General features: G+C 68.0%; 53 protein-coding genes and 9 pseudogenes (1 of these 62 only partly in view). 30 read left to right on the top strand and 32 right to left on the bottom strand.

All coding sequences use genetic code 11. The features are described from left to right. A pseudogene (locus tag ACV4UZ_RS00900) lies at positions 1-468 on the top strand (hypothetical protein); the annotation flags it as partial. A 211-nt stretch (positions 469-679) separates the two neighbouring features. Beyond that, positions 680-1,039: a methyl-accepting chemotaxis protein gene (locus ACV4UZ_RS00895; RefSeq protein ID WP_491599069.1), complete on the top strand. Its 360-nt coding sequence runs from the start codon at positions 680-682 to the stop codon at positions 1,037-1,039. A gap of 166 nt (positions 1,040-1,205) precedes the next feature. Here the strand turns inward: ACV4UZ_RS00895 and ACV4UZ_RS00890 are convergent. After that, a pseudogene (locus ACV4UZ_RS00890) lies at positions 1,206-2,412 on the bottom strand (pyridoxal phosphate-dependent aminotransferase). A gap of 198 nt (positions 2,413-2,610) precedes the next feature. Between ACV4UZ_RS00890 and ACV4UZ_RS00885 the strand changes: the two are divergent. The 4 genes from ACV4UZ_RS00885 to ACV4UZ_RS00870 all read left to right on the top strand — a co-directional run bounded on the left by ACV4UZ_RS00885 (position 2,611) and on the right by ACV4UZ_RS00870 (position 5,434). After that, the gene (locus tag ACV4UZ_RS00885; protein WP_491599068.1) at positions 2,611-3,141 is read left to right on the top strand and encodes a hypothetical protein; all 531 of its coding nucleotides are present in this window, start codon (positions 2,611-2,613) and stop codon (positions 3,139-3,141) included. Between the two features lie 60 nt (positions 3,142-3,201). After that, positions 3,202-3,768 (top strand): hypothetical protein, encoded by a 567-nt coding sequence (locus tag ACV4UZ_RS00880; RefSeq protein ID WP_491599067.1) that lies wholly within the window; start codon positions 3,202-3,204, stop codon positions 3,766-3,768. 582 nt (positions 3,769-4,350) lie between these two features. Beyond that, complete coding sequence (locus tag ACV4UZ_RS00875) at positions 4,351-4,800, top strand: hypothetical protein (RefSeq protein ID WP_491599066.1); 450 nt, start codon at positions 4,351-4,353, stop codon at positions 4,798-4,800. A 439-nt stretch (positions 4,801-5,239) separates the two neighbouring features. Beyond that, on the top strand, positions 5,240-5,434 hold the full coding sequence (locus tag ACV4UZ_RS00870) for a hypothetical protein (protein WP_491599065.1): 195 nt from the start codon (positions 5,240-5,242) through the stop codon (positions 5,432-5,434). A 434-nt stretch (positions 5,435-5,868) separates the two neighbouring features. Here ACV4UZ_RS00870 and ACV4UZ_RS00865 read toward each other — a convergent pair whose 3' ends face one another. Both ACV4UZ_RS00865 and ACV4UZ_RS00860 read right to left on the bottom strand, forming a co-directional pair. Further along, complete coding sequence (locus ACV4UZ_RS00865; RefSeq protein WP_491599064.1) at positions 5,869-5,991, bottom strand: hypothetical protein; 123 nt, start codon at positions 5,989-5,991, stop codon at positions 5,869-5,871. Then, a pseudogene (locus ACV4UZ_RS00860) lies at positions 5,934-6,121 on the bottom strand (4a-hydroxytetrahydrobiopterin dehydratase). Before ACV4UZ_RS00860 ends, ACV4UZ_RS00865 begins: the two are co-directional and overlap by 58 nt. 144 nt (positions 6,122-6,265) lie before the next feature. Between ACV4UZ_RS00860 and ACV4UZ_RS00855 the strand changes: the two are divergent. Further along, positions 6,266-6,657: pseudogene (locus tag ACV4UZ_RS00855) on the top strand (metallopeptidase family protein). On the opposite strand, the gene ACV4UZ_RS00850 reads toward ACV4UZ_RS00855, so the two are convergent. Further along, positions 6,606-7,061 (bottom strand): hypothetical protein, encoded by a 456-nt coding sequence (locus ACV4UZ_RS00850; protein WP_491599063.1) that lies wholly within the window; start codon positions 7,059-7,061, stop codon positions 6,606-6,608. The pseudogene ACV4UZ_RS00855 and the gene ACV4UZ_RS00850 overlap by 52 nt on opposite strands. On the opposite strand from ACV4UZ_RS00850, the gene ACV4UZ_RS00845 reads away from it, so the two are divergent. The 7 genes and pseudogenes from ACV4UZ_RS00845 (at position 6,954) to ACV4UZ_RS00815 (ending at position 10,140) form a co-directional block, all read left to right on the top strand. Continuing rightward, the gene (locus ACV4UZ_RS00845) at positions 6,954-7,625 is read left to right on the top strand and encodes a Lon-like protease helical domain-containing protein (protein ID WP_491599071.1); all 672 of its coding nucleotides are present in this window, start codon (positions 6,954-6,956) and stop codon (positions 7,623-7,625) included. The genes ACV4UZ_RS00850 and ACV4UZ_RS00845 overlap by 108 nt on opposite strands. A gap of 19 nt (positions 7,626-7,644) precedes the next feature. Next, positions 7,645-8,226 (top strand): annotated as a pseudogene (locus ACV4UZ_RS00840) (AAA family ATPase); the annotation flags it as partial. 77 nt (positions 8,227-8,303) lie between these two features. Further along, positions 8,304-8,525 carry a hypothetical protein gene (locus ACV4UZ_RS00835; RefSeq protein WP_491599073.1) on the top strand — a complete coding sequence of 74 codons (222 nt, stop codon included), beginning with the start codon at positions 8,304-8,306 and terminating at the stop codon, positions 8,523-8,525. Next, positions 8,467-8,706, top strand: a pseudogene (locus ACV4UZ_RS00830) (hypothetical protein); the annotation flags it as partial. The gene ACV4UZ_RS00835 and the pseudogene ACV4UZ_RS00830, both read left to right, overlap by 59 nt. A 112-nt stretch (positions 8,707-8,818) precedes the next feature. Then, positions 8,819-9,103: a hypothetical protein gene (locus tag ACV4UZ_RS00825; protein ID WP_491599062.1), complete on the top strand. Its 285-nt coding sequence runs from the start codon at positions 8,819-8,821 to the stop codon at positions 9,101-9,103. A gap of 135 nt (positions 9,104-9,238) precedes the next feature. Then, entirely contained in the window at positions 9,239-9,892 is a 654-nt protein-coding gene (locus ACV4UZ_RS00820) for an ABC transporter substrate-binding protein (RefSeq protein WP_491599061.1), read from the top strand. Next, entirely contained in the window at positions 9,889-10,140 is a 252-nt protein-coding gene (locus ACV4UZ_RS00815; RefSeq protein ID WP_491599072.1) for a hypothetical protein, read from the top strand. Before ACV4UZ_RS00820 ends, ACV4UZ_RS00815 begins: the two co-directional genes overlap by 4 nt. Before the next feature lie 5 nt (positions 10,141-10,145). On the opposite strand, the gene ACV4UZ_RS00810 is transcribed toward ACV4UZ_RS00815, so the two are convergent. Next, complete coding sequence (locus ACV4UZ_RS00810; RefSeq protein ID WP_491599060.1) at positions 10,146-10,721, bottom strand: thiosulfate oxidation carrier protein SoxY; 576 nt, start codon at positions 10,719-10,721, stop codon at positions 10,146-10,148. Between the two features lie 401 nt (positions 10,722-11,122). Beyond that, positions 11,123-11,359: a hypothetical protein gene (locus ACV4UZ_RS00805; RefSeq protein WP_491599059.1), complete on the bottom strand. Its 237-nt coding sequence runs from the start codon at positions 11,357-11,359 to the stop codon at positions 11,123-11,125. A 423-nt stretch (positions 11,360-11,782) separates the two neighbouring features. Here ACV4UZ_RS00805 and ACV4UZ_RS00800 point away from each other — a divergent pair, with 423 nt between their 5' ends. Together ACV4UZ_RS00800 and ACV4UZ_RS00795 are read left to right on the top strand one after the other, a co-directional pair. Next, positions 11,783-12,229: an alpha/beta hydrolase gene (locus ACV4UZ_RS00800; protein ID WP_491599058.1), complete on the top strand. Its 447-nt coding sequence runs from the start codon at positions 11,783-11,785 to the stop codon at positions 12,227-12,229. Beyond that, positions 12,223-12,357, top strand: coding sequence for a hypothetical protein (locus ACV4UZ_RS00795; protein ID WP_491599057.1), 135 nt, complete (start codon positions 12,223-12,225; stop codon positions 12,355-12,357). Before ACV4UZ_RS00800 ends, ACV4UZ_RS00795 begins: the two co-directional genes overlap by 7 nt. 27 nt (positions 12,358-12,384) lie before the next feature. Here the strand turns inward: ACV4UZ_RS00795 and ACV4UZ_RS00790 are convergent, their stop codons facing one another. After that, the gene (locus ACV4UZ_RS00790) at positions 12,385-12,588 is read right to left on the bottom strand and encodes an ATP-binding protein (RefSeq protein WP_491599056.1); all 204 of its coding nucleotides are present in this window, start codon (positions 12,586-12,588) and stop codon (positions 12,385-12,387) included. A gap of 43 nt (positions 12,589-12,631) precedes the next feature. Between ACV4UZ_RS00790 and ACV4UZ_RS00785 the strand changes: the two genes are divergently transcribed. Next, positions 12,632-12,976 carry a hypothetical protein gene (locus ACV4UZ_RS00785; RefSeq protein ID WP_491599055.1) on the top strand — a complete coding sequence of 115 codons (345 nt, stop codon included), beginning with the start codon at positions 12,632-12,634 and terminating at the stop codon, positions 12,974-12,976. A 21-nt stretch (positions 12,977-12,997) separates the two neighbouring features. Here the strand turns inward: ACV4UZ_RS00785 and ACV4UZ_RS00780 are convergent, their stop codons facing one another. From ACV4UZ_RS00780 to ACV4UZ_RS00725, 12 genes and pseudogenes are all read right to left on the bottom strand, one after another. Then, positions 12,998-13,243, bottom strand: a complete 246-nt coding sequence (locus ACV4UZ_RS00780; RefSeq protein ID WP_491599054.1) for a PAS domain S-box protein — start codon at positions 13,241-13,243, stop codon at positions 12,998-13,000. A gap of 100 nt (positions 13,244-13,343) precedes the next feature. Beyond that, positions 13,344-13,502, bottom strand: a pseudogene (locus ACV4UZ_RS00775) (hypothetical protein); the annotation flags it as partial. A 23-nt stretch (positions 13,503-13,525) separates the two neighbouring features. Beyond that, positions 13,526-13,570 (bottom strand): annotated as a pseudogene (locus tag ACV4UZ_RS00770) (hypothetical protein); the annotation flags it as partial. 152 nt (positions 13,571-13,722) lie between these two features. Then, positions 13,723-14,526 carry a cache domain-containing protein gene (locus ACV4UZ_RS00765; protein WP_491599053.1) on the bottom strand — a complete coding sequence of 268 codons (804 nt, stop codon included), beginning with the start codon at positions 14,524-14,526 and terminating at the stop codon, positions 13,723-13,725. An 83-nt stretch (positions 14,527-14,609) separates the two neighbouring features. Further along, a complete protein-coding gene (locus ACV4UZ_RS00760; protein WP_491599052.1) occupies positions 14,610-15,815 on the bottom strand; it encodes a vWA domain-containing protein in 1,206 nt (401 codons plus the stop codon). A 6-nt stretch (positions 15,816-15,821) separates the two neighbouring features. Further along, on the bottom strand, positions 15,822-16,211 hold the full coding sequence (locus ACV4UZ_RS00755; protein ID WP_491599051.1) for a bacteriohemerythrin: 390 nt from the start codon (positions 16,209-16,211) through the stop codon (positions 15,822-15,824). After that, entirely contained in the window at positions 16,211-17,056 is an 846-nt protein-coding gene (locus ACV4UZ_RS00750; protein WP_491599050.1) for an AAA family ATPase, read from the bottom strand. Before ACV4UZ_RS00750 ends, ACV4UZ_RS00755 begins: the two co-directional genes overlap by 1 nt. A 373-nt stretch (positions 17,057-17,429) precedes the next feature. Further along, entirely contained in the window at positions 17,430-17,780 is a 351-nt protein-coding gene (locus ACV4UZ_RS00745) for a phasin family protein (protein WP_491599049.1), read from the bottom strand. 272 nt (positions 17,781-18,052) lie between these two features. Further along, a complete protein-coding gene (locus ACV4UZ_RS00740) occupies positions 18,053-18,484 on the bottom strand; it encodes a CBS domain-containing protein (RefSeq protein ID WP_491599048.1) in 432 nt (143 codons plus the stop codon). 115 nt (positions 18,485-18,599) lie between these two features. Beyond that, positions 18,600-19,986 (bottom strand): annotated as a pseudogene (pgmG, locus tag ACV4UZ_RS00735) (phosphoglucomutase/phosphomannomutase PgmG). Next, the gene (locus ACV4UZ_RS00730; RefSeq protein ID WP_491599047.1) at positions 19,986-20,351 is read right to left on the bottom strand and encodes a hypothetical protein; all 366 of its coding nucleotides are present in this window, start codon (positions 20,349-20,351) and stop codon (positions 19,986-19,988) included. Before ACV4UZ_RS00730 ends, pgmG begins: the two are co-directional and overlap by 1 nt. Positions 20,352-20,596: 245 nt before the next feature. Then, complete coding sequence (locus ACV4UZ_RS00725) at positions 20,597-22,225, bottom strand: alpha-D-glucose phosphate-specific phosphoglucomutase (protein ID WP_491599046.1); 1,629 nt, start codon at positions 22,223-22,225, stop codon at positions 20,597-20,599. Between the two features lie 193 nt (positions 22,226-22,418). Between ACV4UZ_RS00725 and ACV4UZ_RS00720 the strand changes: the two genes are divergently transcribed. Continuing rightward, positions 22,419-23,228, top strand: a complete 810-nt coding sequence (locus tag ACV4UZ_RS00720) for a hypothetical protein (protein WP_491599045.1) — start codon at positions 22,419-22,421, stop codon at positions 23,226-23,228. A 1-nt stretch (position 23,229) separates the two neighbouring features. Here the strand turns inward: ACV4UZ_RS00720 and ACV4UZ_RS00715 are convergent, their stop codons facing one another. From ACV4UZ_RS00715 to ACV4UZ_RS00700, 4 genes are all read right to left on the bottom strand, one after another. Then, on the bottom strand, positions 23,230-24,537 hold the full coding sequence (locus ACV4UZ_RS00715) for a UDP-glucose dehydrogenase family protein (RefSeq protein WP_491599044.1): 1,308 nt from the start codon (positions 24,535-24,537) through the stop codon (positions 23,230-23,232). 13 nt (positions 24,538-24,550) lie between these two features. Then, the gene (gene galU / locus ACV4UZ_RS00710) at positions 24,551-25,423 is read right to left on the bottom strand and encodes a UTP--glucose-1-phosphate uridylyltransferase GalU (RefSeq protein ID WP_491599043.1); all 873 of its coding nucleotides are present in this window, start codon (positions 25,421-25,423) and stop codon (positions 24,551-24,553) included. 114 nt (positions 25,424-25,537) lie between these two features. After that, positions 25,538-26,020: a DnaJ domain-containing protein gene (locus ACV4UZ_RS00705; RefSeq protein ID WP_491599042.1), complete on the bottom strand. Its 483-nt coding sequence runs from the start codon at positions 26,018-26,020 to the stop codon at positions 25,538-25,540. A gap of 12 nt (positions 26,021-26,032) precedes the next feature. Further along, positions 26,033-26,335: an STAS domain-containing protein gene (locus ACV4UZ_RS00700; RefSeq protein WP_491599041.1), complete on the bottom strand. Its 303-nt coding sequence runs from the start codon at positions 26,333-26,335 to the stop codon at positions 26,033-26,035. Positions 26,336-26,513: 178 nt separating this feature from the next. Here ACV4UZ_RS00700 and ACV4UZ_RS00695 point away from each other — a divergent pair, with 178 nt between their 5' ends. From ACV4UZ_RS00695 to ACV4UZ_RS00685, 3 genes are read left to right on the top strand one after another with little or no spacing between them, the layout of a single operon-like run. After that, positions 26,514-28,469, top strand: coding sequence for an acetoacetate--CoA ligase (locus tag ACV4UZ_RS00695; RefSeq protein WP_491599040.1), 1,956 nt, complete (start codon positions 26,514-26,516; stop codon positions 28,467-28,469). Between the two features lie 59 nt (positions 28,470-28,528). Further along, positions 28,529-29,299 (top strand): carbonic anhydrase, encoded by a 771-nt coding sequence (locus ACV4UZ_RS00690; RefSeq protein WP_491599039.1) that lies wholly within the window; start codon positions 28,529-28,531, stop codon positions 29,297-29,299. Positions 29,300-29,306: 7 nt separating this feature from the next. Beyond that, the gene (locus ACV4UZ_RS00685; RefSeq protein WP_491599038.1) at positions 29,307-30,086 is read left to right on the top strand and encodes a hypothetical protein; all 780 of its coding nucleotides are present in this window, start codon (positions 29,307-29,309) and stop codon (positions 30,084-30,086) included. A gap of 465 nt (positions 30,087-30,551) precedes the next feature. Here ACV4UZ_RS00685 and ACV4UZ_RS00680 read toward each other — a convergent pair whose 3' ends face one another. Then, complete coding sequence (locus tag ACV4UZ_RS00680) at positions 30,552-31,169, bottom strand: hypothetical protein (RefSeq protein WP_491599037.1); 618 nt, start codon at positions 31,167-31,169, stop codon at positions 30,552-30,554. A gap of 128 nt (positions 31,170-31,297) precedes the next feature. Continuing rightward, a complete protein-coding gene (locus tag ACV4UZ_RS00675; protein ID WP_491599036.1) occupies positions 31,298-32,149 on the bottom strand; it encodes a 23S rRNA (adenine(2030)-N(6))-methyltransferase RlmJ in 852 nt (283 codons plus the stop codon). Between the two features lie 428 nt (positions 32,150-32,577). Between ACV4UZ_RS00675 and ACV4UZ_RS00670 the strand changes: the two genes are divergently transcribed. The 5 genes from ACV4UZ_RS00670 (at position 32,578) to ACV4UZ_RS00650 (ending at position 37,566) form a co-directional block, all read left to right on the top strand. Next, entirely contained in the window at positions 32,578-33,102 is a 525-nt protein-coding gene (locus ACV4UZ_RS00670; protein WP_491599035.1) for a PAS domain-containing protein, read from the top strand. Next, positions 33,080-34,390, top strand: a complete 1,311-nt coding sequence (locus tag ACV4UZ_RS00665) for a methyl-accepting chemotaxis protein (RefSeq protein WP_491599034.1) — start codon at positions 33,080-33,082, stop codon at positions 34,388-34,390. The genes ACV4UZ_RS00670 and ACV4UZ_RS00665 overlap by 23 nt, the downstream gene beginning before the upstream one ends. A 291-nt stretch (positions 34,391-34,681) precedes the next feature. Then, a complete protein-coding gene (locus ACV4UZ_RS00660; RefSeq protein WP_491599033.1) occupies positions 34,682-35,701 on the top strand; it encodes an aspartate-semialdehyde dehydrogenase in 1,020 nt (339 codons plus the stop codon). A gap of 153 nt (positions 35,702-35,854) precedes the next feature. Continuing rightward, entirely contained in the window at positions 35,855-36,673 is an 819-nt protein-coding gene (locus tag ACV4UZ_RS00655) for an ABC transporter ATP-binding protein (RefSeq protein WP_491599032.1), read from the top strand. Beyond that, positions 36,673-37,566, top strand: a complete 894-nt coding sequence (locus ACV4UZ_RS00650) for a hydrogen peroxide-inducible genes activator (RefSeq protein ID WP_491599031.1) — start codon at positions 36,673-36,675, stop codon at positions 37,564-37,566. Before ACV4UZ_RS00655 ends, ACV4UZ_RS00650 begins: the two co-directional genes overlap by 1 nt. A 487-nt stretch (positions 37,567-38,053) precedes the next feature. Here ACV4UZ_RS00650 and ACV4UZ_RS00645 read toward each other — a convergent pair whose 3' ends face one another. The 7 genes from ACV4UZ_RS00645 to pip form a co-directional block, all read right to left on the bottom strand. Then, positions 38,054-38,986, bottom strand: coding sequence for a ribose-phosphate pyrophosphokinase (locus ACV4UZ_RS00645; RefSeq protein WP_491599030.1), 933 nt, complete (start codon positions 38,984-38,986; stop codon positions 38,054-38,056). Between the two features lie 101 nt (positions 38,987-39,087). Continuing rightward, positions 39,088-39,903, bottom strand: a complete 816-nt coding sequence (locus ACV4UZ_RS00640; RefSeq protein WP_491599029.1) for a hypothetical protein — start codon at positions 39,901-39,903, stop codon at positions 39,088-39,090. Further along, the gene (gene pgeF / locus ACV4UZ_RS00635) at positions 39,900-40,670 is read right to left on the bottom strand and encodes a peptidoglycan editing factor PgeF (protein WP_491599028.1); all 771 of its coding nucleotides are present in this window, start codon (positions 40,668-40,670) and stop codon (positions 39,900-39,902) included. Before pgeF ends, ACV4UZ_RS00640 begins: the two co-directional genes overlap by 4 nt. Then, positions 40,671-41,744 (bottom strand): class I SAM-dependent methyltransferase, encoded by a 1,074-nt coding sequence (locus ACV4UZ_RS00630; protein ID WP_491599027.1) that lies wholly within the window; start codon positions 41,742-41,744, stop codon positions 40,671-40,673. It lies immediately after the preceding gene. After that, positions 41,744-42,553 (bottom strand): prolipoprotein diacylglyceryl transferase, encoded by an 810-nt coding sequence (gene lgt / locus ACV4UZ_RS00625; protein ID WP_491599026.1) that lies wholly within the window; start codon positions 42,551-42,553, stop codon positions 41,744-41,746. The genes ACV4UZ_RS00630 and lgt overlap by 1 nt, the downstream gene beginning before the upstream one ends. Next, positions 42,553-43,539: an ADP-glyceromanno-heptose 6-epimerase gene (gene rfaD / locus ACV4UZ_RS00620; protein WP_491599025.1), complete on the bottom strand. Its 987-nt coding sequence runs from the start codon at positions 43,537-43,539 to the stop codon at positions 42,553-42,555. The genes lgt and rfaD overlap by 1 nt, the downstream gene beginning before the upstream one ends. Before the next feature lie 63 nt (positions 43,540-43,602). Beyond that, the gene (gene pip, locus ACV4UZ_RS00615; protein ID WP_491599024.1) at positions 43,603-44,547 is read right to left on the bottom strand and encodes a prolyl aminopeptidase; all 945 of its coding nucleotides are present in this window, start codon (positions 44,545-44,547) and stop codon (positions 43,603-43,605) included. A gap of 94 nt (positions 44,548-44,641) precedes the next feature. Here pip and queA point away from each other — a divergent pair, with 94 nt between their 5' ends. The 4 genes from queA to ACV4UZ_RS00595 form a co-directional block, all read left to right on the top strand. Then, a complete protein-coding gene (gene queA, locus ACV4UZ_RS00610) occupies positions 44,642-45,676 on the top strand; it encodes a tRNA preQ1(34) S-adenosylmethionine ribosyltransferase-isomerase QueA (protein ID WP_491599023.1) in 1,035 nt (344 codons plus the stop codon). Positions 45,677-45,802: 126 nt separating this feature from the next. Then, positions 45,803-46,930, top strand: a complete 1,128-nt coding sequence (gene tgt, locus ACV4UZ_RS00605) for a tRNA guanosine(34) transglycosylase Tgt (RefSeq protein ID WP_491599022.1) — start codon at positions 45,803-45,805, stop codon at positions 46,928-46,930. A gap of 32 nt (positions 46,931-46,962) precedes the next feature. Further along, on the top strand, positions 46,963-47,472 hold the full coding sequence (locus ACV4UZ_RS00600) for a hypothetical protein (protein ID WP_491599021.1): 510 nt from the start codon (positions 46,963-46,965) through the stop codon (positions 47,470-47,472). Next, positions 47,469-47,490 carry the 5' end (the start) of a methyltransferase family protein gene (locus tag ACV4UZ_RS00595; protein WP_491599020.1) on the top strand. Its footprint extends 545 nt past the window's final position, so only the first 22 of its 567 coding nucleotides appear in the window; it begins with the start codon at positions 47,469-47,471; the stop codon falls past the right edge of the window. Before ACV4UZ_RS00600 ends, ACV4UZ_RS00595 begins: the two co-directional genes overlap by 4 nt.

Raw genomic sequence — 47,490 nt, 5'->3', positions numbered from 1 at the left:
GGCCGTGGTGGCGGTGCTGATCGCCAAGTCCATCACCGGGCCGCTGGGTCAGCTGGTGGGCGCATGGGAGCCCTGGCCAAGGGCGAGATCGAGCACGAGGTCCAGGGCGCCGGGCGGCAGGACGAGATGGGGGCCCTGGCCCGCGCCATGGAGATCTTCCGGGGCGGCGCCCTGGAAAACCGCCGTCTGCTGAGCGAGCAGGAAGAGCTGAAGCTGGCCGCCGCCCAGGAACGCAACCGGACTCTCCTCGGCATGGCCGATGGGCTGGAGCACCGGGTCAAGGCGGCGGTGGCGGCCATCGATCAGGTGGGCCAACGCCTCAGCGGTGCCTCCAGCGCCATGACCCAAACCGCCGAGCAGACCTACGAGCAGAGCCCGCGCCGTGGTGGTCGCCACCACCCAGACTTCCGGCAACGTCCAGACCGTGGCCTGGCCACCGAGGAACTGAGCGCATCGGCGACGAGATGAGCCGTCAGGTGGCGCTGACCGCCGACATCGCCCGCGCCGCCGCCGATGAGGCGGAGCAGACCAACAGCAGTGGTGCCGGCCCTGGCCGCCGCCGCCGGACGCATCGGCGAGGTGGTCCAGCTGATCGACGCCATCGCCGGCCAGACCAACCTGCTGGCCTGGCGCCCCCATCGAGGCCGCCAGGGCGGGCGAGGCCGGCAAGGGCTTCGCCGTGGTGGCGGGCGAGGTCAAGACCCTGGCCAACCAGACCGCCAAGGCCACCCAGGAAATCACCTCCCAGATCGCCGCGGTGCAGACCGAGACCACCCGGGCGGTCTCGGCCATCCGCCATATCGGCGAGACCATCACCCGGGTCGACGAGGCGACGTCGTCCATCGCCAGCGCGGTGGAGGAGCAGAACGCCGCCATCCACGAGATCACCCGCAGCGTGCAGGAGGCGGCTCGCGGCACCCGCGAGGTGTCCGACCATATCGGCAGGGTGTCGGAGGGAACCAACACGTCCCGCACCGCCGCCGGAGGTTGCCGGCTCGGCCCGCGAGATGGTGACCCAGAATGGTCTGCTGACCCGTGAAATCGACGGCTTCCTGCGGGAAATCCGGGCGCAGGCGGTGTGATCCGGACCGACGTGGGTCAAGCCCGGCCATGACGGGCGGCATGGTTTGGAGACGACGATGTGAAACGACAAGGGGCGCTTCCTCGCGGAAGCGCCCCTCTTCATGCCGTCTCGGGCTGCAAACCTACTTCAGGCTTTCGCAGAAGCGCTTGATGCGCTCGGCCGCCTTGGTCAGCGCCGCGTCCGAGGTGGCGTAGGAGATGCGGAAATCAGGCTCCAGGCCGAAGGCGGCGCCCTGGACCACCGCCACGCCCTCGGCCTCCAGCAGGGCGCCGACGAAGTCGGTGTCGCTGTTGATGTGCAGCCTTGCCGTCGGGGGTCTTCTTGCCGATCACGCCGGCGCAGGACGGATAGACGTAGAAGGCGCCTTCCGGGGTGCGGCAGGTGATGCCGGGGCATTCGTTGAGCAGGCGCACGATCAGGTCGCGGCGGCGCTTGAACACCTCGGCGTTCTTGGGGATGAAGTCCTGGGTGCCGTTCAGGGCCTCCACCGACGCCGCCTGGCTGATGGAGGCGGTGTGGTTGACCGACTGGGACTGGATCATGTTGATGGCCTTGATGATGGCGGCCGGGCCGGCGGCATAGCCGACGCGCCAGCCGGTCATGGCATAGGCCTTGGACACGCCGTTCATGGTCAGCGTGCGGTCATAGAGCTTGGGCTCCACCTCGGCGGGGTGCAGAACTTGAAGTCGTCGTAGACCAGGTGCTCGTACATGTCGTCGGACATGATCCACACGTGCGGATGCTTCAGCAGCACGTCGGTCAGCGCCTTCATCTCGTCCCAGGAATAGGCGGCGCCGGTGGGGTTGGACGGCGAGTTCAGCACCAGCCACTTGGTCTTGGGCGTGATGGCGGCTTCCAGGTCGGCGGCCTGCAGCTTGAAGCCCTTCTCCTCGGGGCAGCGCACGAACACCGGCACGCCTCCGAACATCAGGGCGATGTCGGGATAGCTCACCGAATAGGGGGCGGGGACGATCACCTCGTCGCCGGGATTGATGGTGGCCATGAAGGCGTTGAAGATCACGCCCTTGCCGCCGACGCCGACGGTCACCTGGTCGGGGGTGTAGTCCAGGCCGTTCTCGCGCTTGAACTTGGCGGCGATGGCCTGGCGCAGCTCGAGCGTGCCGGCCGGGGCGACGTACTTGGTCTGGCCCTTGTCGATGGCGGCCTTGGCGGCGGCCTTGATGTTGTCCGGGGTGTCGAAGTCGGGCTCGCCCGCGCCGAGGCCGATGACGTCGCGGCCGGCGGCCTTCGGCTCCGGCGGCCTTCTGGGTCACCGCGATCGTCGGGGACGGCTTGATGGCGGAAAGCCTGTCGGCGATGAACGGCATGGGTGGGGTCCTCGAAAGAATGAGAGGGAATTCGCGGCTGGCGAAGGTACGCGCGCCCGCGCACCGAGTGCAAGGATCATCCTGATTTTGTGATAGAATGGCTGGTCGGAGCGGGCTTGGGGAATGAAGTCCGAACCTCCGATTGCCATCCCGCTCGGGAAGTGGAATCATGCGCGCCCATCACTCAGCCTGTGGAAAGTGCCGTTTCATGAGGATCGCCGCTGCCGTCGCCGCGTTGCTCGCTCTCTGTCTGCCCTGGCCGAAGGTGCCCTGGCGGCGCCGAAGAAGGCCCCCAAGCCCGCCGCCGAGCCGCGTCATGCCGGGCTGGCCGCCGCCGCCGCCAATGGCGACGAGGAGGCGCAGTATCAGCTGGCCCTGGCCTATCGTGACGGCGGCCACGGGCTCAAGGCCGACGCCAAGGCGGCGCTGGTGTGGTTCACCCTGGCCGGGGCCGAGGGGCATGCCGCCGCCGCCGCCGAGGCGGCCAAGGCCTTCGAGGCCGGCAAGGCCGTCAGGCGCGACCTCAACGCCGCCGGCAACTGGTGGTACCGGGCCGGAACCGTGGGCGATGCCCAGGCCCGGGCCCGCTGGATCGAGCTGTTCATCGAGGGCGAAAGGGTTCGCGCCATCGGCTCGCGCGGACGCCGGCATCGCCTGGCTGGCCGAGGCCGCCCAGGGCGGCGATTTGAGCGCCATGATGGCGCTGGCCGACGTGCTGGAGCACGGTGATCAGCGTCGCCCCGGACCTGGGGCAGGCCGAGGCCTGGTACCGTCAGGCCGCCCTGCTGCATGGCGACGTGGAAGCCCGCTTCCGTCTCGGTCGCCTGCTGCTGTCGCGCCCGGCCATGTGGCGCAAGCCCCGCCGAGGAGGAGTGGAACATCAAGGAGGCCGACGCAGAGAAGAGCCATCCGTTCGGCGCGGTGTGGTACGCGGCCAAGCCGCTCAACGCCGAGGACGCCCGGGCGGTGCAACTGCGTCCCGGCATGGACGGGGGGAGCGCTGGCTGCGCTCCGCCGCCCGCCGGGGCCACGTGGAAGACCCAGTATCTGCTGGGATCGGCCAAGGTGGCGGGGCTGGAACTGCCCATGGACATGGTCGAGGGCGTGGCATGGCTGGAAGCCGCCGCCGTCCAGGGCCATGCCGAGGCGCTGCTCGCGCTCGGCGATCTGGCCGCCAGCGGCCAGGGCTTCCACGGCAAGGACCCGGTGCGGGCCTATGTCATGTACGAACTGGCCATCGCCCAGGGCGAGGCGGGGGCCAAGGCGGCCCGCGACGCCGTCGCCAAGGGCATGAACCAGAAGCAGACGGCGCGGGCGCGGCAACTGGTGCAGATGCGCGACCTCGCCGGGCTCTGATCGGGCCGGCGGCGGAAGGCGGCCGGGACGGCGGCGCTCCAGGCCGTGGCGGCGAACACGGAGCGCGGGCGTCTCGCCCGCGGAAAGCCCGGTGGCGTCGACGCTCGTCCAGCAGGGCCCGACCCGCCGTGCCGCCGTCGCCTTCCAGGCGTTCGGCGATGACCCGGGCCATGCCGTCGGCCAGCCGGGCTGCGCGGGGCAGGATGTCGGCGGCGGGGGCCGGCCCCGCCTCCTCGATCGCCCGGCACAGCCCGGTTGCCCAGTTCGCTGACCAGGGGATAGCCGAAGGTGGCGGCCTGGCCCTTCATGTCGTGGCTGATGGTGAACAATCGGGGCAGCAGCAGGGCGAGGTCGGCGCCTGGCACCCGCGCTTCGTCCAGGCAGGCGCGCAGCCTGACGGCATCCGCCGCCGCCCAGTCGAGATAGCGGCCGGTCGAGCCCCGCCAGGGCGGCTTCGGCCCGGGCCAGCGCCTCGGGTGACAGTTCGGGAAGATCACCGTCTCCGGCCATGGAGACCTCCGCCACCTGTCCGCCGTCTCGGTGCGCCGGCGATCCTGCTCGATCAGCTCGGTGGCACGGGCGATGATCTTCAACCGCCGAGATGGGCTTGGCGATGATTTCGTCGATGCCGGTCTCCACCGCCGATTCCAGCACCGCATGGTGCGGGGTTGGGCTGATGGCCAGGATCGGCACGTCGGCGCGACCGATCTCGCCACGCCGCAGCCGGTGGACGAACAGCACGCCCTCGGTGGGGTCGTGGGACAGTCCATGATCACCAGATGGGGCGTGCGCGCCGCCACCAGGGCCTCGGCCTGCTGCGGCGTGCGGGCCTCGACCACCTCGTGGGCCGGCACCGCTCCCATCAGCGTGCCGATCAGCCGCCGCATATGGGCATTCGGTTCGATGATCAAGACGCAGACGCGCCGAACCATACTCTCTCCCCCGAGACGTCGGGCGCATGAGCCCAAGGCCCCGCACCGCGCATTTCCTTCCCTGTCCCGGCTCGTTGACCGGATATGGATGCATTCGTAGCTTATCCGGTGAATACCCTAACACCGCAGAAGTGCCGAGGGGAAGCGAGCCTCTAGTATTAGGTGGAATCACTGTAAGGGGATCGGCCGGGGATGGGACTTGCCTAACGTCCCGTCCGGAGTAACCATGGGGGGCATGATGAAGAAACTCCTCTCGCTGGGCGCGCCGCCCTTGCCGCCCTGCTGGGCGGGTGCGGCGACGGCCCGTCCACGGTGCAGGGCGTCTATCGCAGCCCCGCCACCTGGAGCACGTTTTTCGCCGCCACCGCGCACGGGCCGCTGCTGCTCGAACTGCATGGCGACCCCTTCGGCATGCCGGCCGCCGAGTTGCGGGCGCGGGTGACCAGGGCCATGTCCGCCGCCATTCCCGCCCGCCCCTTCACCATGACCACCGATGTCCAGGAGGCCAGTCTGCCCAAGGTGCGGGTGGTGCTCGCCTGGTGCCGGCCTCGCTGGATGCCGCCGAACTGTGCGCCGGCCGGGTGGCGGTGTCGGCGGCCACGGCCGCGAGCGGGCGGATCGACGTCCTGGCCGCCTTCTGCGAGGGTGGCGCCATGCTGTCCTCGGTGCGCGGCTGGGTGGCCAAGGTCGACGGGCGGACGATTCCCGCTTCACCCGCCTTCTCGGACAGATGATGCGGGAACTGGCGGGCGACCCCCAATGAGCGGCGAACCCAGGCCGGAGGCGCTGCTTCCGGGGGACGAGGAGGATTTCGCTGCCCTGATTCCAAATCGTGACATTTGATGAAGAATGCGTTAACGTGGTCTCCTAACCGTTCAGCCAGAAAGGCAGGACATCGAACAGCGTCATCCGTCGGTGCCGGGAATTCGGCGCTTTATCTTCAGCGCGCCGCCGCGGGATTGCAGGCGCCGCTGACGGCCATCAAGCAGGAAGAAATGGCCGCCCAGGCCATCGCTCAGGTGCTGACCGACAGGGCGGGCAGACGGCGCAGCAGGCCGCCGCCGTCGCTGATTCCGCCGTCAAGAGCGGTGCCGTGGGCAAGATCCTGGACATCTCGGTCTAGCCGGACCTCCACGGGGGAGCCCGCGGGCATCGGCCCGCCCGGGCATCACCCCGAATCGGCATCTCTGGCCGCGTCGTCGATGGCGTGGGCCAGGTCGATGTCCTTCTGCGTCACTCCGCCCGCGTCGTCGTAGACGTGATCTCGACCCGATTCCAGACATTGAACCATTCGGGATGGTGATTCATCCGCTCGGCCGCCGGGCCACCCGGGTCATGAAGGCGAAGGCCTCGGGGAAGCCTTTGAAACGCAGCGAGCAGCAGATGGCGTCGCGCCCCTCCGCCTCGCTCCAGCCGGCCAGCCCGGCCAGGGCGCTGGACCGTTGGTCCGCCGTCCAGTGTCTTGCTCATCTCCGCACCTCATCGGAAGTTATGACACAAAGAGTGGGGACCCCTGGTGCGGGCGGCAAGGACGGGGTAGATTTCCTATTACCATGAGCAGAGTGATGCCCCACCACAGCACGCCGCCCGGCCTGGCCGACCTGGAGACCATCGCCCAGGCCGCCTTCGCCGACATCCCCGAGGAGTTGCGCCGCTATGCCGCCGACGTGGTGATCCGCGTCGACGACTTCCCCGACGAGGAGGTGACGAGATGGACCTGGAAAGCCCCTTCGACCTGCTGGGGCTGTATCGCGGTTCGGCCATGGACATCCATGCCTTCGGCGGCGCGCCGGGCGACGTGGACATGATCTTCCTCTACCGCCGTCCCATCCTGGATTACTGGTGCGAGACCGGCGAGGACCTGTCCGTCCTGGTCAAGCACGTGCTGATTCACGAGATCGGCCATCATTTCGGCCTGTCCGACGACGACATGCAGCGCATCGAGGATGAAGCGTGAGCAAGCGCAGGACAACCCATCCCGCTCCGCTGCCGCCCGCCGACCTTTACCGGGTGTGCGATCCGGCGCGGTTCGATTTCGCCACCACCGCCGACCTGCCCGACGAGGCCGGCGAGCCGGGGCCGGCGCTCGGCCAGGATCGCGCCGTCGAGGCGATCCGCTTCGCCATCGGCATGCGCCACCGGGGCTTCAACCTGTTCGCCCTGGGCGAGGAGGGAACCGGGCGGCGCAACCTGATTCTCGGACATCTGCGCGAGGCCGCCGCCGCCCGCCCGCCTTCCGACGACTGGGTCTATGTGGAGAATTTCGCGGAAGGCGCCCGGCCCCGGGCCCTGCGCCTGCCCGCCGGGCGGGGCCGCGCGCTCGAGCGCGACATGGCCCATCTGGTCGACGAACTGGGCCACGCCTTGCCCGCCGCCTTCGAGGCGGAGGAATACCCGGGCGCGCCGTCAGATGGTGGAGGCCGAGGCCAAGCAGCAGCGCGAGGCCGCCTTCTCCGCCATCCAGGAGGATGCCGAGGCTCACGGCATCGCCCTGATCCGCACCCCCATGGGGCTGGGACTGGCGCCCGCCAAGGGCGACGAGGTTCTGCCTCCCGACGAGTTCAAGCAACTGCCCGACGAGGTGCAGAACCGCCTGCGAGATGGAGCGGCTGCAGCACCGTCTGGAGGGCGCCGTCGAGCAGGTGCCGCGCTGGGACCGCGAGATGCGGGCCCGGCTGCGCGAGAATTGGAGCAGGACGCCGTCGGCCGCGCCATCGCCCATCTGATGGACGATCTCAAGGGCGACTGGTCCGACCTGCCCGAGGTGCTGGCCTATCTCGACGAGGTGGCCCGCGACGTGGCGCTCAACGCCCAGGATTTCCTGCCCGAGGCGGAGGAGTCCGAACGCCACGAGGGCCGCCCGCGCGGCCCCGCCGGGCGGTTCCGCCGCTACCGGGTCAACGTGCTGGTCTGCCGCGAGGGTGATACCGGCGCTCCGGTGGTGATGGAAACCTATCCACCCCAGCCCAACATCATCGGCCGGGTGGAGCACATCGCCCAGTACGGCACCCTGATCACCGATTTCAACCTGATCAAGGCGGGCAGCCTGCACCGGGCCAATGGCGGCTATCTGGTGCTCGACGCTCAAGCTGCTGATGCATCCCTTCGCCTGGGAGGGTGGATCTGGAACCAGGCCCCTCGGGACCGCGAGATCCAGATCAAGTCCCCGGCCAGGCCATGGGGCTGATCAGCACCCTGTCCGCTGGAGCCCCAGCCCATTCCCCTGGACGTGAAGGTGGTGCTGGTCGGCAACCCCATGCTCTATTCCTGTTCAGCCACAATGATCCGGAGTTCGGCGAGTCTACGGTCTCGGCGACTTCGACTGGCGCATGGACAGAAGCGAGGCCGATACCGCCCTGCTGGCCCGCTCGGTGGCGATCCTCGCCCGCAAGGAGGGCCTGCGGCCGCTCGATCGCGGCGCCGTGGCCCGCGTGGTCGAGCAGGCCTCGCGCGAGGTGGGGATTCCACCCGCCTGTCCACCCACATGGCCAGCCTGGCCGATCTGGTGCGCGAGGCCGATTACTGGGCGGCGAGCGGCGCCGACGTGGTGTCCGCCTCCCATGTGTCCCAGGCGGTGGGGCGCCGGTCCGCCGGCTCGACCGGGTGCGAGACAACGTCCAGGAGGAGATGCTGGCCGGCACCGTCAACATCGCCACTTCGGGCGAGGCGGTGGGCCAGATCAACGGGCTGGCGGTGCTGGAACTGGGCCGCTTTTCCTTCGGCCGCCCCACCCGGGTGACCGCCCGGGTACGTCGGCAAGGGCGACGTGGTGGACATCGAGCGCGAAGGTCCGGTTGGGCGGCCCCATCCACGGCAAGGGAGTGATGATTGCTCCTTCCTCCTACCTGGCGTCGCGCTATGCCACCGAGCTGCCCATGGCGCTGTCGGCCACCCTGGTGTTCGAGCAATCCTACGGCGGCATCGAGGCGATTCCGCCTCGTCCACCGAGCTTTACGCCCTGCTCTCCGCCCTGGCCGACCTGCCCATCCGCCAGAACCTGGCGGTGACCGGCTCCATCGACCAGTTCGGCCGCGTCCAGGCCATCGGCGGGGTCAACGAGAAGATCGAGGGCTTCTTCGACCTGTGCCGGGCCAGGAGAAGCGGACGGCAGCCACGGCGTGCTGATTCCCGCCGCCAATGCCAGGCACCTCATGCTGCGCAAGGACGTGGTCGAGGCGGCGCAGGCCGGCCTGTTCGCCGTCTATCCGGTGGAAACCGTCGATCAGGGCATGACCCTGCTGACCGGAATGCCGGCCGGCGAGCGCGATGCCAAGGGCAAGTTCCCGCCGGGCTCCATCAACCGCCGGGTGGCGGCCCGCCTGGGCGCCTTCATGCGCCGCGCCGAGGATCTGGCCGCCCCCCGGCCCGCCAACGGCATGGGCCGCAACGGGGTCGGCGGGTGATGCGAGCCTGGGCGCTGGTGCTCGCCCTGCTGCTGGCGGCGACCGGGGCCATGGCCAGCGAGCTGCGGGTGCTGACCCGCTCTTCCTACCTGTCCCCCGAATTGCTGCGCAAGTTCGAGCGCGACCGGAATCTCCGTGGCGCTCACCGTGGTGGCCGACCACGATCAGGTGATCGGCCGCCTGCGGGGCGGGCGGTCGGGCCTCGACATCGCCTTTTCCCCCGATTACCACGTGAGCGGCCTGATTCGCGACGGGCTGATCGAGCGGGTGCTGGCCGACCGCCTGAACGGCTTCTGGAACGTCGAGGATCCCTGGCGGTCGCGCTCGTTCGATCCACGCAACGAGTACACCATTCCCCATCAGTGGGGGACCACCGCCTTCGCGGTGGACACCTCCATCCATCGCGGCGACATCGATTCGCTGCGCCTGCTGTTCGAGCCGCCGCCCGAGGTGGAGGGCCGCATCGCCCTGCTGGACGAAGGCGAGATGGTCCAGCTGGCGCTGGTCCATCTGGGCGAGGCGCGTTGCACCATGGACGAGGGCGAGCTGGAAAAGGCCGCCCGCCTGCTGGAACCGCTGCTGGCCCGCAACCGTCTGGTGGCGGCCGAAGGGGTGGTGGCCGCCCTGTCGGACCCGGCCATCGTGCTGGGGGTTGCTTGGAACGGCGACGCCATGCGCGCGCCGGGAGAACGTTCCAGCCTGGCCTACGCCTATCCGCGCGAAGGCAATCTGGTGTCGACCAACGTGGTGGTGGTGCCGAAGAATCCACCAACCGGGCCAATGCGATGAAGTTCCTGACCTTCATGCTGAAGCCGAGAATGCCGCGCTGGATTGAACTCAACGGCTATGCCAACATGATCCGCGGCAGTGAACGGTTCCTGGCCGCCTCGGTGCTGGGCGCCCCGGAAATGGTGGCGCCCTGGCCGGCCAAGGTCGGCTTCATTCCCTCCTGCCCCGAGCGTGTCCAGCGCCGCCATGGCGCGGCGTGGACGGAGATCAAGATCGCGGGCAGGGAGCAGCCGCCGGCCGGGCGGTGATCACTTCACCGCCAGCGGGCGCGACAGGGTGTAGCGGCTGCCGTCGTCGTCGAACCAGGTGAAGTCCAGGGTGCCGCCCTCGCTGGCGGTGATGAAGAAGCTCGGCCCGGATTGGCGGCGATGCCAGGATGAAGCTCGGCCGTGAACACCACGCGGCAGTTCAGCGCGCAGGTGAAGCGGTTGATGATCCGGCGCGGCAGCGGCACGCCGTTCATGTCCTTGCGCTGTCCCGATTTCCATGTCGTCGTCGGATGGGTCTTGATCTCGATGATCTCGCCCTTGGCGGCGCTCTCGGGGACTTTCACCTTGGGAGTGGGCATCGCCCCCGAGCCTCCGCAGCCGCCGACGGTGACCTTGACCTCGCGCCGGGTCTCCCAGGCGCTGCCGTCGGACAACAGGGCGATGGCGCGCACCTCCTGGGTGCGGGCCAGCCGCAGGCGCCCCGACACCTCGGCCTTGCCGGTGGGGGTGAAATGGAAGCTGGCCACCTGGGGGGCGGGGTTGTCGTGGGCCAGGATATGAACCTCCCGGACGTAATTGCCCGGGACCATGGGATGGTCCACCGAGACGGTGAACGGCACGGTGGCGCCGTTGTCGGCGATCTCGGAAGCTTCAGATGGATCTTTCCCGCCTGGGCCTTGGCGCCGCCGGTCAGGCGCGCCGCCGCGTCGGCCTCGGCCCGGCTGGCCAGGGCGGCTCCGGGGGCCAGGGCGAGGGCGCAGCCCGCCACGGAAGGCCGAAAACCAGGGCGCGGCGCCGATGGGAAAGCGGAGGCATGGCGGTCCTTTCATTCCTGATGGTGAATGGGCGTGCCCTGAGGCACCTTGATCCGTAGGCCGGGTGTGGGAATCTCGGCGATGAAGCGCCCCTGCTGCAGGGCGGAGCGCCGCTCCGGCGGGCGTGACTTGAGCAGCAGCGCGCCGCAATTCCGGCGCGAACAGGACGATGCTGGCCCGCATGGCGAAATTGCCCAAGGGCGCCATCAGCGGGATGGCGAACAGCAGCGGCAGCAATGCGTAAAGGAAGGGTCGCGCCAGCGCTTGGCGTAGACCACCGCCGAGGCCAGGGCCGCCACCGGCGACACCAGCACCAGGTCCACCTTGGCCCTCAGCACCACCTGGGCGGCGAGGGCGGCGTAGGCGGGGGCCAGTCCCTCGAAACTGGCGATCAGCGCCAGCCCGTCGCTGCTGGGCGTGAAGGTGGCGCGCAGGGCCTCCACCGGCCAGTGGGCGCGGGGAATGGCCGGGCGGATTTTCCTTGTAGACGGCTCGGGAAAACTCGGAATCGGGGCGTAGCAGCTCGCTGACCATGAGGCGGGGAGCGGTCCTGGATGTTGCCGAAGCCGTCCTGTGCCATGATGGAGGCATCGGGGCCAAGCGGCATGCGGAGGATGGGTGATGCGTGGATGGCTGATGGCGTTGCCGCTGGTGCTGGCCGCGCACGCGACCTAGGAGGCCGACGCCGTGCGGACGACAGGCGCTGGAGATTGAAAGCCGTCCGGGGGTCAGGACCACCTCTGTCTGACGACCGGCGCGTGCGCCGCCGCCATCGCCATCCTGCTGGCCGGTGGCGATGGCAGCCTGGGGATAAAGCCGGGCGAGCCGGTCGCCGACCCGGTCACCTCGGTCGGGGCAATTTCCTGGTGCGCTCGCGCTGGCTGCTGGCCGGCCGGGGCATCCTGGTGGCGACCATGGATGCGCCATCGGACCAGGGCGGCACCCTGACGGCGCAGTTCCGCCTGTCGCAGGACCACGCCGACGACATCGCCGCCCTGGCCGGCTGGCTGAGGCAGCGGAGCGGCGGCCTGCCGGTCTGGCTGGTCGGCACCAGCATGGGGACGCTGTCGGCGGCCAGCGCGGCGGTTCGGCTGGGCGGCCAGGTGGACGGGGTGATCCTGACCTCGTCCATCACCCGGGGGCACCGCAAATACGCCTATCCCGCCAACGGCGTGCTGGGCCTGGGGCTCGACGGGATCGCGGTTCCCGCCATGGTCGTCGCCCATTCGGCCGATGCCTGCGAGGTCACGCCGCCCGATGACGCGGCCGGATTGCTGGAGCGACGGCGAAGTCGCCCCGGCGCCGATTGCTGATGGTCGATGGCGGCGCCCCGGCGCGCTCCGCCGCCTGCCAGGCCATGTCGCCCCACGGCTTCTTCGGCCGCGAGGACGAGGCCATCGCCGGCGTCGGCCGATTCATGATTCCGCCAGCATCCCGCTGAACACCCTTTCGGCCGGAAAGGCGACCGTCACCCTGGTGGCCCTCGTGGCTGGCTGTGGATGGTCACCGAGCCGCCATGCATCTCCATGATGGCCATCACCATGGGCAGGCCCAGGCCGGTGCCTTCGTGGCGGCGGGCGATGCGGGCGTCCACCTGGACGAAGGGCTCCATGGCCAGGGCGATCTCGTCGCCGGTCATGCCGATGCCGCTGTCGGTCACGTGCAGGTCCATCCACCTTCCGGCGGAAGGCTGGCGGAGATGCGCACCGTTCGCCGTGCGGGGTGAACTTGACGGCATTGGCCAGGAGATTGATCAGCACCTGGCGGATGCGCCGTTCGTCGGCCATGACCTGCGGCAGGTCGCGGGGAAGATCGGCGATCAGTTCCAGTCCGGCGGCGCGGTCGCGCATCAGACGGATGGAGGCTTCCACCAGCGGCGCGATGTCCATGGGCCGGTCGTCCAGCTCCGTGTTGCCGGCCTCGATCTTGGCCAGGTCCAGGATGTCGGTGATGATGCTGAGCAGATGGCGGCCCGAGGCGGCGATGTCGCCGGCATATTCCCGGTAGCGGGTGGGATCGGCCGAGGACCTGGGAATACATGGTCTCGGCGAATCCGATGATGGCGTTGGGGGGTGCGCAGTTCATGGCTCATGCCGGCCAGGAACTCGCTCTTGGCGCGGCTGGCGCTTTCGGCCTGTTCCTTGGCGGCCAGCATCTGGGCCTCGGCCTGCTTGCGCCGGCTCGATGTCCTCGGTGACGCCGATCAGGTACTCGATGCGGCCCTCGCGCCACAGGGCGGACAGGGTCAGGTTGACCCAGGCGATGGAGCCGTCCTTGCGGATGTAGCGCTTCTCCATGGCGAAGCTCTGGCGCTCGCCGCGGATCATGGCGGCGATTTCCTCGGCGCCCAGCCCCCGGTCCTCCGGATGGGTGACGTCTGAGGGTGGGGCGGCCGATCAGGTCCTCGGGCTCGTAGCCCAGCATGGCGGCGAAGCGGCGGTTGACCCGGATGAAGCGGCGGTCGGGGCTGGCGTGGCTGATGCCGACGGCGGCCTGCTCGAAAGTGGTGCGGAAGCGGTCCTCGCTGTCCTTCGCCAGATCTCGCGTTCGTTCAGCGCGCCCACCATGGTGTCGAAGGTGACGCACATCTCGCCCACCTCGCCCAGGCCGCCGCCCGCCCGGGCGGTCATGTCGCCGCCCCGCACCAGGCGCATGGCGTCGGCCAGCCGGCCCAGCGGGGTGAACAGCAGCCGGCGGCTGGAATACCACAGCAGCAGCACGGCGCCCGATCCCGCCACGGCGAAGGCGATCACCGCCATGCGCAGGAACTGGCGCTCGGCCCCGCCCACCATGTCGACGGGAACCGTCACCGCCAGCATGGTCTCGGCGCCGAACGGCCCAGGGGCGCGATGCCGAACACCGACGTCTCGCCGGTAATGGCGGTGGCGATGAACGAGCCGCCGATCCCCCGTGCCGCCGCCGCCTTCAGCTCGGGCACCGGGGTGATGATTGGCGCGGATTCGGGCAGGGGCGGCACCCGGGCCAGGACCGTCCCGTCGGTCCTCAGCACCAGCAGGCGCGCTCCCTCGGGCAGGATGGGCGGAGCCACCGCCTTGGCCAGATGGTCCAGCGAGCGGGCGGTGGCCACCACGCCGCGCGGCGTGCCCAGCCAATCGAGGACGGGATAGGCCATGGGCAGGGCGGCACGGCCATCCCGCAGCAATTCGTACGGGGCGGTGGCGAAGCTTCCCGTCTCCAGGGCCCGATCAACGTGGGCGCCCTTGGCCAGCCAGGAAATGTCGCGGCCCAGGCCGATGCTGCATCCCACCCGTCCCGAGGCATCGGCGCGCATGAAGCCCTCGTGCCCCTCGATGGCCAGCAGGAAGTGGCGGTAGTGATTGCCGCATTCCTCGTCCTCGGGATCGGTGGCCAGGGCGGCCAGCGCCTCGCGCGAGCTTTCCAGGCCGCGGTCGTGGATGGCGGCGGCCATGCGCGCCTGGATTTCCACCTGGGCCGCCGCCGCCTGCAGCGACAGGGTCTCGGCCAGATGGGCGATCACCGCCAGGGTGCCGAGGAAAATGCAGGGAACGAGGCCGAGCACCACCACCTGAAACAGGTGGCCTTGCGCTCCGCCCAGCCAAGTCAGGGTCCGTTTGCCCCTGTTCCCCATCCGGCCCCGATCCCCCAGATGACATTCATGCCCAGCGGAAAGCTACCATATGGCGCCGCCAAACCAATACCGGCAATCCGACATTACGGATGAACGCCGGCCCGATTGAGGTCGCGCATGGCCTGGTCCAGGCCTTCCAGCGTCAGGGGATGCATGCGCCCGCCCATCAGCTGCTGGATCATCTGGGTGGAGTGGGTCCATTGCCAGCGCGCCGGGGGCGCCGGATTGAGCCAGACGGCGCTGGGCCACTGGTCGAGCAGGCGGCGCATCCAGACGTGGCCCGGTTCCTCGTTCCACTCCTCCACCGCGCCGCCCGGCATGGTGATCTCGTAGGGGCTCATGGCGGCGTCGCCGACGAAGATCAGCTTGTAGTCGGACGGGTAGGTGTGGATGACGTCGAGCGTGTGGGTGACGTCCTGGTGGCGGCGGCGGTTGTCCTTCCACAATCCGCCATAGGGGCAGTTGTGGAAGTAGTAGTGCTCCAGGTGCTTGAACTCGGAGCGCACCGCCGAGAACAGCTCCTCGCAGGTGCGCACGTGCTCGTCCATGGAGCCGCCGACATCGAGCAGCAGCAGCACCTTGACCTTGTTGTGGCGTTCGGGCCGCATCTTGAGGTCGAGCCAGCCGCCGGCCCGCGCCGTCGAGGTGATGGTGCCGGGCAGGTCCAGCTCGGTGGCGGCGCCCTCGCGGGCGAAGCGGCGCAGCCGGCGCAGCGCCATGCGGAAGTTCCGCGTGCCCAGCTCGATGCCGTCGTCGAGATTGCGGTAGACCCGCTCGTCCCACACCTTCACCGCGCGGCGGTGCCGCGATTCGTTCTGGCCGATGCGCACGCCCTCGGGGTTGTAGCCATAGGCGCCGAAGGGCGAGGTGCCGGCGGTGCCGATCCACTTGGAGCCGCCCTGGTGGCGTTCCTTCTGCTCCTCCAGCCGCTTTCGCAGGGTCTCCATCAGCTTCTCGAAGCCGCCCGCCGACTGGATCTGCTCCATCTCCTCGGGCGTCAGGTGCTTTTCCGCAAGCCGGCGCAGCCATTCCTCGGGGATGGCGGCCTTCAGCGCGGCGGCCAGTTCGTCGCCGGCCCCGACGATGCCGTTGAACACGCGGCCGAACACCCGGTCGAACTTGTCCAGGTTGCGCTCGTCCTTCACCAGGCACGAGCGGGCAAGGTAGTAGAAGGTGTCGACGCTCATCTCGGCCACGCCGTCCTCCAGGGCCTCCAGCAGGGTGAGGTATTCCTTCAGGGTGACCGGCACCTTGGCGTCGCGCAGTTCGAGGAAGAGGGTGAGGAACATGGGGCCTCAGCCGCCCTTGGCCCGGGTCCAGGCGGCGTAGCGCTGGTCCTCGATCAGGATGTGGCCCTTCAGCCACGACCACAGGAAATCCTTCAGGCGGGTGTCTGCCGGATCGAAGGGCCGGTCGCGGAACTGCTTGAGCATGTCCGCCACCTGATCGGCGAAGTCGTCATGCTGGACCCGGTGGGCATCCAGGCCGGGATAGCCGATGGCCTCCAGGTGGGTCTCCTCGCGGTCGAAGTGGCCGGTGGTGTAGTCGAGGACCGCGTTGAACAGCTCCAGGAAGTCGGGGTCCGCCTGATCCAGGTCGTTGATCATTTCGATCAGCTTCTGGTGGTCCCTGTCCAGGGCGGCGTTGCCCACGCTCATGGCCTCGGTCCACGAGATGACGGTCATCAGCGTCCCTCCCGCCGGTTGAGGAAGGCCAGGCGCTCGAACAGGTGGACGTCCTGCTCGTTCTTCAAGAGCGCGCCGTGCAGCTTGGGGATCAGGGAGGCCTTGTCCTTGGCGCGCAGGTCTTCCGGCGACAAATCCTCGGACAAGAGCAGCTTGATCCAGTCCAGCAGTTCCGAGGTGGACGGCTTCTTCTTCAGCCCCGCCACCTCGCGGATGTCGAAGAAGGCGGTCAGCGCCTCGTGCAGCAGGGCCGGCTTGATGCCGGGGAAATGCACGGCGACGATCCGCTCCATGGTCTCGCGGTCGGGGAAGCGGATGTAGTGGAAGAAACAGCGGCGCAGGAAGGCGTCGGGCAGTTCCTTCTCGTTGTTGGACGTGATGATCACCATGGGCCGCTGCGCCGCCTTGACCACCTGCTTGGTCTCGTAGACATGGAACTCCATGCGGTCCAGTTCCAGCAGCAGGTCGTTGGGGAACTCGATGTCGGCCTTGTCGATCTCGTCGATCAGCAGCACCGGCGGCGTCGGCGCCTCGAACGCCTCCCACAGCTTGCCCTTGACGATGTAGTTGGAGATGTCGTGGACGCGGCTGTCACCCAGCTGGGAATCCCTGAGGCGCGCCACCGCGTCGTATTCGTAAAGGCCCTGCTGCGCCTTGGTGGTGGACTTGATGTGCCATTGCAGCAGCGGGCGGCCCAGCGACCTGGCCACCTCGGCGGCCAGCACGGTCTTGCCGGTGCCCGGCTCGCCCTTGATCAGCAGGGGGCGCTCGAGCTTGAGCGCGGCGTTGACGGCGACCAGCAGATCCTCGGTCGCCACGTAGCTATCGGTACCCTTGAACGACATGGGCTCACTCCTTCTCCAGGAGAAAGGTAGGTGCCGCGGGCAAATCGGTCAAGAAATGCCGAATTCAACCGCATCCCTATCCCGTCATTCCGACGACCGCAGGGAGGAGGAATCTCGGTCTGGACGGAAGCGAGCCTGGGCGGAGAAGGCGTTCAAGCGGAGATCCCTCGGCTTCGCTCGGGATGACGTTGCTTGCTCAAAAAAGAAAAAGCCCCGGCCTTGGGAGGGAGGCCGGGGCTCGTGGCCGTCGTCGCAAATGTCCGGAAGCAGCGGGATGGGGGGGAGAGCCCCGGACACCATAAAGCGGCGGCGGTCTATTCGATCCAGACCGGGTGAGGTGGGAGGAACCTCACCGGGCCTTTACGGATCGAAGTTAGGCGGCAACCTTGGTCAGCGCGGCGAAACGGGCCTGGATCGGCTCGACCGCGGCGGTGAGCGCGGTGGTCGACAGCTCGGCCAGCTTGCGGCCGTCGGCGATGGCGCTCTCCAGGGTCTCGCGGGCCAGCTTGCCCTGCAGGTCGGCCAGCTCGGCCGGGCTCTTCACCGCGAACAGCGCCTTGACGGCGGCGTCGGCCTTCTTGACGTTCTCGGCGATCAGGGCCTGCTGGGCCTTGGCGATCTCCTCGAAAGCCTTCACGGTGGCGGCGCCCGACTTGGCGAAAGCGTCGGCGTTTTCCTTGCCCAGGGCGACGAACTTCTCGAAACCGTCGATCTTGATGGTCATGTGCGTGATCCTTTTAAAGGGTGGGGCGCGTTGTGCGCTGCAACATGACGCCAATCTAACAGAACCATGCCGCAGTGCAACATGATTTTTGCGCTGCAACATAACTGTCTTGCATGGAGGGGGTGCAAAAATGCAAACGCCCCCGGAATCCATGGATTCCGGGGGGCGTCGGATGGGGCCCTGTCATCCTGAGGCGGAGCCGAAGGATCTTTCAGGCAAGGGCTTCAGGCTGAAAGATGCTTCACGAGGCTCAGCATGACATTCCGGCGGGCCTACCGCGTGGCGGCCACGTCGCGCAGCACGTTCATCTCCATCTGGGCCTCGGTCAGGCGGAAATTGACCGCGTCGCCGATGGAGACGATGCCGATCAGCTCGTCCTTCTCCACCACCGGCAGGTGACGGATGCGGCGTTCGGTCATCACGCCCATGATGGTCTTGACGCTGTCGCCCGGCGCGCAGGTGACCACCGGGCTGGACATGACGTTGCGCACCGGCATTTCCAGGGCGGCCTTGCCGTACTGGGCGAGGCCCTTGACGATGTCGCGCTCGGACAGCACGCCCTGCAGCTTGCCCTTGGCGTCGCAGACCACGGCGACGCCGACCTTCTTGTTGGTCAGCAGCGCGGCGGCATCGGCCACCGAATGCTCGGGACGGATGGTGAAGACGACGCTGCCCTTGGTCTTCAGGATGGATTCAACGGACATACTGGTCCCCCTTGATCTGACTGATATTGTTATTGCGGAGGGGCGACCGGTCGCAGACCCCCTACCTTCGAATGATGTCAGTCTGGAACCGAAGCCGAAGAAATTCAAGCCGTCATCAGTGAGTATGGCTCAGGCTGACCCCGCTGGCCGCCAGCTGCTCCGAGAGGGTGGCGCGCAGGCGCTTCAGCCCCTCGGGGCTGGCCGCCTCGCAGCGGGCCACCAGCACCGCCTGGGTGTTGGAGGCGCGCAGCAGCCACCAGCCGTCCGGGGTGTCCACCCGCACGCCGTCGATGGCGGAGAAGGCGGCACCTTCGGCTTCCAGCCGCGCCCTGACCTCGGCCACCACGGCGAACTTGCGCTCCTCCGGGCAGTCGAAGCGCAGTTCCGGGGTGTTGACCATGTGGGGCAGCTTGTCCCGGCGCTGGCCGATGGTCTGGCGATCCCAGCGGGCCACGATGCCCAGCAGGCGGATGGCGGCGTAAAGGGCGTCGTCGAAGCCGTAATAGCGGTCGGCGAAGAAGATGTGGCCGCTCATCTCGCCGGCCAGCGGCGCGCCGGTCTCGGCCATCTGGGTCTTGATCAGCGAGTGGCCGGTGCGGCCCATGACGGCGTTGCCGCCCATGCGCCGCACCTCGTCGAAGAACACCTTGGAGGCCTTGACGTCGGCGATGATGGTGGCGCCCGGCAGGGCCTTCAGCAGATCCTCGGCCAGGATCACCAGGATCTGGTCGCCATAGAGGATGCGCCCCTCGGCGTCCACCACGCCGATGCGGTCGCCGTCGCCGTCGAAGGCGATGCCCAGATGGGCGGATTCGGCCAGCACCTTGTCCTGCAGCGCCACCAGATTGTGGGGCTCGGTGGGGTCGGGGATGGTGGTTGGGAAAGCGGCCGTCGATCTCGCCGAACAGCACGGTATGGGTGCCGGGCAGGCGCTTGACCAAGGCGTGCAGCACCTCGCCGGTGGCGCCGTTGCCGCAATCCCACACCACCCGCAGGTCGTGCTTGCCGTCGTAATCGCCGGCCAGGCGGGCGACGTATTCCTCGAACACCGAATCCTCGACCACCTTGCCTTCGCCCGCCGCGAAGTCGCCCTTGGCGGCGATCTCGCCCAGGGACTGGATGTCGGGGCCGAAGAACGGCTTGCCGGCCAGCACCATCTTGAAGCCGTTATGGGTGGGCGGATTGTGGCTGCCCGTCACCATGATGCCGCCATCGGCCTCCCGGACCTTGGCGGCGAAATACAGCATGGGGGTGGGGCCGCGCCCGATGCGCCGCACGGTGCAGCCCGAAGCCATCAGGCCCCGGGTCAGCGCCTCGGCCATTTCCGGGCTGGACAGCCGCCCGTCCCAGCCCAGGCAAACCACATGGCCGCCATTGCGGCGCACCCGGGTGCCGAAAGCCCGCCCGATGGCTTCGGCGTCGGCGGCGAACAGGGTCTCGCCGCAGATACCGCGGATGTCGTATTCGCGCAGGATGGTGGGGTGGAAGGTGTGTGCGGTCATTACTTTTTCTTTCCCTTTATGGCGGCGAGGGTCAGGTCAATTTCCTGCAAAATGGATATAACCGCTTGGTTAGTTGAGTTACCCCAGGCAATAGACAAGTCACCAAGGATACGACCCGTGACCTCGGCATATTCCGGAAAGCTTCTTAATTCGTAGACTGCTGCAACTTGACAGGGGGCGAAAGGTGTCGGATCACCCGCCTTACCAGCCGTAATCTCATGAATAAGTCTGTGGTATGTTCTGAACCGCCGTTGTTTCTGATCGTCCATGCGGATGTCGATGTAACGCCATGTCGAATACACCAGGGACGCAACAGCTACGACAAGAGATAAAATCGTGGCGATGGCGGCTGAGTTTTCCAGCATGTCGATATTCTTTCTGCAGGCGATATGAACGAACCACACAGAGATATAGAGGCACAGAGAGGCCTTTCAAATTGGCGTCGTCCAACCTCCCCTATCGTCATGCCCGGACTGGTTCCGGGCATCCACGCCATCCCGCACCATCAACGTTTCAATTGCGGCACCGCGTGGATCGCCGGGCCAAGCCCGGCGATGACGGGTTAGAATAATCCCTTCGTGCCTTCGTGCCTTCGTGGTGAATCTTTTTCTTACGTAATCACCGTCGGTTCGGTCCGCCCGGTCCTGGCCTCGATCTCGGCCAGATCGCGGGCGATCTTGATGAGGTCGGCCAGGGCCACCTGGGGATCGAGGTGGTGCTTGGCGGCGTCGGGTTCATAGCGTTCGATGTAGACGCGCAGCGTGGCGCCCTCGGTGCCGGTGCCCGACAGGCGGAAGACCACGCGGCTTCCGTCCTCGAACACCACCCGGATGCCCTGCTTCTTCGAGACGGAGCCGTCGACCGGATCGGTGTAGGCGAAGTCGTCGTTGAAGGCGACGGTGTAGGTGCCGAGCTTTTGGCCCTTCAGCGAAAGCCCCCGCAGATGCTCCATCAGCCCCTCGGCGGCGGCGGAATCGATGCCTTCGTAGTCGTGGCGGGAATAGACGTTGCGGCCGTATTCCGTCCAGTGGGCGGTGACGATGTCGGCGACGCTTTGCTTCCTCACGGCCAGGACGTTCAGCCAGGCCAGCACCGCCCACAGCCCGTCCTTCTCGCGCACGTGGTCCGAGCCGGTGCCGAAGCTTTCCTCGCCGCAGAAGGTGGCCTTTCCGGCGTCCAGCAGGGTGCCGAAGAACTTCCAGCCGGTGGGGGTTTCCCAGGCGGGGATGCCCAGCTTCGCCGCCACCCGGTCGGGGGCGGCGCTGGTGGGCATGGAGCGCGCGATGCCCTTCAGGCCGTTGCGGTAGCCGGGGCAGAGCGTGGCGTTGGCGGCCAGCACGGCCAGGGAATCCGACGGCGTGACGTAGAAGTCGCGCCCCAGGATCATGTTGCGGTCGCCGTCGCCGTCTGACGCCGCGCCGAAATCGGGGGCGCCGGGCCCCGTGAGCGCCTCGACCAGATCGTGGGCATGGACCAGATTGGGGTCGGGGTGGCCGTGGCCGAAATCCTCGAGCGGCACACCGTTCATCACGGTGCCGGCAGGGGCGCCCAGGCGGCGCTCCAGGATCTCGGTGGCGTAGGGGCCGGTCACCGCGTGCATGGCGTCGAACTTCATGCGGAAACCGCTCGCGAAGGCGGCCCGGATGGCGCCAAAGTCGAACAGGCTTTCCATCAGTTCGGCGTAATCGGCGACGGGGTCGAAGACCTGGACCTCCATGCCGCCCAGGTCGCGGCTGCCGGGCGTGTCCAGGTCCACATCCGCCGCCTCGAGAATCTTGTAGCCGTCGATCACCTGGGAGCGGGCATGGATGGCCTCGGTGATGGCCTCGGGCGCCGGTCCGCCGGCCGGGATGTTGTACTTGATGCCGAAATCCTCGTCCGGGCCGCCGGGATTGTGGCTGGCCGACAGGATGATGCCGCCGAAGGTCCTGTACTTCCTGATGACGCAGGATGCCGCCGGGGTCGAGAGGATGCCGCCCTTGCCGACCATCACTTTGGCAAAGCCGTTGGCGGCGGCCATCTTCAGGATGGTCTGGATGGCGGTGCGGTTGTGGTAGCGGCCGTCGCCGCCCAGCACCAGGGTCTTGCCCGCGATGTCGCCGATGCTGTCGAACACCGACTGGACGAAATTCTCCAGGTAGTGGGGTTGCGCGAAGACCTTGACCTTCTTCCGCAGACCCGAAGTGCCGGGCTTCTGGCCGGAAAAAGGAGTGGTGGCGATCGTCTTCACTGCGGCCATGGCGCCGGTCTCCCTGCCTGCGGAACTGCTCTGGCGTTGATGGCCGATGGCGGGGCGGGTGTCAATGGCGGCAAAGGGCCGGGCGGGAGTTCGGCGGCCAAGCCGGGCCGCCCCAACGCAAGACGATCATGCCTGTTGAGTAAATCCCGCAATGAAATACACTGCCTCATCATGCGCAATCCGAGGGCGTGGAATGGGCGGTCAGGCGGCAATGGACGTGTTCGAACCGGCGGCGCTGGCGGCGGCGGAGATGGTCTTTCCGGCGGGCGACCTTCCCTTTCCGCCCATGCCGATGCCGCGCTATCAGGCCATGGCCAGGGGCACGTGGCGGCTGGACCGTGCCTTCATCATCGCGGCGCCCGGCTACTTCACCGGTCCCCGGCCTCTCACCTGGATGAACGCCATCCTGGCCCGAGATGGCACGCCCTGGATGAGTCTGGTGCCGGGCGAGATGGAGAGCCAGATGCCCCATCTGGGGGCGGCGCGCGGCACGGTGGTCATCTGCGGGCTGGGCATGGGGGTGATGGCCTTCGCCGTCTCGGCGCTGAAGGCGGTGGAACGGGTGGTGGTGGTGGATCTCGATGCCGAGGTGATCGCCATGCTCACCGAGGCCAGCGGCTTCGATTCCTGGCCGCAGCGGAGCAAGCTGGAGATCATCAACGCCGACGCCCGCGAGGTGCGGGTGGAGGGCGTGGACTTCCTTTATGCCGACATCTGGCCCTATTACCGCATGGATTGCATGCAGCCCGACATGCGGGCCATCCACCGCAACATTCCGGCGCCGTCCTGCGGCTATTGGGGGCAGGAACTGGACATGGTGGACCGGGCCAGGGCGCTCGGCGTGGCGGTGGAGAACTTCTCCATGGCCGAGGTGGACGCCTTCATCGCCGAGAGCGGCCTGCCGCTGATCGGGCGCGAGATTCCCGGCTATGCCGAACTGTGCCGGCAGGCGGCGGTCAACCCCGCCATCGGCGCCAAGCGGCGGCCGATGGCGGAAGGGTGACCTACGGCCGTCCGATGCTGGTATAGGCGAAGCCCATCTCGGCCATCTCGTCGGGCGCGTAGACGTTGCGCAGGTCGACGATGGCGGGCTGGGCCAGCAGGGACTTGACCTTTTTCAGGTCCAGCGCCCGGAACTCGTTCCACTCGGTGATGATCACCGCGCAGGCGGCGCCCGGCATGGTGGCGTAGGCGTCCTTGCAGTATTCGACCGAGGCCGGGAGCAGCTTTTTCGCCTCTTCCATGCCCTCGGGGTCGAAGGCCTTGACGGTGGCGCCCGCCTCGATCAGGGCCTTGACGATGTCCAGCGACGGCGAGTCGCGCATGTCGTCGGTGTTGGGCTTGAAGGTCAGGCCCAGCACGGCGATGGTCTTGCCCTTGACCGACCCGCCGCAGGCCGCGGTGACGCGCTCGGCCATCTGCTTCTTGCGCTCGTCGTTGACGGCGACCACCGTCTCGACGATGCGCAGGGGGGCGTTGAAGTCGCGCGCCGTCTTGACCAGGGCCAGGGTGTCCTTGGGGAAGCACGAACCGCCGTAGCCGGGGCCGGGATGCAGGAACTTCTTGCCGATGCGGCCGTCCAGGCCGATGCCCTTGGCCACGTCGTGGACGTCGGCGCCCACCTTCTCGCACAGATCGGCGATCTCGTTGATGAAGGTGATCTTGGTGGCCAGGAAGGTGTTGCCGGCGTACTTGATCAGCTCGGAGGTGCGCCGCGACGTGAAGACGATGGGCGTCTCGATCAGGTAGAGCACGCGGTAGAGCTGCCTCATCACCTTGCGGGCGGCGTCGGATTCGGTGCCGATCACCACGCGGTCGGGGCGCATGAAGTCGTTGATGGCCGAGCCCTCGCGCAGGAACTCGGGGTTGGACACCACGTCGAACCGGGCGTCGGGGCGGCGCTTCCGGATGATGGCCTCGACCTCGTCGCCGGTGCCCACGGGCACGGTGGACTTGGTGACCACCACGGTGTAGCCGGTCATGGCGTCGGCGATTTCCTCGGCCGCCGCGTAGACGTAGGAGAGGTCGGCATGGCCGTCGCCGCGCCGGGACGGCGTGCCCACGGCGATGAACACCGCGTCGGCGTCCTTGACCGCTTCCTTGAGGTCGGTGGTGAAGCTGAGGCGGCCGGCCTCCACATTGGCGGCCACCATGTCGTCCAGGCCCGGCTCGTAGATGGGCATGATGTTCTGGTGCAGCTTCTCGATCTTGCCGGCGTCCTTGTCGACGCAGACCACGTCGATGCCGAATTCCGAGAAGCAGGTTCCCGACACCAGGCCCACATAGCCGGTGCCGATCATGGCGATGCGCATGACGCTTTAGTCCTTAGCCGTGAAAACGGGTGATCAGATCGCGGGCGGCCTCGGCCATGTCGTCGCGGGCCAGGGCGAAGGCCAGGTTGGCTTCCAGCCAGCCCACCTTGTCGCCGCAATCGTAGCGGGTGCCCTCGAAGCGCAGGCCGTGGAAGGGGACCATGCCGATGGTCTGGCTGATGGCGTCGGTCAGCTGGATCTCGCCACCGGCGCCCTTTTCCTTCTTGTCCAGCACGTCGAACACCGCCGGATGCAGGATGTAGCGCCCGATGATGGAGAGCGTCGAGGGCGCCACCTCGGGGTCGGGCTTTTCCACCAGGCCCTTGGCGCGGGCCAGGCGGCCGTTGTCGTGCTCCACGTCCAGGATGCCGTAGCGCTTGGTGTGCTCGCGCGGCACGTCGGAGACGGCGACCACGTGGCCGCCCACCTCGGTGTGGACGGCGGCCATCTGCTTCAGGCAGGCGGTCTTGGAGAGGATCAGGTCGTCGGGCAGCAGCACGGCGAAGGGCTCGTCGGCCACCAGATCGCGGGCGCACCACACGGCGTGACCCAGGCCCAGGGGTTCGCTTTGCCTTGTGTAGGAAATCTGCCCCGACTTGGGCATCCACGAGGTCACCGCCTCGACCAGATCGAACTTGCCGCGATCCTTGAGGATGCGCTCCAGCTCGGGGTTGTGGTCGAAATGGTCCTCCAGCGCGTTCTTGCCGCGGCCGGTGACGAAGATGAAGTGCTCGCAGCCGGCCGCCGCCGCTTCTTCCACCGCGTACTGGATCAGCGGCTTGTCCACCACCGGCAGCATTTCCTTGGGCATCGCCTTGGTGGCGGGCAGGAAGCGGGTGCCCATGCCACCCACGGGGAACACGGCCTTGCGGACTCGACGAGTCATCGATCACTCCTGAAGCTTTGTCTCGACCACCGGCGCGCGCAGCCGCGCCTTGTTTCGGTCGCGGCATGTTTTGCCATGCCCGCGCGACGGAAGCAACGGTTTGCCCCTGTATATTTATCCCAGGAGGATGTCACGGGCCTGGTTGAGGCGCGCCGCGATCCAGGTCGATCCCCCGGCGTCGGGGTGATTGGCGCGCATCAGCCGGCGGTGCGCCTCGCGGATTTCGTCCGGGGTGGCGCCGGGGGAAAGGCCCAGAATTTCGTAGGCCTGGGCCTGGGTCATGGCGGTGTCGGCGGGCGGGGCGGCGGGCGGCGGCGTGGCGCCGGCGGCGGCGGCGCCCCCGGTCATCCGGCGGAACGCCCGCCACAGCTGATGCAGGCGCATGGCCCGGCCGATCCAGGGCGACAATCCGGCGAGGATGGCGAACAACCCGGCCAGCTTGCCGGTGATGACCAGGGCGATGCCGCCGATCACCAGGGCGGCGAGGATGGCGCCGATCAGCGCCTTCTTCGCCCGGTCGGGCGGGGCCTTCGACCACCAGCGCACCGCCCACCACAAGGCGAGCAGTCCGCCGACCGCCAGAAGCAGGCGCAGCACCACGGCCGGCGGCTATTCGAAATCGAAGCTGGCGCCGCCGTCGGTCAGCTCGAACAGGCGCCGCACGCTGCCGGCCGCGCCGCGCAGGGTGAGGTGGCGTCCCTTGCCGACGATCTCGTCCTTGGCCAGATGCAGCATCCCCAGGCCGACGGAATCCACCCGCGCCACCTTGGCCAGGTCGAAGATGACCCGCGACGCCGAAATGGAGTTGATGTCGGAGATCAATCCGTTCATCAGGCTGGTGGCGGTATAGTCCATGGTCCCGTCGAGGCGGACGGTCAGGGTGTCGTCCTGGTGGGAGATGGAAACATTCATGGGATGCTCGAATTCCTCGATCTGATGGCCGACGATTATGCTACGACTTCACCCATAGCTCCAGGGGCTGATTGAGGCGAATTGTGTCGTGTCTCTAGGTAGTTACCACGAGATCGCCCTTGGCGAGTCCGTGTCTTCGCGGTAAAACGAACGAGTGATCGTAAAGGGTGGAGGTAGCATGTCCGTTCTGCTGTGGCAACCGTCCAAGGAGCGTACCGAGGCTTCGGCGCTTGCCCGGTTCATGCGCGAGGCCGATTCCCGCTTCCGGACCGGGGCGGCCGATTACCGGGCGCTGTGGCGCTGGTCGGTGGACCGGCCCGACCAGTTCTGGTCCCTGATGTGGGAGAGCGCGGGGATCGTCGGCGACGGGCCGGGCGCGCTTGTGGTGGACGACGCGGACCGCATGCCGGGCGCCCGGTGGTTTCCCGAGGCCCGGCTGAACTTCGCCGAGAATCTGCTGCGCCGCGCGGACGACGGCGACGCCATCGTCTTCTGGGGCGAGGACAAGGTCAGGCGGCGGCTGTCCTTCGCCGAGCTCCACGCCCTGGTGTCGCGCATCCAGCAGGCGCTGGCCGCCGCCGGAGTGGGGGTGGGCGACCGGGTGGCGGGCTACATGCCCAACATGCCGGAATCGGTGGCCTTCATGCTGGCGGCGGCCAGCCTGGGCGCCATCTGGTCCTCGGCCTCGCCCGATTTCGGCGTCCAGGGCGTGCTGGACCGTTTCGGCCAGATCGCGCCCAAGGTGCTGGTGGCGGCGGAAGGCTATTTCTATTCCGGCAAGAGCCACGACTGCCTGGAAAAGCTGGCCGCCATCGTGCCGGGCATCCCCTCGCTGGAGCGGGTGGTGGTGGTGCCCTACACGAGGGAGGCGGCGGACATATCGGGCCTGCCCAAGGCGGCGCATCTCGGTGATTTCCTGGCGCCCTTCGCCGCCAAGGCGGTGGAGTTCCTCCGGCTGCCCTTCGACCACCCCCTTTACATCATGTATTCCTCTGGCACCACGGGTGCGCCCAAATGCATCGTCCACGCGGCGGGCGGCGCCCTGATCCAGCAGTTGAAGGAGCACCGGCTGCATTGCGACGTGAAGCGCGGCGACCGGGTGTTCTACTTCACCACCTGCGGCTGGATGATGTGGAACTGGCTGGTGGCCGGCCTGGGGGCCGAGGCCACCCTGCTTCTCTATGACGGCAATCCCAGCCATCTGGGCGGCAACATCCTGTTCGATCTGGCCGATGCCGAGGGCATGACCCTGTTCGGCACCTCGGCCAAGTGGATCGACGCCATCGCCAAGATGGGCCTCGAGCCCGCCAGGACCCATTCCCTGAAGACCGTGCGCACCATCTGTTCCACCGGCTCGGTGCTGGCGCCCGAGGGCTTCGACTACATCTACGCCAAGGTGAAGGCCGACGTGCAGCTGGCCTCCATCTCGGGCGGAACCGACATCATCTCGTGCTTCATGCTGGGCAATCCGCTCGCGCCCGTGTACCGGGGCGAGATCCAGGGGCCGGGCCTGGGCATGAAGGTGGAGGTGTTCGACGAGAACGGGCGCGCGCTGGCGGGCGAGAAGGGCGAACTGGTCTGCACCAGGGCCTTCCCCTCCATGCCGGTGGGATTCTGGAACGACGACGACGGCGCCAAATACCGCGCCGCCTATTTCGAGAAGTTCCCCGGCGTGTGGACGCACGGCGACTGGGTGGAGGTGAACCCCGAAACCGGGGGCATCATCGTGTTCGGCCGCTCGGACGCCACGCTGAATCCCGGCGGGGTGCGCATCGGCACCGCCGAGATCTACCGTCAGGTGGAGCAGATCGACGACGTGCTGGAAAGCCTGGTGATCGGCCAGGACTGGCAGGGCGACGTCCGCGTGGTGCTGTTCGTGCGGCTGCGCGACGGGCTGAAGCTGTCGCCGGAGCTGGAGGCGCGCATCAGGAGCCGCATCAAGGACAACACCACGCCGCGCCACGTGCCGGCCAAGATCGTCCAGGTGGCCGACATCCCCCGCACCAAGTCGGGCAAGATCGTCGAGCTGGCGGTACGCGACGTGGTGCATGGGCGTTCCGTCAAGAACAAGGAGGCCCTGGCCAATCCGGAAGCCCTGGAGCTGTTCTCCGGGCGTCCCGAATTGGAGGCGTGACGGCGATCGACTTTGGCGATAGCCTTTTCGTCCAAGTGGTTTGACGGGAGGGGCTTTCCATGGATCGTCGTTCATTCCTCAGGGGGGCCGGCGCCGCCGCCTGCCTGTGCGGAACCTGTGGCGGCTCCATTGCCGGGGCGGTGGCGGCCGAGGGCGCCCATTGGTCCTATGGCGGGCATGGCGGCCCCAAGGAATGGGGCATGCTGTCGCCGGAATACGCCGCCTGTTCCATGGGGCGCGAGCAATCGCCGGTGGATCTCACCCGGCCCGTCGCCGCCATCATCGGCGATCCCATGACCGCCTGGCGGCCGGTTTCCTTGCGCGTCCAGAACAACGGCCACACCATCCAGGTGGATTGCGCCGGCGGCGGCACTCTGATGCTGGACGGCAAGTCCTTCGACCTGCTGCAGTTCCACTTCCATCATCCCAGCGAGCACAGCGTGGACGGGGCGTTCTTCGACATGGAATGCCATTTCGTCCACAAGGCGGCCGATGGCGGACTGGCGGTGCTGGGCGTGATGATCGCCAAGGGCACCGCCAATCCGGCCCTGGAGGCCATCTGGCAGGTGATGCCGTCCAAGGGCGGCGAGACGGCCACGGCGCCGGCCATGCTCGATCCCTCCATGCTGCTGCCCCGGGACCCGGTGACCTTCCGCTACGCCGGATCGCTGACCACGCCGCCCTGTTCCGAGGTGGTGCAGTGGGTGGTCTACCGTCAGGCCATCACCGCCTCGGCCGAGCAGCTGGCGGCCTTCGCCAGGCTGTTTCCCAACAACGCCCGCCCGGTTCAGCCGCTCAATCGCCGCAAGCTTCTGCTGGACGTGATGTGAGATGACGATGTCCCGTCGGCCCGTTCTCGCCATCACCTCCCTCGGCGCCCTGGCCCTGCTGGGGGGCTGCGCCGCCTCGCCCCAGCCCATGGAGGGGGAAGCCTGGCATCACGGCACCTGGATCGTCACCGACGCCTTCGCCTCGGGCGCGGTGAGCGATGGCGGTTCCGCCCCGCGCGGCCAGCCGGTCTCCATGGAGGCGGAGCGGGCCGGCGACGCCGCCGGACGCGTCTGCCCGTCGCCGCGCTACGGCCGGGACCATGCGCCGCTGGCGGCGGTAACCGGCGCCGCCGCGCCGGACTGGCCGGGCCTGGGCGACAAGGTCGCCGTCCTGCGCGTGGAGTGCGGCGGCAAGCCCTTCGCCAGCTATGCGGTGATGAAGGACGGTGCCTTGCTGACCCGTTACGGCCCCTGGGTGCTGCGACTGGAACATGGAGAGAAGCTGGCCGCCAATCCCGCCCCCATGATGGCCGAGCCGCCGGCCCCGCCCATGGAGATGGCGGCGGTTCCCGCTCCAGCGGTGGCGCCGCCGCCCGAGACGGCGCGCCGGCTGGTCTATCTCGCCTCCTACAGGACCGAGGACTGGGCGAAGAAGGGGTGGGGCATCCTGGCCGGCCGTTCGGCCGGGCTCAAGGCGTCCGAGCCGGTGATGAAGCCGGTGGACCTCGAGGGCAAGGGGCGGTTCGTCCGCCTGTTCGCCGCCACCAGGGATGACGCCGCCGCCAAGGCCATCTGCAAGGAACTGGGCAAGGCCGTCGCCGAATGCGGCGTCGCCGGTCGGGAATAGATTGATAACCGTCATGGCCGGGCTTGACCCACGGCTGTCCGGGTTTAATTGCCTGGGCGCTGGCGGACGGGTTTTTTCACCACCAAGACACCAAGGACACCAAGAGGACATTCCAGGTGCGTCATGCCCGGACTTGTTCCGGGCATCCACGCCCATCCGCAGGGACTATTGCTTCATGAGGCATTCCAGCGGATCCGCGTGGATGGCCGGAACGATGCCCGGCCATGACGGTGAGGTTGGGCGGGGCGATCCGCTCCGTCCTCTTGGTGTCTTGGTGGTTGAAGAGGCTTTTCCGTATCCCCATTCCGGTGGAGCCATCTCAAACCAAGCCTGGGCAAGGCAAGAGACCAGCGCTGGCCGAAGTAAACCGGACGGAAGTGGGCTTGACCCGGCCATCCAGACCCCCGGATCAAGTCCGGGGGTGACGGCGAAGGGAATGCCATTCAACTTAAGTTGGACAGACCGCTAAAAGCGATAGCCCAGGCCGGCGCCGACCATCAGGCCGGTTTCGGGTGCTTCGGTGCCGCTGGCCCGGTTGGCGCCGGCCATGCCGCCGACGCTGAACGACGGGCTGACCTGATGGGTCAGGCTGAGCGACATGTTGAGGTCGTTGCCGATGCCGCGATAGGGGTCGGCCAGGGTCAGGGCCGGATGCTGGGAATTGGGGCTGATGCGGCTCCAGTCGGTGCGGTTGACGCCCAGGCTGACGGCGGCCCTGCTGTCGTTGCCCCACGAGGCCGACAGGCTGGCGCCGCTGGTGACGCCGTCGCTGCGCAGGGACGAACTCAGCTGGGCGGAACCGTTGCCATAGGCGACATAGCCACCCACCGCCAGGGGGCTGCCGGGCTGGCCGAAGGGCAGGGGCGAGCCGCTGGGGGACGACATCGCGCCGGCCGACAGTTTTCCGGCCGAGACCAGGGGCAGGCGGGTTTCGCCCGGGCCGGCGGCGGGGGCGTCCGAACGGATCGCGCCGCCGCCGGGAACCAGCCGGGCGGCGGGGGCCAGTTCCGCCGAATCCGCCGCTGCCGCCACCCAGAGGGGCAGCGCCAGGATGGCGGAGAGGATCGGGCGGGCGCAAGTCATGGTCTGAATCGGAAAAGGTGTATCGCTTCGGAAAGATATAGGGCCGGACCGGGGCGAGGGGAAGGCCCTGGCGACGGCTTCGGCACTGATTTTCCAGGAGTGTTGCAGTTTTGCACTGCAGCATCGGGTCACGGCCCGATGGACGTCTCGGCGATCAGCTGGCGGATGTCCCATGCGCCGGTTCCCGGGGCCATCAGGCCGGTCAGCCAGGGCAGGACCCGCTCCAGGGTCTCCCGCAGCCGCCAGGGGGGATTGATGACCAGCAGGCCGCTGCCGTTGAGCTTGAACGGATCGGTGGCGGGGCGCAGCAGCATTTCCACCGCCATGGCTTCCGGTCCGCCCTGGTCGATGACGGCCTGGAGGAAGCCGTCCACCGGCTCGCGCCCCTTGATGGGGTACCAGACCATGTAGATGCCGGTGGGCCACAGCTTGCGGGCGCGGCGCAGCGCCGCCAGCAGACGGTCGAACTCGTTCTTCACCTCGAAGGGCGGGTCCATCAGCACCAGGCCGCGCCGCTCGGCCGGCGGCAGCAGGCCCTTGGCGGCGGTGTAGCCGTCCAGGTGGTGGACTCCCACCCGGCGGTCGCCGTGGAAACGGGCGTGCAGCGTCTCGAAATCCTCGGGGTGCAGTTCCACCAGGGCCATGCGGTCCTGGGGCCGCATCAGGCCCCGCGCCAGCTCGGGCGAGCCGGGATAGCGGCGCAGCGCCCCGCCGGCGTTCCACGAGCGGACAACCGCCAGATAGGGCTCCAGATCGGCGGGCGGGGCGGGGGCGTCCAGAACGCGCGCGATGCCGTTCAGGTATTCTCCGGTCCTGTCGGCCTGGGGGGCTTCCAGGTCGTAGGCACCGATGCCGGCATGGGTATCCAGAACGAAGAACGGCGTTTCCTTGCGCTTCAAGGCGGCGATGGCCAGGGCGAGGGTGGCGTGTTTCATCACGTCGGCGAAGTTTCCGGCATGATAGGCGTGGCGGTAGTTCATTCCGGCTCTCGCGGCTCAGTCCTTCTGGCGGGGCGAGCATAGGGCGGCGCCGCCCGTCTGCAAGGGGAAAGAACGGGCTGTTCCGCTAAAATTAAAACTATTAAAAATAAAGACTGACGAGTGGCTTTGCTTTAGGGGCGGCAGGGCTGAATCCATTCCAATGGAATAAGTGGTAGGACCAACCAATGGGATAGGGGTTTTTCCCAAGAGAAGCGGAAAGCTCCCATTGATGCCGTGTTGACCTGTCGAGTTCACATGGCGGATAGTCCATGTATCTCCAGTAGACGACACATTTTGATACATCCTTCTTCATCTTTTCCCAAGAGTTATGGTGTAAAGTCCATTCCGCTATAGCCTCTGGAATAGGGGTTGGATTGGTCGGGCTTGGGCGGGTAGCTACCCGCTTGCTGCTAATGCGGGGAAACGTCATGTCGCGTCCTGGTGTTCACTTGTCCGGGGTCGAGCGCACGTTCGGCGCGGACGAGATCATCGTCAGCAAGACCGATACCAAGGGGCGGATCATCTACGCCAACGAGGTTTTCCTGCGGCTGGCGGGATTTTCCGAGAGCGAGATCCTCAATCAGCCGCACAGCATCATCCGCCATCCCGACATGCCGCGCTGCGTCTTCAAGCTGTTGTGGGACACCATCGAGGCGGGCAAGGAAATCTTCGCCTACGTGAAGAACCGCTCGAAGAACGGCGACCATTACTGGGTGCTGGCCCACGTGACCCCCACCTTCGACCAAGCCGGCAGGATCGTCAGCTACCATTCCAACCGCCGCTCGCCGCGGCGCGAGGCGGTGGCCAAGGCCGAGGCGCTCTACAAGGAACTGCTCGCCATCGAGAACGGCCACGCCGACCGCAAGGCCGGCATGGAGGCGGCCTTCCAGGCCGTGGTCGCCAAACTGCAAGGCGCGGGAGTGCCCTACGATGAATTCGTCTTCTCTCTCTAGGGCCCTGGCCGCCGCCGTCCTGGCCGCGGCGCTGTGCGGCGTGGGCGCGGTGATCGCCGCCACCCGCGGCGCGCTGCTCGACGCGGGGGCCATGGCGCTGGCGTCGCTGGGCGCCCTGGCCGCGCTGTTCTACATCAATCGGGCGCGCCGCAGCATCCATCGGGCCTGCGCGGTCCTGGCCGAGGCCGGGGGCGGCCGCCTGGACGTGCGCATCGTCGGCATCCGCGAGGGTGGCGTGCTCGGCCAGCTGGACAAGTCGGTCAACCGTCTCCTCGACCTGACCGAGGTGTTCACCAAGGAAGCCGACGCCGCCATGGCGCTGACCTCCGAGGGCCGCTATTTCCGCCACATCCTCACCGACGGCCTGGTGGGCGAGTTCGCCGACCATGCCCGCCTGATCAACAAGGCGCTGTCCGAGATGGAAAAGCGCGCCAAGGCCTTCAGCGCCGAGGCCACCGGCGTCGGCAACACCATCAAGCACGTCACCGGCGTGGTGGCCGCCACCGCCACCGAGCTGGAAGCCACCGCCAAGCAGATGTCGGACATCGCGTCGCAGACCAGCGAGCAATCCACCCGGGTGGCCGGCGCGGCCGAGGACGCCTATACCCATGTGGAGGCGGTGGCCGCCGCCGCCGAACAGGTGTCGTCGGGTATCCGCGACGTGGCCGAGCGCATTCAGAACTCGGCCCGCATGGCCCAGGAGACGGTGCGGGTCGCCACCGAGACGGACGAGGCCATCAACGGCCTCAACGCCGCCGCCCAGAAGATCGGCGAGGTGGTCAACCTGATCACCGAGATCGCCAGCCAGACCAACCTGCTGGCCTTGAACGCCACCATCGAGGCGGCCCGCGCCGGCGAGGCGGGAAAAGGCTTCGCCGTCGTCGCCAACGAGGTCAAGCATCTGGCCAACCAGACGGCGCGCGCCACCGACGAGATTTCCAGCCAGATCGACGGCATGCGCCAGGCCACCGGCCAGGCGGTGGGAGCGGTGCGCAACATCGCCGGCAAGATCCGCGAGATCAACGACAACGCCACCGGCATCGCCGCCACCACCGAGCAGCAGAGCGCGGCGGTGGCCGAGATGAGCCGCTCCATCCGCACCGTCGCCGCCGACGTGCAGACGGTGGCCGACACCATCGGCGAAGTGGCCTCCACCGCCGGCACCGCCACCGACGCCGCCGGCCAGGTGCTGATCGCCGCCGGCGATCTGGCCAGCCGCACGGTCAGCATGAACGACGACATCGACGCCTTCGTCTCGCGGGTGTGCTCGGGGATCAAGGGGGCGTAGGGGGGCAGGCAATTCCTTTCCCCTTGCGTGGCGGATCGGCTTCCGCTAATCCTACGCTTCCGATGGAGGAAACCATGCTCGTCTGCTTGTCCAAGGCAAACGCGTTCCGCGTCCGGGGCTTCGCCTCGGCGGCGGCCTTCGTCACTACCAAAACCGGCACCACCAAGACCGCTTGAGCGGGCCGGTTCGTCACGATTGCACGAAAAAGGCCCGCGGAAAGCTTCCCGCGGGCCTTTTCGCATCCCGAGAAGCGCCAGGGAACCAAGGGCTTCGGAAAACGGAGAGGACAAGATGGGTTACAAGGTTGCTGTGATCGGCGCTACCGGCAATGTGGGCCGGGCGATGCTTCAAATCCTGGCGGATCGCAAGTTCCCGGCGGACGAGGTAGTGGCCCTGGCGTCCGAGCGCTCGGTCGGCCGCGAGGTCTCGTTCGGCGACGACAAGATTCTGAAGTGCAAGGACCTGGCCACCTTCGACTTCAAGGGCATCGACATCGCCCTGTCGTCGCCGGGCGCCAAGGTCTCGGCCATCCATTCCCCCCGCGCCGCCGCGGCCGGGGCCGTGGTGATCGACAACACGTCCCATTTCCGCATGGAGCCCGACGTGCCGCTGGTGGTGCCCGAGGTCAACCCGGAAGCCATCGCCCAGTACAAGAAGCGCGGCATCATCGCCAACCCCAACTGCTCGACCATCCAGATGGTGGTGGCGCTGAAGCCGCTGCACAAGCTGGGCAAGATCAAGCGCGTGGTGGTCTCCACCTACCAGTCGGTGTCGGGCGCCGGCAAGGAAGGCATGGACGAGCTTTACGACCAGACCAAGGGCGTGCTGGTCCACGACGCGGTCAAGCCGCAGAAGTTCGCCAAGCAGATCGCCTTCAACCTGATTCCCCAGATCGACGTCTTCATGGAGGACGGCTCGACCAAGGAAGAGTGGAAGATGGTGGTGGAAACCCACAAGATCCTCGATCCCGACATCGCCGTCAACGCCACCTGCGTGCGCGTGCCGGTGTTCGTCAGCCATTCGGAATCCATCAACGTGGAGTTCGAGCGTCCGGTCAGCGTCGAGGAGGCCACCAAGGCGCTCGCCAAGGCCGAGGGCGTGGTGGTGCTCGACACCCGCGAGCCCGGCGGCTACATCACGCCGCTCGAGACCGCCGGCGAGGACCCGGTCTATGTCAGCCGCATCCGCAAGGACCCCACCGTCAAGAACGGTCTGTCCTTCTGGTGCGTCGCCGACAACCTCAGGAAGGGCGCGGCCTTGAATGCCGTGCAGATCGCCGAGGTGCTGATCCGCGACTACCTGAAGAAGTAGGTCTTTCACTTTCGTCATCGCCGGGCTTGACCCGGCGATCCATGGATGCCCGGATCAAGTCCGGGCATGACGAGAAAGTGGGACTCGAAACGAGCGGCCACCCCAACCGGGGTGGCCGTTTGCTTTTGGGGGCAGGCGGTCTATCCTGTCTCCATGAGCGATCCGACGACCGAGCCGGTGGAAATCCGCATCGAGGGCCTGACCAAGGCGTTCGACGGCCATCAGGTGCTGCGCGGCGTCGATCTCGACATCCAGTCCGGCGCCTTCGTGGCGGTGGTGGGAGGGTCGGGCTGCGGCAAGAGCGTGCTGCTCAACCACATCCTCGGCCTGATGCAGCCCGATGGCGGCCGCGTGATGGTGGCCGATCCCGAGCGAACCGACGGCGCCCTGCTCGACCTCGCCGCCCTGGATGCCGACCGCATGGCCGACATCCACGTTCACTGGGGCGTGGTGTTCCAGCGCAACGCCCTGTTCTCGGGCACGGTGCTGGACAATATCGGCCTGTGGCTGGAAGAGGTCGGCCATATGGGCCGGGGCGACATCGAGCGGGTGGCGCGCCGCGTGCTGGCGGCGGTGGGCCTGCCCGGCAGCCCCGACTTCCTGGAGGGAAGGGTGGAATCCCTGTCGGGCGGCATGGCCAAGCGCATCGCCATCGCACGCGCCTTGGCCATGGAGCCCCGCTGCATGTTCTTCGACGAGCCCACCACCGGCCTGGACCCGGTCACCGCCTCGCAGATTCAGGATCTGCTGGCCTCGACCCATGTGGACGAAAGCGACGGGCGGGCGCGCACCACCATCGTCGTGACTCACGACAAGGACCTTCTGTACCGGCTGCGGCCCCGGGTGGTGATGCTGCACGAGGGCAGGGTATCGTTCGACGGGCCGTTCGAGACGTTCGAGGCCTCGGATTCTCCCATCATCCGCCCCTATTTCGAACTGATGCCGGTGCTGCACCAGCGGGATCACGGCTGATGCCGGTCTATCTGCCCACCCTCAGGCAGTTGCGGTATCTGGTCGCCCTGGACGATCACCGTCATTTCGGGCGGGCGGCCGAATCCTGCCTCGCCACCCAGAGCACGCTCTCGGCCGGCCTGCAGGAGCTGGAAAGCCTGCTGGGCGTCACCCTGGTGGAGCGCACCAAGCGCAAGGTGCTGATGACACCCCTGGGCGAGGAGGTGGCGGCACGGGCGCGTGATTTGCTGCGTGGCGCCGAGGATATCGCCGATCTGGCCCGTGCCCACGGCAGGCCCCTGTGCGGCCGCCTGCGCCTGGGGGTGATTCCCACCATCGCGCCGTTCCTGCTGCCCCGCGTCCTGCCCGGGCTGCGCCGCCAGTATCCCGAGCTGAAGCTGGCGCTGCGCGAGGATCTGACGGCGCGGTTGCTGGAGCGTCTGGCCGGCGGCGACCTGGACGTGGCGGTGCTCGCCCTGCCCTACGACGCGCCCGAGATGGAGATGGAGGCGCTGTTCACCGATCCCTTCGTGCTGGCCTGTCCGCCCGGCCATCCCCTGGCGGCACGGGACAGCGTCGGCGGCGCCGATCTGGCGAACGCCGACCTGCTGCTGCTCGAGGAGGGACATTGCCTGCGCGACCATGCCCTGGCCGCCTGCTCCCTGCCGGCGCCCAGGCGGGGCGAGGGCATGCTCGGCACCTCGCTGGGCACCCTGGTGCAGATGGTGGCGACCGGAATGGGGGTGACCCTGCTGCCCCGGCTGGCGGTGGAGGCGGGTATCCTGGCGGGGACCGATCTGGTCACCCGGCCGCTCTCCGGCGGCGGTGCCCGCCTGCTGGGTCTGGCCTGGCGCAAGTCCAGCCCCAGGAAGGACGAATTCCGCCTGTTGGGCAAGGCGCTGTTCGGGGAGTAAGCATCTCCGCCGTCATGCCCGGACTTGATCCGCGTATCCACGCAGAGGCCGCAAGGTCGGCGTCTTGTGTGACGGAAAGGCATGGATGCCCGGATCAAGGCCACTGCTGTCCGCTCCAATTTCCTGGGTGCTGGCGGACGGTTTTTTTCACCACCAAGACACCAAGGACACCAAGAGGATATTTCAGGTGCGTCGTGCCCGGACTTGTTCCGGGCATCCACGCCCATCCGCAGGGACTATTGTTTCATGAGGCATTCCAGCGGATCCGCGTGGATGGCCGGGACGATGCCCGGCCATGACGGTGAGGTTGGGCGGGGCGGTCAGCTCTGTCCTCTTGGTGTCCTTGGTGTCTTGGTGGTTGAAGAGGCTTTTCCGTATCCCCATTCCGGTGGAGCCATCTCAAACCAAGCCTGGGCAAGGCAAGAGACCAGTGCGGGCCGAATTGAACCGGACACCCTCGGATCAAGTCCGGGCATGACGAGGAAAGTTAGTCGAACAGGCTGGACACCGAGCGCTCCTCGCTGATGCGCGAGATGGACTCGGCCATCAGGGGGGCGATGGTGACCTGGCGGATGTTGCGGGCCATCTTCACCGCCTCGGTGGCGGGGATGGAATCGGTGATCACCAGCTCTTCCAGCGGCGAGCCGGTGACGCGGGCCACCGCGCCGCCCGACAGCACGCCATGGGTGACGAAGGCGGCCACCGACACGGCTCCGGCCTTCATCAGCGCCTCGGCGGCGTTGCACAGCGTGCCGGCGGAATCGACGATGTCGTCCACCATGATGCAGCGGCGGCCGCGCACGTCGCCGATGATGTTCATCACCTCGGACACGCCGGCGCGCTCGCGCCGCTTGTCGATGATGGCGAGGTCGGCGTCGATGCGGCTGGCGATGGCGCGGGCGCGCACCACGCCGCCCACGTCGGGCGACACCACCATGACGTCGTCGCCCTGGTAGCGGGCGCGGATGTCGTTGGTGAACACCGGGGCGGCGTAGAGGTTGTCCAGCGGAATGTCGAAGAAGCCCTGGATCTGGCCGGAGTGGAGGTCCAGCGTCACCACGCGGTCGGCTCCGGCGGTGGTGATCAGGTTGGCCACCAGCTTGGCCGAGATGGGCGAGCGGGGCGACGACTTGCGGTCCTGGCGGGCATAGCCGAAATAGGGGATCACCGCCGTGATGCGCCGGGCCGATCCGCGGCGCAGGGCGTCCAGGGTGACCAGCAGCTCCATCAGGTTGTCGTTGGCGGGATAGGAGGTGGACTGGATGACGAAGACGTCCTCGCCACGCACGTTCTCGTGAATTTCGACGAACACCTCGTTGTCCGAGAACCGGCGGATCACCGCCTTGGTGATGGACATGGTGAGATACTCGGCGATCGCTTCCGCGAGAGGCCGGTTGCTGTTGCAGGCGAGGATTTTCATGATGGATACCGCCGGGTTAGCGCGCCGCTGCGCTCCGTGAAACCGGCACCCGTATAACAGCCGGATACCCGTCCTGTAAACTGGTGCCTATGACCGGCCCCTCATTTCTGTGGTATGGCGGCTATGATATCGGCGATACCCTCCGCCCCGCCGGCGGCGATATCGCCCGCCAGCGCGCCCCAGGGTCCGGACAGCCGGCCCTTGGGCAGGGCGCCCTGCTGGGCGGCCTTGCCCAGTTCCTCGCCGGTGCGGGCGTCGCTCACCACCCAGGTGACGTCCAGGATCTCCTCGCCGGGGCGGCCCGGCACCACGGCGACGCGGCCGCTCACCACCAGTTCGGCCCCGGGCCCGGCCAGTTTCATGCCCAGGCGTTGCAGGGCGATGCCCAGCGCCTTGGGCAGGGCGGTATCCCCGTCGCCCGGCAGCCCGCCCAGCGGTTCGACGCGGACCAATGGCACGCGTGGCGGAGTGGCGGCATTCTCGGCCGATTCGCCGTGCAGGGCGCCCGCGTAGCGCGCCACCACCTCGTCGGCCAGACGGTCGATGCTGGCGGGGCCGGCCTTGTCCCAGACGGCGGCGGGCAGGGTCTGGGCGAACTCGGCCGGGGCCTCGCCATCGGGGGCGATCAGGCGCCAGCGCAAGGTCTTGGTGGCGACCGAGGTCTCGGTCCCGGCGGCCAGCACCCAGCTGCCGCTGGCGGCACTGCGCATGGAGGCGGGAATCTCCAGGTCCATCAGGCGCTTGACGATGGCCCGGGCCAGGGCGTGGGCGCTGGGATCATCGCCTGGCGGGCGCACCACCACGCCGCGGGGGCCCGGCGGAGCCACCGCCGCGTTGACGCCGTCATGGCGGAAGGGCTGGGGCAGATCGCCGCAGGCGGCGACGAGCAGGAAAAGCAGGACGGAAAGAAGCCTCATCGGTCCAGCATGATCACCGAGAGCTGGCGGCCGTAATCGGCCTCGCCCCGCAGCGTGGCGCGGCGATAGCTGAAGAAGCGGGCCTCGTCGCGCAGGGTGTCGGCGGGCACGCGGGTCACCTCGTGGACGCCGAGGCGGGACAGCTTGCGCGAGATGTAGCCCGGCAGGTCGAACAGGTGATGGCCGGGCCTGACCGGCGAGGGCGCGAAGAAATCGGCGTTCTCGCTCGCCTCGGCCAGGAAGGGGGCGGGAAATTCCGGCCCGACCTCGTAATTGCGGTGGCCGATGCACGGCCCGATGGCGGCGACGATCTTGGGCTTTCTGGCGCCCAACTCCGTCATGGCGGCGACGGTGTTCTCCAGCACGTTGCCGAGCGCGCCCTTCCAGCCGGCATGGGCGGCGCCGATGATCCCCGACTTGCCGTCGGCGAACAGCACCGGCGCGCAATCGGCGGTGAGGATGCCGAGCGCGATGCCGGGCCGGTCGGTGACCATGGCGTCGGCCTTGGGGGCCTTGCCCGGCTCCCACGCCTCCCTGACCGTCACCACGTCGCTGGAATGGGTCTGGTAGAGGGTGACCAGCGCCTCCTCCGGCAGGTCCAGCAGCGCCATGGCGCGGCGGCGGTTCTCCCGCACCGCTTCGGGCTTGTCGCTGGATCCCGGGCCGCAATTGAGGGAGGCGTAAAGGCCTTCGGACACGCCGCCTTCGCGGGTGAAGAAGCCGTGGCGGATGCGGACGAACTCGTTCAGGGCCGACAAGGTGATCATTCAGGCGGGTTCCAGGCCGGGAGGGACGGGCAGAAGGGGCGCGGCGAGCGCCAGGACCTTGAACAGGGTGCCCATTTCACCGGGATCGATCAAGCGCCGTGCGCCGCGCGCCAGTTCGGCGGCCTGCTCCAGGGTGGCGTTGGCCATCAGCATGCGGGTCCGTTCCTCGATGCCCAGGCCGGCCAGGAAGCGGCCCTGGGACACCGGACCATGGACCTTGGCAAGGCCGGAGGCGGCCTCGGCCAGGGCCTGGAAATCCACGTGGGCGGTGATGTCGGCATGGCCCGGCTGGGACAGGATCGGGTGATGCTTGTGCGCCTTCAGCGCCTGGAGCGAGTCGCCGGCGGCGCTGGTCGCGTAGCCGTAATCGATGATCAGGGCGGCGCCGCCCTGATGGGCCAGCCGCCGGGCGATGGCGCGGGCCAGGTCGCGGCCCATGGGGCAGATTTCGGCCAGGGAACCGTCGGGGGCGGCCAGCACGGCGGGGGCCAGCGGCGGCTCCGGCACGATGGGGCCGAGGATGAAGGTGAAGGCCCCGGATTCGTCCAGTCCCACCATCCGCTCGTGCCATCGGCCCTCGGCCTTTTCCAGCTGGCGGATGGGCAGGGCGTCGAACAGTTCGTTGGCCACCATGAGCAGCGGCCCGTCGGGCAGATCCTCGAAGCGTGAGTGCCAGGTGACGTTCCGTCCGGCCAGGGTCTGGCGCTGGCGGTTGGCCAGTGCCGGGCTGGTCTCCACCAGATGGACCTCCAGCGCGCGCGCGAAGGGCGGCAGGGCGGACGCCGCGCGCAGCAGATCGGCCATCAGGGTGCCGCGCCCCGGCCCCATCTCGGCCAGCACCACCCGATCGGGCGCCCCCATGCTCTGCCAGACCAGGGCGCACCACAGGCCGATCAGCTCGCCGAACATCTGGCTGACTTCCGGCGCGGTGATGAAGTCGCCCGCCATGCCGAACGGGTCGCGGCCCATGTAATAGCCGTGCTCGGGATGGCCCAAGGCTTCGGCCATGAATTCGGATACCGGAATCGGCCCGGACTGGCGGATGCGGTCGGTGATGAGCCGGGTAAGGCTCATCAGGCGGCCTTCGGCCCGCGCCGCCAGGCCCAGGCCAGCATGGCCAGGCCGACCAGCACCTGGGGAATGGACAGCAGCTGGCCCATGGTGGCGCCCCCCCACAGGAAGCCCAGATGGGCGTCGGGCTGGCGGAAGAACTCGGCGGTGATGCGGCCCAGCCCGTAGCCGGCCAGGAACACGCCCGACAGGGCGCCGGCCCGGTGACGGATGTCGGTCAGCTTCCACAGGGCGAACATCACCAGGAACAGCAGCGCGCCCTCCAGCCCGGCCTCGTAGAGCTGGCTGGGGTGGCGCGGCAGCGGACCGCCGCCGGGAAAGACCATGGCCCAGGCGGCATCGGGAGCGACGCGGCCGAACAGCTCGCCGTTGACGAAATTGGCGATGCGCCCGAAGAACAGGCCGATGGGCACGGCGCAGCAGATGACGTCGCCCACCTGGAACAGGTTGCGCTTGCGGAACTTGGAAAAGGCGATGATGCCGATGATCACGCCCAGCGCGCCGCCGTGGAACGACATGCCGCCCTGCCAGACCATGGGAATCTCCAGCGGGTTCTGCAGGTAGTGGAGCGGCTTGTAGAACAGCACGTAGCCCAGCCGTCCGCCCAGCACCACGCCCATGGTGGCCCAGACCAGGAAGTCGTCCACCTCCACCTCGGTCATGGCATGGGGCGGGCGCGCCACCAGGAACTTGACGTAGCGCCAGCCCAGCATCAGTCCGGCGATGTAGGCCAGGGCGTACCAGCGGATGGCGAAGGGGCCGAGCTGGAGCGCGATGGGGTCGATATGGGGATAGGCCAGGGCGAAGGTCATCAGCGGTAGGCATCCCCGGAGGCGAGGAAGCGCTTCACGTACATCTCGACGCCGTCCTCCAGCGAGGTGAAGGGCTTGGTATAGCCGGCGCGGTGCAGGCGCTCCATCCTGGCCTGGGTGAAGTACTGGTACTTGTCCCTGATCTCGATGGGGGTATCGCGGAACTTGATCTGCGGCTCGCGGCCCACGGCGCGGTAGACGGCGGTGGCGAGGTCGAGGAACGAGCGCGCTTTTCCGGTGCCCACGTTGAACAGGCCGCTGACCTTGGGGTTCTCGATCAGCCACATGATCACGTCCACCACGTCGCCCACCCAGATGAAGTCGCGCAACTGGCCACCGTCCGGGTACTTGGGATTGTGGGACTTGAACAGCTGGTAGGCGGCGTCCTTCTCGGCATGGGGATAGACCTGGGCCACCACGCTCTGCTGGCCGCCCTTGTGGTACTCGTTGGGGCCGTAGACGTTGAAGAACTTGAGGCCCGCCCATTGCGGCGGCTTGCGCGAGCCGGCCCACACCTTGCGCGCCACCCGGCGGTCGAACAGGTGCTTGGACCAGCCGTAGGCGTTCAGGGGCCGCAGGCGGGCCAGATGCTCCATGGAGCCGTCGTCGTCGAATCCTTGGGTGCCGTCGCCGTAGGTGGCGGCCGAGGAGGCGTAGATGAAGCGCACGTTGTGCTGGGCGCACCACTTCCACAGCGCCAGGGACAGCGAGAAGTTGTTGGCGAGGATCTTGTCGGCGTCGGTCTCGGTGGTGGCCGAGATGGCGCCCATGTGGATCACCATCTCCATGTGCTTGGCGTTGGCTTCCAGGAAGTCGAAGATCTGCTCGGGGTGGACGATGTCGGCCAGTTCGCGCTTGGCGATGTTGTGCCACTTGGTGCCCGAGCGCAGGCGGTCGCATACCACCAGCTTGCCCGCGCCCCGCTCCTCGAGGGCCGCCAGGATGTTGGAACCGATGAAGCCGGCTCCGCCGGTGACGAGGATCATGGGGCGCTCCGCGACTGGGATTTGTCCGCGACTCTTATAGGCCGGGACGCAAGACCCCGCAAGTTACCGTCTGACCTTCATCTTCATGCGCTCGACGGCGTCGACCAGGCCGGCGCGGGTGCCGGGCTCCATGGCCGAATGGCCGGAATCGGGGATCAGGCGCAATTCGCACGTTCCACCCCAGGCCCGGGCCAGGTCGTCGGCCGAGTTGGGCGGACAGACCATGTCGTAGCGGCCCTGGATGATGATGGCCGGCAGGTGGCGGATGCGGTGGAGATCATCCAGCAGCTGGTTGGGGCGCAGGAAGCCGCCATGGGCCATGTAATGGGCCTCCAGGCGGGCCAGCGCCAGGGTGGAGGGGCCGTCGCCCGTTCCGTTCTCGTCGCGGGGCAGCAGGCGGGCGCAGGCCTCCTCATACGCACACCACTGCCGCGCGGCGGGCATGTGGACCAGGGGGTCGGGATGATTGAGCCGCCTGAGATAGGAGGACAGCGGGTGGTCGCGCTCGGCCTCCGGCAGGAAGGAGATGAACTGGCGCCGCGCCTCGGGGAAGAAATGGCCCATGCCGGTCATGAACCACTCGATTTCCGACGGCCGGCACAGGAAGATCCCGCGCATGACGAAGCCGGTGCAGCGCTCTGGGTAGGTCTCGCCATAGGCCAGCGCCAGGGTGCTGCCCCACGAGCCGCCGAACAGCAGCCAGCGATCGACGCCCAGGTGGTGGCGCAGCGCTTCCATGTCGGCCACCAGATGGGGCGTGGTATTGGCCTCCACCGAGGCGACGGGGCGCGACCGGCCGCTGCCCCGCTGGTCGAACAGCACGATGCGCCAGAACGAGGGGTCGAAGAAGCGGCGATAGGTGGGGGCGGTTCCCGCCCCCGGTCCGCCATGGACGAAGACCACCACCGGGCCGTCGGGATTGCCCGACACCTCCCAGTAAAGGCTGTGGCCGTCCCCTGCGGCCAGCATGCCCGAGGCGTGGGATTCGAACGGGGCGAACAACTCCATGAAGTCTCCTCTTCTTCCTGTTTCCAATATGGCATGCGCCACGCTCGCCTGCGAGAGCTTGACGGTGGTATGGGCAAAGCCTAAACCCGCCTTCATGAAAGTGGACGATTTCGACTTCGACCTGCCGCGCGAGATGATCGCCGAGCGCCCCGCCAGCCCCAGGGATTCGGCGCGCCTGCTGCACGTGCCCGCCTCGGGCGGGCTGGCCGATCTCGGCATCCGCGACCTGCCGTCGCTGCTTTCGCCCGGTGACGTCCTGGTGTTCAACGACACCAGGGTGATTCCCGCCCGCCTGTTCGGCAAGCGTGGGCTGGCTGGGGTCGAGGTGACGCTGCACCAGCGCACCGGCCTGGCCCAATGGAAGGCCTTCGCCCGCCCGGCCAAGAAGCTGCGGCCCGGCGACCGGGTGGATTTCGCCGAAGGATTCTTCGCGACCGTCACTGAGAAGGGCGAGGCGGGCGAGGTGACCCTGGACTTCGACCGCTCGGGCGAGGATCTGATGGCGGCGCTGGAAGCCCATGGCCGCCTGCCGCTGCCCCCCTATATCCGCCAGGGCGAGGCCGACGAGCGCGACCGGGACGACTACCAGACCGTCTTCGCCCGCGAGAGGGGAGCGGTGGCCGCCCCCACCGCCGGCCTGCATTTCACGCCGGAATTGCTGGCGGCGCTGGACGCGCGCGGCATCCGCCGCGTCACCGTCACCCTGCATGTGGGGGCGGGGACCTTCCTGCCGGTCAAGGTGGACGACACCGACGACCACCGCATGCATCAGGAGATCGGCGTGGTGACGCAAGAGGCCGCCGCCGCCATCAACGCGGCCAAGGCGGCGGGCGGGCGGGTGGTGGCGGTGGGCACCACGTCGGCCCGCCTGCTGGAAAGCGCCGCCGATCCCCTGGGCACGCTTCGGCCCTTCGACGGGGCCACCGACATCTTCATCACGCCCGGCCACGCCTTCCGGCTGGTGGACGTGCTGCTCACCAATTTCCACCTGCCGCGCTCCACCCTGTTCATGCTGGTCTCGGCCCTTTGCGGCCTCCCCCGCATGAAGGCGGCCTACGAGCATGCCAAGGCGGCCGGCTACCGCTTCTACTCCTACGGCGATTGCTGCCTGCTGGAGAGAAATACGTGATCGTTTGCTCCGTCATGCGCGGGCTTGACCCGCGTATCCACGTGTGTCCGTCTGGCATCGCGTCGCCGGCAAGACGTGGATGGCCGGAACAAGTCCGGCCATGACGATAAAAGTTGAGAGCGCCCCATGACCGAATTCTCCTTCGAACTCCTGGCCACCGATGGCGCCGCCCGGCGGGGCCGCGTCTATACCGCCCATGGTCCCATCGACACCCCGGCCTTCATGCCGGTGGGCACGGCGGGCACGGTGAAGGCCATGCTGCCCGAATCCGTGGCGGCGACCGGCGCCCAGATCGTGCTGGGCAACACCTATCACCTGATGCTGCGGCCCGGGGCCGAGCGGGTGGCGCGCCTGGGCGGCCTGCACAAGTTCATGAACTGGCCGGGGCCGATTCTGACCGATTCCGGCGGCTTCCAGGTGATGAGCCTGGCCAAGCTGCGCAAGATGGATGCGGACGGCGTCACCTTCCAGTCCCACCACGACGGGTCGAAGCATCGCCTCACTCCGGAAAGCTCCATGGAGATTCAGCGCCTGCTGGATGCCGACATCACCATGGCCTTCGACGAATGCACGCCCTTTCCCGCCACCCATGAACAGGCGGAAGAGAGCATGCGTCTGTCCATGCGTTGGGCGCGCCGGTCCAAGGAGGCCTTCGTGGCGCGGCAGGGCTACGGCCTGTTCGGCATCGTCCAGGGCGGCATCTACCCCGATTTGCGAGCCGAATCCGCCAAGGCCCTGCTGGAGATCGGCTTCGAGGGCTATGCCGTGGGCGGGCTGGCGGTGGGCGAAGGCCAGGAGGCCATGTTCGCCACCCTGGACGTCACCACGCCCCTGCTGCCCGCCGACAAGCCCCGCTACCTGATGGGAGTGGGCAAGCCTTCGGACATCATCGGCGCGGTGGGGCGCGGCATCGACATGTTCGACTGCGTCATGCCGACGCGTTCGGGCCGCACCGCCCAGGCCTTCACCCGGCGCGGCACGGTCAACCTCAGGAATGCCCGCCACCAGGATGATCCCCGGCCGCTGGAGGAGGGCTGTCCCTGTCCGGCCTGCCGCGACCACAGCCGGGCCTATCTCCACCACCTGATCCGCTCGGAAGAGATCCTGGGTCCCATGCTGCTGACCTGGCACAACATCCAGGCCTATCAGAGCCTGATGGCCGGCTTGCGCTCGGCCATCGCCGAGGGGAGGTTCGCCCAGTTCGCGGCCGAAGCGGCGGCACTGGAAGCCCAAGGGGATATCGAGGCATTATAGGGGACCGCCACCGTCACTCGCCCGAGGGTTCCATGCTCGACGATACCGACGGTCTTCCTCTCGACCTGCCCGATTCCGCTCAGGCGGCGCTGAAGCAGGCCGGCCTTCTCTGGCACGACCAAGCCGCCGCCGAAGCCAAGGTGCTGGAGGCGCTGGCGCTTGCCCCCGACGCCCTGGCGGCCCGCATCGGCGCCTACAAGTTCTATTTCTACCGCCATCGCCTGGACGAGGCCCTGCCCCACGCCCGCTCCTGCGTCGCCTTCGCCCTGGCGGCGCTGGGGCTGGGGGAGGATTGGCGGCGGGTCAGGCCCGGCGACGCCGCCTTCGTCGGCACCGCCGTCACCCTGGCGCCCTTGCCCAAGCTGCTGATGCAGACCCTGATCGCCACCGGCTACGTCCTGGCCCGCCTGGGGCGGATCGAGGAGGCCGAGGCCCATCTCTCCAAGGTGGTGGAACTGGATTCCGGCGACCGGCTGGGGGCGGCCCGGCTGCTGGCGGTGGTGCGCCGGGGGGGCATCGAGGAGGAGGACGAGCCGGCATGAGCGGCCATCTCGCCTATC

The organism is Paramagnetospirillum sp. (assembly GCF_058402745.1).
Note: the sequence above shows the minus strand (reverse complement) of the source record. Positions and strands in the feature narration are given on the sequence as shown.

Bases quoted from the DNA above. Each gene is read 5' to 3' on its own strand.
- ACV4UZ_RS00660 (WP_491599033.1), top strand. From the start codon at position 34,682: ATGGGTTACAAGGTTGCTGTGATCGGCGCTACCGGCAATGTGGGCCGG.
- ACV4UZ_RS00675 (WP_491599036.1), bottom strand. From the start codon at position 32,149: ATGAACTACCGCCACGCCTATCATGCCGGAAACTTCGCCGACGTGATG.
- ACV4UZ_RS00665 (WP_491599034.1), top strand. From the start codon at position 33,080: ATGAATTCGTCTTCTCTCTCTAGGGCCCTGGCCGCCGCCGTCCTGGCC.
- ACV4UZ_RS00750 (WP_491599050.1), bottom strand. From the start codon at position 17,056: ATGTCGTTCAAGGGTACCGATAGCTACGTGGCGACCGAGGATCTGCTG.
- ACV4UZ_RS00725 (WP_491599046.1), bottom strand. From the start codon at position 22,225: ATGGCCGCAGTGAAGACGATCGCCACCACTCCTTTTTCCGGCCAGAAG.
- ACV4UZ_RS00865 (WP_491599064.1), bottom strand. From the start codon at position 5,991: ATGGTTCAATGTCTGGAATCGGGTCGAGATCACGTCTACGACGACGCG.
- ACV4UZ_RS00880 (WP_491599067.1), top strand. From the start codon at position 3,202: ATGGCGACGTGGAAGCCCGCTTCCGTCTCGGTCGCCTGCTGCTGTCGC.
- ACV4UZ_RS00760 (WP_491599052.1), bottom strand. From the start codon at position 15,815: ATGTTCCTCACCCTCTTCCTCGAACTGCGCGACGCCAAGGTGCCGGTC.
- ACV4UZ_RS00695 (WP_491599040.1), top strand. From the start codon at position 26,514: ATGTCCGTTCTGCTGTGGCAACCGTCCAAGGAGCGTACCGAGGCTTCG.
- ACV4UZ_RS00640 (WP_491599029.1), bottom strand. From the start codon at position 39,903: ATGAGGCTTCTTTCCGTCCTGCTTTTCCTGCTCGTCGCCGCCTGCGGC.
- ACV4UZ_RS00790 (WP_491599056.1), bottom strand. From the start codon at position 12,588: ATGGACCTGCACGTGACCGACAGCGGCATCGGCATGACCGGCGACGAG.
- rfaD (WP_491599025.1), bottom strand. From the start codon at position 43,539: ATGATCCTCGTCACCGGCGGAGCCGGCTTCATCGGTTCCAACATCCTG.
- ACV4UZ_RS00680 (WP_491599037.1), bottom strand. From the start codon at position 31,169: ATGACTTGCGCCCGCCCGATCCTCTCCGCCATCCTGGCGCTGCCCCTC.
- ACV4UZ_RS00715 (WP_491599044.1), bottom strand. From the start codon at position 24,537: ATGCGCATCGCCATGATCGGCACCGGCTATGTGGGCCTGGTGTCGGGA.
- galU (WP_491599043.1), bottom strand. From the start codon at position 25,423: ATGACTCGTCGAGTCCGCAAGGCCGTGTTCCCCGTGGGTGGCATGGGC.
- ACV4UZ_RS00650 (WP_491599031.1), top strand. From the start codon at position 36,673: ATGCCGGTCTATCTGCCCACCCTCAGGCAGTTGCGGTATCTGGTCGCC.
- lgt (WP_491599026.1), bottom strand. From the start codon at position 42,553: ATGACCTTCGCCCTGGCCTATCCCCATATCGACCCCATCGCGCTCCAG.
- queA (WP_491599023.1), top strand. From the start codon at position 44,642: ATGAAAGTGGACGATTTCGACTTCGACCTGCCGCGCGAGATGATCGCC.
- pip (WP_491599024.1), bottom strand. From the start codon at position 44,547: ATGGAGTTGTTCGCCCCGTTCGAATCCCACGCCTCGGGCATGCTGGCC.
- ACV4UZ_RS00815 (WP_491599072.1), top strand. From the start codon at position 9,889: ATGAAGTTCCTGACCTTCATGCTGAAGCCGAGAATGCCGCGCTGGATT.
- ACV4UZ_RS00720 (WP_491599045.1), top strand. From the start codon at position 22,419: ATGGGCGGTCAGGCGGCAATGGACGTGTTCGAACCGGCGGCGCTGGCG.
- ACV4UZ_RS00670 (WP_491599035.1), top strand. From the start codon at position 32,578: ATGTCGCGTCCTGGTGTTCACTTGTCCGGGGTCGAGCGCACGTTCGGC.
- ACV4UZ_RS00755 (WP_491599051.1), bottom strand. From the start codon at position 16,211: ATGACCGTCATCTCGTGGACCGAGGCCATGAGCGTGGGCAACGCCGCC.
- ACV4UZ_RS00700 (WP_491599041.1), bottom strand. From the start codon at position 26,335: ATGAATGTTTCCATCTCCCACCAGGACGACACCCTGACCGTCCGCCTC.
- ACV4UZ_RS00645 (WP_491599030.1), bottom strand. From the start codon at position 38,986: ATGAAAATCCTCGCCTGCAACAGCAACCGGCCTCTCGCGGAAGCGATC.
- tgt (WP_491599022.1), top strand. From the start codon at position 45,803: ATGACCGAATTCTCCTTCGAACTCCTGGCCACCGATGGCGCCGCCCGG.
- ACV4UZ_RS00780 (WP_491599054.1), bottom strand. From the start codon at position 13,243: ATGATCCGCGGCGAGCGCCAGAGCTTCGCCATGGAGAAGCGCTACATC.
- ACV4UZ_RS00875 (WP_491599066.1), top strand. From the start codon at position 4,351: ATGATCTTCAACCGCCGAGATGGGCTTGGCGATGATTTCGTCGATGCC.
- ACV4UZ_RS00745 (WP_491599049.1), bottom strand. From the start codon at position 17,780: ATGACCATCAAGATCGACGGTTTCGAGAAGTTCGTCGCCCTGGGCAAG.
- ACV4UZ_RS00630 (WP_491599027.1), bottom strand. From the start codon at position 41,744: ATGAGCCTTACCCGGCTCATCACCGACCGCATCCGCCAGTCCGGGCCG.
- ACV4UZ_RS00765 (WP_491599053.1), bottom strand. From the start codon at position 14,526: ATGGGGAACAGGGGCAAACGGACCCTGACTTGGCTGGGCGGAGCGCAA.
- ACV4UZ_RS00690 (WP_491599039.1), top strand. From the start codon at position 28,529: ATGGATCGTCGTTCATTCCTCAGGGGGGCCGGCGCCGCCGCCTGCCTG.
- ACV4UZ_RS00730 (WP_491599047.1), bottom strand. From the start codon at position 20,351: ATGCTGGAAAACTCAGCCGCCATCGCCACGATTTTATCTCTTGTCGTA.
- ACV4UZ_RS00600 (WP_491599021.1), top strand. From the start codon at position 46,963: ATGCTCGACGATACCGACGGTCTTCCTCTCGACCTGCCCGATTCCGCT.
- ACV4UZ_RS00740 (WP_491599048.1), bottom strand. From the start codon at position 18,484: ATGTCCGTTGAATCCATCCTGAAGACCAAGGGCAGCGTCGTCTTCACC.
- ACV4UZ_RS00655 (WP_491599032.1), top strand. From the start codon at position 35,855: ATGAGCGATCCGACGACCGAGCCGGTGGAAATCCGCATCGAGGGCCTG.
- pgeF (WP_491599028.1), bottom strand. From the start codon at position 40,670: ATGATCACCTTGTCGGCCCTGAACGAGTTCGTCCGCATCCGCCACGGC.
- ACV4UZ_RS00685 (WP_491599038.1), top strand. From the start codon at position 29,307: ATGTCCCGTCGGCCCGTTCTCGCCATCACCTCCCTCGGCGCCCTGGCC.